We start from the raw sequence: 53,490 nt of genomic DNA, 5'->3' as shown, positions 1-53,490 counted from the left end.
AGCCCCAAATAGCTTCTCTTCTTAAAAGTGCCCAAAAACAAAACCAAACCAGTTATGGAGTGGGAGCCTTGACAGTTTCGTTCATATCAGGAGGCTCGGCGAACGCCCCCCGGAAAGCAAGCGTCTGGAACGGAAATCAACAGGCAAGTTTAACAGAGCCAAAAAATTAAATAAAAAGGTTGATAAAAGGAAAATAATAACATATACTCATTATTGAACAGTGGTCAATAAAAGGGAGGACCTAGTATATGGCTCCAAGAAAAGCAGAAAACGAACTAACAAGAGAAATGATTTTGGATGCTGCACGAAATCTTTTTGTACATCAAGGATATCAACATGTTTCTATGAGACAAATAGCGAAAGAACTGAATTGTAGTCATGGAGCCATTTATTATCATTTTAAAAATAAGGCTGAAATTTTTTACAAAATGGTGGAGCATGATTTTCGCCAGTTAGATGATATTTTAATAGAAATCCTAGGAAGAGAATTGCCTCCTAGAGAAAAGTTATCAAGTATCTTTTTAGGTTTTATCGAATTTGGTTTAGAACATCAAAATCAATATGAAATTATGTTCCTAATCAAGGATGAAGAGGTACGATGCTATTTAAATGAAGCTCCAAATACGAGCTACGAACGTTTTGCTCATTCCATTTTTACTTTGTGTGAAGGAAAAGCAACGATCAGCCAAATCTGGACAGTTTTTTTAGCATTACATGGCTTTGTTACGCATTATTGCAGAAGCGGACAGTCGTTTGTAGATGTGAAAGAAATAGCTAAAATCCATGCCAATTTTATTGTAAAAGGCTTACTTGATTAAAAATTTTGTGTTTTATTGACCAGTGGTTAAATAATAAGGGGGAATTAGGATGGAAAAAGTATTAGTATTAGGTGCTACAGGCGGGATGGGATATGCAATCACAAATGAATTGTTGGAAAAGGGAATAGAGGTGTCTGTTTTCATTAGAAATAAGAACAGAGCTATTGAGTTATTTGGAAACAAAGTAAATGTATTTACAGGGGATGTTTTCGATTTAGAAGCATTAAGAACGGCTGCTAACGGGATGGACGTGATCTTCCACGCTATTAATATCCCTTATGAACAATGGGAAGAAAAACTGCTAGTTTTAAATCAAAACATATGGTCAGCTACAAAGGAAAGTAGTGCAAAGCTTGTAGTAGTGGATAATATTTATGCATATGGAAGAAAATCAGAAGTTCAACACACAGAATCTGCCGTCAAGCAACCACATACGAAAAAAGGAAAGCTTCGATTAGAAGTGGAAAAGGAACTTAAGGAAGCAGGTATTCCATACATTCATGCTCATTTTCCTGATTTCTATGGACCTCTTGCACCTAATACGATTCTTCATATGACTCTTAAATCCGTCGCGGAAAATCGTAAAAGTATGTATGTCGGGAATCCGATCATCCAAAGGGAATACATTTACACACCGGATGGAGCAAAAGCATTGGTTGAATTGTCTCTCCATGAAAAAGCGTACGGTCAATCGTGGAACATTGCTGGAACAGGAACCATAAGTGGAATTGAAATTCTTCAGATAGCCCAAGAACAACTTGGATATAGTAAGACATACTCGATCATAGGGAAAAAAATGATTGGTTTGCTAGGCATCTTCAATAAACGTATGAAAGAAGTAGTAGAAATGCTGTATTTGACTGAGGAACCCGTATTACTGGATAGCAGCAAGTATGAGAACGAAATTGGATTATTACCAAGAACACCTTATCAAGAAGGAATATTGAACACCATCCGAACTCTTCAACAACAAAGATAATAACCCTTCTTTTATAACCTTCACCAAGGCTAACATCATTCAACATAAATCTATTTCATCAAGGCATCCCATTCATCCAATAGACATTCACCCATTTTTCCTTACCTGCATATGGTAAGTCGTAGAGGCATTTACATCCTAAACACAGGGAGTGTGTAATGTATATGGGAAAGGTATTGCATTATTTTGCTAGTGGAAATACGGCTCATGGATTTCAAAGCTTATTTGATTCCAATCTTGCAGGACTTGAACACATATATATATTAATAGGTGGACCAGGTACAGGAAAATCAACCATGATGAAAAAAATCGGGAATCTTTTTGAAGAACAAGGTCAAGATGTGGAATACTTACACTGTTCTGCTGACCCCCACTCACTGGATGGAGTACTTATCAGGGGCTTAAGTTTAGGAATTGTCGATGGTACCGTACCTCATGTTCTGGAACCAATAGCACCTGGAGCCATTGAACAATATGTGAATTTAGGTAAAGCGTGGGACAGCTCTATTTTGAAAGAGAACAAAGAGGAAATAATTGAAATGAACTCTCAAATAGCCCAACTCTATCAAGAAGGCTATGCTGCATTTCGTGAAGCGCTGGCCATCCATGATGATTGGGAAAAGATCTTTATCGCCCATCTCGATTTCAATAAAATGAATGATATGACGGAAGAGTTGAAAGAAGAGCTTTTTGGTTCTCATCACATGGATAAAGAGAGTACAGTCAAACATAGATTTTTGGGAGCGGCAACACCATATGGTGCCGTTGACCATGTTCCCAATTTAACAGAAGAGATTACAAGACGGTATTTCATAAAAGGGCGTCCAGGATCTGGAAAATCAACGATGCTTAAAAAGTTTGCTGCCGAAGCAGAATACAGGGGCCTTAATGTTGAGGTGTACCATTGTGGATTTGATCACAACAGTTTAGATATGATTATAGTCCGAGAGCTAGGCTTTGCTATTTTTGATAGTACAGCTCCACATGAATACTTTCCAAACCGAGATGGAGATTCTATCGTTGATGTTTATGAAAGAGCGATTGAACCGGGAACTGATGAGAGATATTCCGATGAATTGAAGACTATTTCATCCGCTTACAAAAATAAAATGCAGGAAGCGACTGCATATCTCCATCAAGCAAAATCCCTTCATGACAAAATTGAGAAAATCTATTTTACTGCCATGGATTTTACAGTGGTGGATGAAATCTATAATGAGTTGCTTCAAGAAATCGAACAGTTAAGCTAAATATAAGGCTTTCCGAATAATATTCGGAAAGCCTTTTTCTTTTTAAGATCGATTACCACTTAAAATTTCTAAATTACTATTATTCGTGCATACCATTTGTTCATCATGTAAAATCAGTATATTGCGAGTGGAACGAAAGGGGTAGTAGAGATGAAAAAAGCATATATCCTACATGAGAACAAGGATTGGACAAGACATTTAATTAAAAGATTGGAAGAGTTGGAGGTCCCGTATGAAGAATGGCATCTGGACCAAGGAACGGTTCGTTTAGATCAAGAACCCCCAATAGGAGTTTTTTATAATCGTATGAGTGCTTCTTCACATACTAGGGGTCACCGTTTTGCGCCTGAATTGACTGCATCTGTACTAGCTTGGTTGGAAAGGCATGGACGTAAAGTGCTGAATGGAACTCGAGCGATCTCTCTTGAAGTGAGCAAAGTTGCTCAATACATGGCTTTAGAAGCGAATGGAATCAAGACACCTAGGACTGTCGCAGCAGTAGGTAAGGAATCAATCATTGAAGCTGCAAGAGCTTTTGAGGGAAAACCGTTCATCACCAAGCATAATCGTGCCGGAAAAGGTCTGGGTGTACAGCTATTTTATTCCATGGAAGCTTTACATGAATTTTTGGAGGGTCCAAGCTTTGAGGAGTCCATCGATGGTATCACATTAATCCAGGAATACATCCAGGCTCCTGAACCCTTCATCACTCGATGCGAATTCGTAGAAGGTAAGTTTGTATATGCGGTTAGGGTGGATACGTCAGAAGGATTCCAGCTTTGCCCTGCAGACGCTTGTCAAATAGGCGATTTATTCTGTCCTGTTGGAGAAGTGGCGGAAGTTCGGCCTAAATTTGAAATCATTGAAGGGTTCAATGATCCGATTATTTCAAAATTCGAAGCCTTCTTAAAAGAAAATAAAATTGATGTGGCAGGCATTGAGTTTATTCGTGATGCCGAAGGAACTATATATACGTATGACGTAAACACTAATACAAATTATAACAGTGATGCAGAGGAGAAAATCGGTCAATATGGGATGTTAGAAATTGCCCGTCTATTAAAAAGCGAGTTAGAGAAACTGTAGGAGTCACGGATATAAGTCATTTCTTACGGATAAAACCTTTGTTTTCACGGATATATTCTAAATCTTACGGATAAGACTACCATTCTCACGGATACCTAGTATTTCGTAAATATTTATGTATTCCGCCAAGCCGAAAAGGGGAATAAAAACATCAATTGGGAGGATTTCATCATGGAAAGAGTCACGTTACAAGACGATTTACAATTCTCACGCATCGTTCATGGTCAATGGAGATTGTCTGATTGGGGTTTCACCCCTCAGGAGACCTTGTCTTTTATGGAGCAATGCGTTGAGATGGGGGTTACCACATTTGATACAGCTGATATATACGGTGGGTACACTTGCGAAGGACTGTTAGGAGAAGCTTTAAGCTTAAAGCCAGAGTTCCGCAACAAGATTGAAATCGTAACTAAATGTGGGATAAAGCTAACATCGAATCCTTCTTACAAACTGAATCATTATGATTCCAGCAAAGAGCACATTATAGCGAGTGTAAATCAAAGCTTGGAAAACATGAACACGGATTATATCGATGTCCTTCTGATACATCGCCCTGATTTTCTCATGGATCCAGCTGAAATGGCTGAAGCATTCACTCAGTTGAAGCAAGAAGGAAAGGTTCGTCATTTCGGTGTCTCAAACTTCCTTCCAACTCAGTTTAGCATGCTTCAGAAATTCATGAATCAACCACTGGTTACAAATCAAATTGAATTGTCGGTGATGAACCGTACACAGTTTGAAAATGGCAGCCTCGATCAAGCGATAGAATACGGAATTCCACCAATGGCTTGGTCCCCATTAGCAGGTGGTACCATTTTTTCTAGTGCTGACCCTACAGCAGTACGAGTTCGTCAAGCATTAGAAAAAGTAGGAAGTGATATAGGGGCGAAAGACATAGATCAAGTCATGTATGCATGGCTGTTGAAGCATCCTGCGAAAATCATGCCGATTGTGGGATCTGGAAAAATTGAACGCGTCCAAAGCGCAGTGGATTCATTAAAATTGGAAATGAATCGTGAACAATGGTATGAAATTTGGATCGCTTCTAGAGGTAGAAATGTAGATTAAGTTATATTTTTAGTAGCCAGACTAAGCGATTCTAAGTCTGGCTTTCTTATATTTCCCATAAAGTACATAAATGAAGGGGCATTAAATATTTAGACGTATTGGCTAATTTTAGGGAAAAGATTAATGAGTATTTTGCTTCTGTCTACGTCAATCGACTTGTTTTCTAAAAGGTTTTTTCATGAAGGTCATAGAATAATAAAGCGTTAACCAATACAAAAGGAGAAAAGAGATTGAAATTATTAGGCATAATAGTAGCATTCATTGTAACAGACTTTTTCTTTCATATCATTGATGCCTTTGCTTTAGAAATTAAACCTGAAAACCAGGTTGAACGTATCGGTGCAGTATTGTTTGGAGTTGTTATACTGCTAATTCTCATGGCCATTTTTCATCGTTTCTTTTCAAAATCATTTTTTCATGGATTCACAGTAGCAACAGGGTTGTTTTTAAGCTTTGATATTGTCGTTTTTCATTGGATTTTCCAGCTCCATCGAATCACCAATGGACCGGAAGCTAATTGGCTAGAGCCAATCCTTGTAATAGTAGGCTCCATTTTTGTCTGGTATGGAATGAATAAAGAAAAAGCAGAGTAGGTAAAACTGCTTTTAGGAAATGTGAGTAATATGAAAACAGATAAAGGAGTAAAAATGATGAGTGAAGCAAAAGCCTTGCAAGCGAAATTGAGAGGGCATGCCAATTCTGAAAATGCGGTATCAATGAGTAAGTATATGAAGGATCATTTCCCTTTCTTCGGAATTAAAAGTCCTCAAAGAAGGGAATTGGCCAATGCATTTTTGAAAGAAGAAGGAATGTTGAAACAACCCTTTAATCGCGACTTTGTAAGGGAATTGTGGGAGCTGCCAGAAAGAGAGCTTCAAATCGTGGCGATTGATTATAGTGTTAAATTTGTGAAGAAAATGGAACGTGACGATATTTTGCTCCTACGTGATATGATTACCCAAAAATCATGGTGGGACACAGTGGATGCGATTGCTTCAAATCTCGTCGGTCCGCTCTGTTTAAAATATGAGGAACTACAGAAGGAATATATAGAATCTTGGTCAACGGATGATCATTTATGGTTACGCCGCACTTCGATTATCTATCAGCTAGGCTACAAGTCGAAAACCGATGAACAGGCATTGTATTCCTATATCGAGCGTAATTCGGATAGTAAGGAATTTTTTATCCAAAAAGCAATCGGATGGGCGTTAAGGCAGTATTCTAAAACGAACCCTGAATCTGTTAGACACTTTATTGAGACGCATGAATTGGCGAAGCTGAGTGTTAGGGAAGGAAGTAAATATATTTAAATCATAAGTGAACTTGGGAAGGTGTGTATGACAACATGATTAAATGTATAGCCACCGATATGGATGGGACATTGTTGAATAGTAAGCAAAAGATTAGCGCTCAAAATAAAGAGGCAATCCTGAAGGCACAAGAGCAAGGAATTGAAGTAGTAGTAGTGACTGGCCGTTCCTACATAGAAGCCATTCATATCATAAAAGAAGCAGAGCTAGAATGTCCAATCATTTCAATCAACGGGGCAGTCGTGATGGACAAGCAAGGCAAAAAAGTCGTTTCAAATCCCCTGGACAAGGATTGTGTGAAGCTGGCGATTCACGTACTTGAAAATCAAGATATCTATTATGAGATTTATACGAGTGATGGGGTCTACTCAAATGACAAGGATCGCTCAATAGCAACGCTTGTTGATATCTTCTGCACAGCAAATCCGCAGCTGGATCCATTGGAGGTAACGGAAAGGGCCAGAAATCGATTTGAAATCGGACATGTGAAGGAAGTGGATCATTACTCTCATTTATTTGAGGATTCCAATCTCGAATTTTACAAACTACTCGTTTTCTCTGCTGACTTGGAGCGCCTAGGCGAAGCGGGAGGAAGACTAAAGAGGATAGAAGGACTGGCTGTCAGTTCCTCTGGACGAGAAAACCTTGAAATCAACAGCATGGATGCTCAAAAAGGAATCGCACTTGAAAGATTTGTACAAGAGAAAGGAATCACATTGAGTGAAACGATGGCGCTTGGTGACAATTTTAATGATGTCTCCATGTTTGAAAAAGTAGGATTAGCAGTAGCCATGGGAAACGCACCATCTGAAATTCAAAAGCTCTGCCATAAAGTCACGGATACAAATGATGAAAATGGAGTTGCTAAAGCAATTTTGAAAGTCATCGAAGATTAGGCTCCTCCACGAAAGGAGAATGAAGCCATGAAAAAATCCATTCGATTAATTGGAGCAATGGTACTGGCAGGTGTTTTTTCATTATCTGGTTGTTCAGAAAAAGCCCGTGAAAACAGCGAGAGCCAGAGTTCAGAGGCGACACTTCCAATATCTAATGAAGCTGAAGTAATTGCGAAAAGCTTACAAATACCCTGGAGCATCCAAAAGGATGGAGAGACTTTTTACATCAGTGAAAGAACAGGGACAATAGCGGTTATTCAAAGTGGTACAGTACATAAAGAACAGGTGAGTTTTCAAAAGAAGCTATCCGCAAACCCTGAAGCAGGATTTTTAGGGCTAGTATTGTCTTCGGATTTCTCTAATACAGGTAGAGCATTTGGTTACTATACCTATGACGAGGACGGAAGGGCATGGAATCGAGTTGTTGAATTGACTCGGTCGGGCCAACAGTGGCATGAGGGGGAAATATTACTGGATCGGATACCGAGTGGCCAATTTCATCATGGCGGTAGATTGAAAATTGGCACGGATGGGTTGCTATATGTGACGACCGGGGATGCTCACGAGGATGAGAACGCACAGAATTTACATTCATTAGGTGGAAAGATTTTAAGAATGAACTTGGATGGGAGCGTTCCAAGGGATAATCCATTCGAAGGTTCTTATGTGTTTAGTTATGGCCATCGCAACCCACAGGGGCTTGCATGGAGTGAAACAGGTGATTTGTATGAGAGTGAGCACGGTCCCTCGGGCCACGATGAGTTGAATAAGATTGAGCCAGGGCAAAATTACGGATGGCCTCAGATTATTGGAGACGAAACGAAGCCAGGGAAGGTCAATCCCCTTATCCATGCAGGGAATAACACGTGGGCACCTTCTGGAATAGCCTACTACAAAGGTCATGTAATTGTTGCCACTTTACGAGGAGAAGCTGTGAAAATCTATAACCTAAAAAGCGGCGAAATGAAGGATTTATACAAGGGAGTAGGGCGTGTGAGAGATGTATACGTTGAGGGTGACACGCTTTACTTCGTAACAAACAATACCGATGGACGAGGCGTTCCTGCTAAAGATGACGACAAATTATATAAAATGGACCTAACCAAGATAGAATGATAAAACAAACACCCCCTGGCTTTTATCCAAATTACAAGCCAGGGGGTGTGTTGTTATTGATCCGTTTTTGGACGTAACCCATTCATCAAGAAGTAGATGGTAGCATCATCATCCCGTTCTTCGTCAGACTGAAATTCAGGGAAAAAGATAAAGTGAGAAATGAGATAGCCTCCAATGACAGAAAGAACAAATCGAATAATGTTAGGGGAAGGTAGATCCACTATTTCCCCTTTTTCTTTGTAATGGTCAATCAGTGCTTCTACCCTTGAGTAAATTTTCTTCGCCACATGCTCCATGAAAGGTTCTTTCAATTCTGGATGGAATGGAATTTCTTGAAAGAAAATTTTAAAGACTGCTATATTTTTCTTTAAAAATTCTCGGCGGTTTTTTAACATAGCCCTTAAAAAATCCTCAGGAGATTCATATTTTTCATCAAGAACCTTGAATATATCTTGAATAATGAACGGGGCCAAAAGCTTAGCCATAGATGGTGCCACAATGGAGATTAACAAATCTTTTTTCGTTTTGTAATGTCTAAAAATCGTTCCTTCTGCAACTCCAGCTTTTTTGGCTATTTCATTCGTCGAAGTGGCGGCATACCCTTTTTCTGCAAACATTTCAATGGCAGCTTCTAGGATTTTTCGTTGCTTATCCGTTAAGTTTTCTCCTTGGTCATTCAACAATAACTGTTCCAAAGACTCCTGATTAGTCATGCATAACTCCCTTTTTCGAAAAGCGAAAGCGACCCGCTGGGCGCTGGCCTACAAAAACGCCACGTCCTCATGTTTTGTCGGCACTAGCACGTCCTGTGCGTCGAAGCTAGACACTGTTCTACTTTCAAAAATCTATATTTATTCAAGTACTACTTATATTTTACGATATTTTCGTAAAGCTAACACGTTTAGTATCATGAATGCTAAGCAAAATCCAAGTAAGATATAAAGATTCTGTGAGATTTCTTCAAATCCATACCCTCTAACCATGACGTCACGTAATGCATCCGCTCCATAATAAAGGGGAGTAAGTGGCCCAATCCAACTGACCCAACTTGAAATCGTATCTAAATTAAACAAACCCGAGAAAAACACTTGTGGAACAATGACAATTGGGATGAATTGTATCATTTGCAGTTCTGTTTGTGCGAAAGCAGATAGCAGGATTCCTAATGTCAATGCTGTAAACGCAAGCAATAAGATTATTAACATGACAAAGAAAAAGGAACCTTCCATCAGCATATCCAAAACATAAATCGTGTAAGAAGCAATAATCGCAGATTGAATGATGGTGAATATTCCGAAGCCAGCAACATAACCTACAACAACTTCCCATAGCTTCAAAGGGCTAGTCATTAACCGTTCCAAAGTTCCACCCGTTCTCTCTCGTAAAAAAGAAACCCCGGCAATCAAGAATACAAAAAAGAAAACGAAAAAGCCGAGCAAAACTGGTCCCAAATAATCAAATTGGGCAATATCAGAAGAGCCATGTAAAAACTTCGTTTCTATTGTAGTAGCTGGTTGAGGCTGTAGCCCCTTGAAGGCAGTAGACAACCACTTTTGGACTGATCCATTGACTATTGGATCGCTTCCTTCTAAATGTAGCGTGAATTTTTGATTGTCAAAAACTAAATAAGCATCCAGCTTCTGTTCACCTAATAATTTTTCTGCCTGATTTTTCGAGATGGTTTCGGTATCGGCATCGGATAAATCTATTTTATCCAAAACTTGATCTGGCACGTTTACGAATCCGATTTTAGGTTCATAGTCATCACCGTTAAATACAAGCGAAAGTAATGACAAAACAAGGATTGGGGCAAATATCATTAGACCAATCGTTCTTTTATCATGTTTGAATTGCCTTAGAATACGAATGATTAACGCACTAATTCGCATGGACGGCACCTCCGAATCTTAGGAAAGCTTCTTCAATACTAGATGCATTCGCTTGTTGCTTTAATTCATTTGGAGAGCCAAGTGCAATAAGGTTTCCATCACGCAACAAGCCTAGACGGTCACATTTTTCCGCTTCATCCATGACGTGCGTCGTGACAATGATGGTCGTTCCTTCTTCTTTTAAGTTATGGAATTGCTGCCAGATGGATTGACGTAATACAGGGTCAATTCCTACTGTAGGTTCATCCAAGATTAATAGAGCAGGTTTGTGAATAAGGGAAGCGGCAAGGGACAATCTTCGCTTCATGCCACCTGAAAAGGCTGAAACGCTCTTTTTTTGATGTTCTTGAAGGTTAACAATTTCTAACACTTCTTCAATTCGACGCTTTTTTTCTTTCCCTTTCAATCCAAATAGAGATGAAAAGAAATCCATATTTTCATAGGCGGTTAACTCTGGATATAAGGCATCCGATTGTGCCATATAACCAATTTGATGGATCAATCGTTGGGAAGGAAGCTTTTCAGGACCAATGAAAATCTCTCCTGAGGTAGCTTTTTCTAGATTCACAAGCATTTTCACTAATGTTGTTTTTCCTGCTCCAGATGGACCTAACAATCCAAATATTTCACCCCGTTCCACACCCAGTGTGATGTTAGAAAGGATGGCATGCTTCCCATATGACTTGGAGACATTGCTCATATTAATAAAAGACGAACTCATATTTATCACTCCTTTACAAAGAAGTGAGTAATCACTCACTTTCTAATTTTAGTATGCGGCATCTGATTATTTTTGTAAAGTGAGTAATCACTCACAAATTTCGACAAAGCTTGAAAAGGAGTATAACCGTAGAGAAAAAAGGTTTTTCCGCTGAATGTTTCGGAAAAACCTTTTCAATTACTCAAAGAATGTCATGTGAGTTTTTTCATCACGGTAGTAGTCAAGTCGATCTTGAAGGGTACCGGTGTGAAATTCAAATTTGTGTCCATCAGGGTCGGTAAAGTAAATGGATTGTTTATCCCTTTTGTCCCGAATCCGGCCATCTAAAATATTTACTCCCAACTTTATTAAATAGTTGTGAGCCTTATCCAAATCCTCAGGGTAAATCGTAAATGCGAGGTGGGTATATGAATCATGTATCTCTTTTCTAGGAATCTCTTTTTCTTCATTTAATGCCAACCAAATTCCATTCAAATCAAAATATGCAGTGGTTCTACCTTTGACTAGAAGTCTGGCACCTAGAGCATTCTTATAAAAACCTATAGATTGATCTAAGTTTGAGACGGAAAAAAGCAAGTGGTTAATTCCTTTTATTTGAAAATCCATGGCATCCTCCATTAATAATAAAAATATTCAAAAAAATAGGTATAAAAAAAGGAGGGCTGGTAAAACTTATACCATGATGAGCTTTCCATAGTATCCCCCCTTTGATCCACCCGTCTTGAATGGGTGGATTTTTTTGTTTTTGATTTCGAAGGTGGAAAATTTTAATATGATAATAATTTTGCAGTTTTGATAAAATGTGAGGGCATTTTGATAATATCTGCCCGTTTTTGATAATAAAAGTGGCTATTTGGTAATATGTGAAACAGACTCTCTTCTAAAGTATGAATTAGAGCAGGATTTTTCACTCTAGATGTTTAATTTAATAAGCATTCTAGAAAGGAGCTGCTAAATGATAATAAAAAAGCGTGAAATCCCCATATCTATACCGAAAATGCAGGCTTTACTTCGCCGAATACCTCCGGACCATCCGAAAATTCCTCTCATTCAAGAAAACCTATTAAAATACTTGAGTGATTATTCTGTTCTAGAACGCTTTCAAATTTCAAAGAAAGAACTTGTTACGGGGGTACATTGTTCTATCTGTAATAAAATCCCGTTATTGAGGATACATGGATATTGGTATTGTACAATGTGTAATCAAAAATATTTAGATGCACATAAGGAATCTATAAAGGATTACAGTTATTTATGGAGTTCGACAATTACCAGTAAACAACTAAAACATTTCCTTCATATCTCATGCTCTTCGCTTGCTACCCGCATTCTCAAAACCATGAACCTCCCTTTGACAGGGAGCAAAAAAGGTACTGTATACGACCTATCCAGCTTGAGACAGTAAAAAGACCCGTAAAAAACGGGCCTCATACGTTTTATTTCATAATCCAGAATCTTTCATTATGAAGCCAAGCTAATAAATCAGGATCTCTATTTAACAGCTTTTCGGTCCATGCTGCGGTCATTAATTGTGTTTGAGAACGGTGAGAGCGAACTGTGTTTACTTTGATGTCTTCAACATCTCCCACGTTATGAATCACATGGGGTTCTCCCAATTCTTCTAGAGTATTATGCGCAAATGCTACTCCATAAAGCTTCGGTCTATCCTCTTCAACCATGTTTTTGATTGCTCGGACGACAGCTCTTCCAGTCGCTTCGTGATCAGGGTGTACACTATACCCTGGATAGAATGTAATGACAAGGGAAGGATGGACTTCGCGTATTAATGCGAGCATACTTTCCGCTAATTCCTCTTCATCTTCAAATTCAAGCGTTTTATCTCTGTAGCCAAGCATTCTTAAATCAGTGATACCCATAACCTTTGCGGCATCTAGAAGTTCAGTTCGGCGAATTTCTGGAAGCGACTCTCTCGTTGCAAAGGGAGGATTTCCAAGGTTACGGCCCATTTGACCAAGTGTTAAACAGGCATAAGTTACAGGTGTTCCTGCTTTTATATAGGAAGCAATAGTTCCCGACACCCCAAATGCTTCATCATCTGGATGGGGAAATATGACGAGTACATGCTTTTCTTTTTCCATTGTATCCACTCCTTCCTTACTCAAATGGTGTTTCGCTAATTTGTAAGGCAACTGCTAGCTTTCCTTCAGCATCAAGCCCTGCAAGCAACAGTCTCCCTTTTTCATCGATTTCAAAGTGATTAAGCCCTTCAGCATAAACCCAACCAATAGAAAGCTTCAAACCGACTCGATAAGGGTCTTCACCTAAAATCTTTCCGTGTTCATATTGCACAAGGGCATTTCGGATATAGGCACCTGCAGAGTAGGTACCACCGCCGAAGTGGGAGGCATAAGCACCATTTGTAGTTTCTAAATGGACGTATACATCCTTCTTCTGGAGTTCATTAATTTTATATTGCACTTCTGATACGACAATCGGTTTCAAGCTCGCTCCTCCTTTGGAAAAAGGCACAATTTTCTCTATGTACTATCTTACTAAAAACGGAATTAGAATGCGAAAAGATGGTCTTAAAAACTTTTAATTATTTTTGGGATAAGAAGGGGGATTTTGTTAGCAAGTAGAATAGTTACCTTAGAATATGCAAATGAATTACAGGAGGGCAAGCAATGAGTCAAGTTTGTGTAATCGGGATCTATGTTCCTGATATTCAGAAGGCCATTCATTTTTACACTACTGTTTTAGGGTTTGAAATAAATAAACAATATGGGCCAAAAATTGTAACACTCGTTCACGGAGACTTGCCAATAGTTTTAGAGGAATCGGAAAAATCCTCATATAAATCTGAAAGCATTTTTCGGGAGTGGTGTTAGGGTTAAAAACAGAAGACATTGAGCATAAGGTCAAAATGTTAAAAGAACATGAGGTTAACTTCATTGTAGACCAGCCAACAGACTGCCCTCCAGGAAAGTTCATCAGCTTTCGAGATCCATTCGGAAATGTCTTAGAGTATCTGCAGTTTAATTAATCATTAGACAAGTATAATCGAACTATAGAACCTATATTAAACCGAAAAACTCGTCCAAAATGGACGAGTTTTTGATTTGTTATCTAATCTTATTCATTACGACCTGCGCCATACAGTTTGTAAGCACCATGCATGGTCGGTCCAACATACTCATTTAGCTTCCATGAGTGGCGGATGGCTTCCGTGATGAACTGTTTTGCAACTTCTACAGCTTCACGAACGTTTTTGCCCTTTGCCAATTCAGCTGTAATGGCTGCAGCAAATGTACACCCTGCACCATGAGTGTAAGGAGTATCAATTAATTCATTTTTAATTAACTCAAATTCCTGTCCGTCATAAAAGACATCGATGGCTTTGTCTGTTCCTTGAAGCTTACTACCACCTTTTATGATGACATATTTAACGCCTAAAGCTTGGATTTTTTCTGCTGCTTCTTTCATTTGGTCGATTGACTTGATTGGCCCCATGCCTGCAAGTTGGGAGGCTTCAAAAAGGTTAGGGGTAGTAATCGTACCTAATGGAAGTAACGTTTCACGGTAAGCTACAGTATGTTCTGGAAAAAGGACTTCATCCTCTCCTTTACAAACCATAACAGGATCGATAACTACATTTTGAAGGTTATTTTCTTTGATTTTGCGAGCAGCAAGCTCAATGATTTCTACAGATCCGAGCATTCCCGTTTTTAATGCGTCTACTCCAACGGAAATAATCGTTTCAAGCTGTGCTTCGACAGTATCGACAGCTTGTGGGAATACTTGATGGTGCCAATGGTTTTTAGGATCCATGGATACGATAGTCGTAAGAGCTGTCATTCCGTACACACCAAGTTCCTGGAAGGTCTTTAAGTCAGCTTGGATACCTGCTCCTCCACTGGAATCGGAACCTGCGATTGTAAGTGCCTTTTTCATAGTCATATGTAACCCTCCTAAAAAGTTAATGGATAAATACACTAGTAAAATATATCACACTGGTATAGGGATACACCAAATCTGCCTACTGGACAAAACTCTGTGGTTTCTTCATGCTGTAATTATCTAACATTTAAAGAAAAGGCTGTTTACGTAAATATTGTTGATTTTTTAGAGTAATTTACAATCTGAGTTGATTGTAGCGGAGGGCACTTGACTCCTGCGGGATAAAGAGGGAAGTGGGAGACATCACAGGCTGTAAGCCGAGGAGGTTCCCATCCCTCCCCGCGGAAAGCAAGTGACTGGAGAGGAAATCAACGGACAAACTTTATAGGTGTAAAACAACATTCATGCGAAAAGAGCCAAAGAAAAGACAATTATCTGGCGGAAATTCTTGTAGAATGGGAATAGATAAGGCCCCAATTGCCATAAATGAAATTTTTGAAAAAATGATGATTGAATAAAATAACATCTCCCACAGAAAGAAGGGATAGATATGCTATTTGAAATAACTGAGCAACCAATTGATATTCAAAAAGTAGTGGATAAAGTAGTTCAAAGGGAAGCAGGGGCCATTACAACCTTCATTGGAACTGTCCGTGAATTGACGCATGGGAAGAAGACTCTATTTTTGATTTATGAAGCGTATGCTTCCATGGCAGCCAAAAAGCTGGAGCAAATTGGACAGGAAATCAAAGAACGCTGGCCAGGGGCGATGGTGGCCATTTCTCATAGGGTAGGAAGGTTAGAAATTACGGATATTGCTGTCGTCATTGCCGTATCGACCCCTCATCGAGCAGAGTCTTATGAAGCGAATCGGTACGCGATTGAACGGATTAAAGAAATCGTCCCTATTTGGAAAAAGGAACAGTGGGAGGACGGAGCAGAGTGGATTGGCAATCAGCTTGAGACGAAGTCCTATCCAGAGGGAAAGCCGGGAGAGGAGGATTTGAATGATTAGGATATTGTTTTTTGCCCACTTGAAAGAGGCTGTTGGGCTTGCTGAAATGGAATGGCTTGGTGAAGGAAATAGTTTAGAAGAATTGAAAAAACATCTACATAGAGAACTAGGGTTAGAGGGTTTAGCTTCAGTCATGACTGCTGTAAATGAAGAGTTCGCAGATGATGAAACCATGTTGAAGGCTGGAGATGTAGTTGCTTTCATACCACCAGTAAGTGGGGGCTAATAGTCATGGACGATCGATATTCCAGACAAATTCTTTTTTCAAAAATCGGCAGAGAAGGCCAAGGCCGATTAAAAAATAAGCATGTGCTTTTAGTAGGTGCTGGTGCTCTAGGATCTGCCAATGCTGAAATGTTAGTTCGAGCAGGGGTAGGGGAGATATCCATAGTCGACCGTGATTATGTGGAAGAAAGTAACCTACAACGGCAGCAGCTATATACAGAACAAGATGTTCTGAACAGATTGCCGAAAGCGGAAGCGGCAAGAAAACACCTTCTCGAGATTAATAGAGAAGCAAAAATCACACCATATATCATGGATGGGGATGCCGTTTCACTAGAATCACTAGTGAAAAGTGTAGATTTAATTATCGATGCCACCGATAATTTTGAAACTAGAATGATACTAAATGACTTGTCTCAAAAGTGGGAAGTTCCGTGGATTTATGGAGCCTGTGTGGGTAGCGTTGGAATGACGTTTACCATCATACCGGGTGTGACTCCTTGCTTGCATTGTATGTTGAATACAATTCCTGTTCAAGGAATGACATGTGATACTGGTGGAATCATAGGCCCGGCTGTTCAAATGGTTGTGGCCCACCAGACATCTGAAGCTCTCAAACTACTAGTTGGTGATATCGAATCTGTTCGCAACACGTTTGTGAGCTTTGATTTATGGAATAACCATTTTCATCATGTAAAAGTATCTAAGGTCAAAAAAGCAAGCTGTCTTTCTTGTGGAGAGCATCCAGAATATCCATTCCTGAAAGGCGAAAATACAACTAAAACCACCATACTCTGTGGAAGAGAAACCATCCAAATTCGTCCTCCCCAAAGCCTTCATCTAGATTTGCAGAAGCTAAAGGAAAGTGCGCTTCAGATGGGTGCAAGGGCAAAGGCTAATCCTTTTCTGGTATCCATCGAATTTGAAAATCATCAAAGAATGGTCGTTTTTCCAGATGGTCGTGCATTAATCCATGGCACAAAGAACATGGTTCACGCAAAAGCTCTCTACCAAAAGATGATGGGATAACAGATAAAAAAGGTGCCAATTCGGCACCTTTTTCTAAAATTTATATTCCAGTCGTATGTCCATTCATCGCATCGCCATTTGTAGCAACGACTACCACTTTACCGTAATCTAATTCCTTTTCATACTTCTCAGCCTCTGCTTGAGATAGACCAAGAGATGTCATTTTTGTGCGTAGCTCATCTCCACGGGAGCGGAATAGGTTTCCAACTGAGTCGAACAAACCTTGTTCTTTCATACCTACATTCTCTGTATTTGTTAAATCTGTTAAATGTTCAGAACGACTTTTGTCATGAGTGAAGACATAAATATTTTCCTTTGTGTGACCCGAAGCTGTTAATTGCTCAACCTTTTCTTTTGCTTGTACTCCATTTTCTACTACATAAACTGAGCTCATTCTGGTTTCCTCCTTGAATGTTTAATCGTTTTCATTGTGGTGATTTAACTTCAATAGGTAAATGTGTGTACTAGCTTCTCAGCTATGTTCTATATATACCTCGTATGGCCACGATGAAACTTCATTTTAGTTGGTATTTTATAGAAATACTCTAGCTTCTATTAATCCTCTTATAAAAAACTGGCCCAAGTACATTAATATGTCTCAAATCGGAAGGTTTTTTGGATGATATACGCGATATACTTTAGGAATGGGAGCTTATCCTGGTATTCTTTATAGTCTAGCGTGTAAATTCCATCCTTGTTTTCCCATATTCTGTGGAAGTAATCATCGACCTCCCTGGATAAATCAGAAGTAGGGGGCGCAATTATTTTGACGTCTGCTTCAAGATTAAAGTCATCTAAGTTTCGGCTTGTATAGTTCGCCGATCCGCCAATAATTACACTAACGTTTGGTTTTTTAATATAAAGCAGCTTGGAATGGAACTGCTCTTTATCTGTTTTATACCAGCGTATCTTCATATTTTCTTCTCCCACCTCTTCTAGTTCAGCAGCTACAGGGAGGTTGGGTAACCCAATTTTTTCACTGCCGAACGCGTTTTGGTTTGGATCTAAGACCATATTCACCTGAACACCACGTCTTGCAGCTCCAGTTATGGCATTAATCACCTTTCTATCAGCGAGATAAAACATCCCAACCCAAATTTCGTCGCCGTTTTTTGTTGCCTTGAGCTCCTGCACGACATGTTTTGTGATTTTTCCCTCTGTAAGGAATTGGGCTTTGATTGTACCCTTTTCGCGATATGGTTGTTTTAATTCGGGAAATGGGTTAGGTCCATTTGAAAATTCACCTACCGCTTCCTCCGCATCTACTATGTCTTGAATAATGTTGCCTTTCAATTGAAAGGCAATGTTTGAATGATTTCCACTAGCGTCGTGAGGATTTGCTGAAGAAACAATAGCTGTCTTTTCTGTAGCCAGGACCTTACGATGATTGGCCTTTATGTTTAACAATTTAAGGTACGAACGTACCGTAACATCAGGAGCATTCTCGGCTAACGGATTTTCCACCCATCCAGCTCCTGATTCTCCAAACCACTTTATGAAGGTTCTCCAAACTCCTGAATACAATGGATTGGGATCTCTTAACCGATCAAGGTTGGTAATTACTACTTTTACTCCGTGATCCTCCATCTTTTCCAATTCCTTCGCAGGATGGGAACCATATGTGGTATTGATTTCATCCGTAATAAAGATAACTTCTAATTCTGGATGTTTTTCTTTTTGTTGGATGATTTTTTCCGTCATCTTTCCACTGATTCTTGGGAAATCTGCTTCTTTATCGTAATACCCGTTGAAAAGAAACATATCGACGATTAAAAACTCTTCTGCATCTTCAATCGCATTGTAAATGGCATCAAAGATTTTCCGTTCATGTTTGACCGCGCCATCGTGGGTTTGATACGTTAAATCATATAAAAACGTAACATCATCTAGCCTATGAATATCTCCTTCCGAGGAAACACCTTTAGGCAGGGGTTTTTTGTTGTGATAAAGCATGACAATTAAAACAATCGCAAATAGGAATAAGGGAAGTATATATCTTTTTTTCTTATACCAAGTCTTTTTCTCTTTCGTCATGGTTTGTCCATCCTTTAATATGAATTAATCTATTAAACTTCTTTATCCAATACTAGGGAAGGATTAAACCAATAAGGTTAAGTCGTTCGCATTGAAAGTCATTTAACAATTACGAAAAATTTCATTAACGGAGTGGAAGTACACATTGAAACAAATCCTTCATAATGATTGGAATCTATTATTAAACGATGAATTTTCAAAAGATTATTATGTGAAATTAAGCGAGTTTTTGAAACAAGAATATGCCTCTGCCACAATATATCCAGCTTCAGGTGACATTTTCAACGCCTTGCAGGCTACTCCTTATGATGAAGTGAAAGCCGTTATACTAGGGCAGGATCCCTATCATGGAAAAGGGCAAGCGCATGGCATGAGCTTTTCAGTGCAACCACAAGTTGCCATTCCACCTTCACTGAAAAATATTTACAAAGAGCTACATGATGATCTTGGGTGTCCTATTCCGAACCATGGATATTTAAAAAAATGGGCAGAACAAGGGGTTCTCCTATTAAATACAGTTTTGACCGTTAGAGAGGGACAAGCGCATTCTCACAAAGGGATGGGATGGGAGATTTTTACCGACCGAATAATTTCAGTCCTGAATGAACGAGAGAAGCCTGTGATTTTCATCTTATGGGGCAGTCCTGCCTATTCAAAGTCTAAGCTCATTGACCAAAAAAGGCATTATATTGTTTCTTCGCCGCATCCAAGCCCTTTATCCGCTTATCGAGGATTTATTGGCAGTAAACCTTTTTCAAAAACAAATCAAATTTTAAGGGGAATGGGTGAAGAAGAGATAGATTGGTACATTCCGAATCTATAATAAATTCGACAATGTTTCACATGAAACATTACATTTCGACATCTATTATTCAAACTTCTTCTCCGTTCTTGCCATTAACTTCATGTAGAATATAGAGGGTGGAGGGGAATCTGTTGGACCAAAAAAGGATTAATTGCTTAAAGTGCAAACACTACTATGTAACGTGGGATCCGAAATTCCCTAAAGGATGCAAGGCCTTCCAATTTAAGACGGCTACACTTCCTTCCTTAACGGTTTACCAATCATCAAGGCAGCCTTGTATGAGGTATGAAGCGAAGTAAAAAAGGAAGGGTACTCAGGGTTATGGACTTATGGATTTAACATGAACTTTTACTAAATGTCCTCGCGCTTACCCGTTGAGGCGGTTAATACTAGCCCAGATCCAAGGGGGAAATTACAAGACTGTGATGTATTGCTTGTGTTTGAGGGCAATACCATTAGTATTGATTAACCCGATTGTGATACAATACGGTCTATTATGGGTTCATTGATAACACAAGGGCTTTTTAGAGAGGTGTAGAGAGTATGGATGTTTCATATAAACAAGTCTTACATAAAATAGAAGAACTTTTAGAAAGAGCGAAGTCTGCCCAAACGATTGATGAAAGCAAAGGGTATGTGGTTGCCATTCAATCGATGTGTGAGCTGTTGACAAATCAAACTTCTGAAGTACCTTCATCAAAGTCTTCGGTCAATTTTAATGTACCTGCTGTCATGAGTCCTTCCATCTCATCTCGTCCAAGCGGAATACAAGAAAAGACAGTAAGGATGGAAGATGCGAATGGAGATTCTTTATTCGACTTCTAGTATGCTTTAATTAGAAATTTTAAAAAAAGGTGGAGAACAAGTGTGAAAGTATTTCTAATAATCGGAGCAATCAATGCGTTTTTAGCGGTAGCTCTAGGGGCTTTTGGAGCACACGGATTAGAAGGTAAGCTAACAGAAAAATATATGAAAATTTGGGAAAAGGCCGTGACGTACCAAATGTTCCACGCGACTGGTTTGTTAGTCATAGGGCTACTTTCAGGGAAATTGCCAAATGTATCCTTGGTGAATTGGGCTGGTTGGCTAATGTTTATCGGGATTATCCTCTTCTCTGGAAGCCTGTATGTATTAAGTGTAACTCCAATTAAAGTTCTTGGTGCGATCACACCCCTTGGTGGCTTGTCCTTTTTGGCTGCATGGGTACTAATGATGATTGCGGTCTATAAATATTTGTAAAAAGCAAAATCCTTGCCGATTTCTATCGGCAAGGATTTTTATTTGTTATCTAGGTGAGTAATGTGCCAATTGTGGACGCGCCCCGTTATAAGGGTACTCATACTCGATTTCTTCATCAAACGTAATATAATCCAGGTAAACCATTGGAAGCAAGTAACGCATCCCTGTTTGAGGATCACTAATGATGATATGGTCACGGCCGGCAGCTTCAATGATTCCCTTGAAAATTTTTGCATTCCACTCCTTATTGTTTTCAAAAGTCATATAGATAGTAGCTAGCTTGCCTTTATTCAAGCGGAGGATGTTTTCGATATATGATTCCTCAACAGGCAGCATTCCCTGAGGACCAGTTGTAGGCGCACTTTGTGGCTGTGAAACTGGTGGCATGCCTCCTTGAGGTGGCGTGTATTGGTTCTGTGTAGGCTGCTGTTGGTAATACATAGGTTGTTGCTGACGAGGATCTGGAACTGCTCCATAAATAGGTTGCCCGGAATTATATCCATAGTTAATGTATGGATTCGTATTGTTTTGGCTCATTTTCAAACCTCCATATTCACAATTTTTTACCTGATTTTCCTGTTCTCCGCCTCAAACTAAAGGCATGGATAAGGAGTGATTTGAAGCTTGAACAAAATTTTCACTATTTAATATGTATGATGGGTTTTGCGTTTTATTCCAAGCTAGAACATGAAAAAAGCCTCCAAAATTCTGGAGGCTTTTCAGGTAACATTTAATTATTGAACATGTAAAAATGAGAATATTTTGTCTTCATTTAGTAGGTTACCTACAAAGAAAGTACCGAATTCTCCATAGCGTGCGCTAACTTCATCAAAACGCATTTCATAAACAAGCTTTTTGAATTGAAGCACATCGTCTGAGAATAGAGTTACGCCCCATTCGTAGTCATCAAACCCAACAGAACCTGTAATGATTTGCTTTACTTTGCCTGCATACTGGCGGCCGATCATCCCATGAGAACGCATCATTTTACGACGCTCATCCATCGGAAGCATGTACCAGTTATCGTTTCCTTGACGGCGCTTGTCCATTGGATAGAAGCAAACATGTTTTGCCTTTGGAAGGGTTGGGTATAGACGTGCACGAATTTCAGGGTTTTCGTAAGGATTTTCACCAGCTGGTAAATAGTTGCTCAGTTCAACAACAGACACATAAGAATGAGCTGGAACTGTATATTCAGCTAGCTTGGATTTGTTGAATTCTGTCTCAATTTCATTTAATTCTTCCATTGTAGGACGTACGAACATCATCATGAAATCTGCTTTTTGTCCAACAATAGTATAAAGGGCATGACTGCCTTCTTTATTAGATTGAGTTTTATTCCATTTCTCGACTAGACCAAGAAATTCTGAAATGATTCCATGGCGCTCATCGCTAGAAAGCATTTTCCAAGTTGTCCAATCGATTGTACGGAAGTCATGAAGGCAATACCAGCCATCAAGAGTTTGTGCTGCTTCACTCATTGCTATCACTCCTATAATTCTTCTATGTACAATTTTTACTATAACACAGTTAATCCAAAATGCAGGAAGAGAAACACCCTAATTCTGTTAGTTTTAAGGAAAAATGCACTAATATTTACAGAATGGACAAATTTACAGGAATTATTCTCAACATTCGATTGACCATTGATTGAAACGAAGGTTTATTCCACCGTTAATAGGAGAAAATTGAATAGGATGGACAAGGATTTTTCAGAAAAAAAGAACATTTAAGATGAAAGCGATAACACTTTCCTCTTACATAGAATTTTTTTCAAACAAAGAGTAGACTAAATACGAATGAGTGTAGGGAGGCTATTATAGTGAGTGATTTATTTACTGTTTTAAAAGAAAAAGTATCAGGGCATCCTTTGAAAATTGTTTTCCCTGAAGGAACTGATGAGAGAATTTTAAAGGCTGCTGGAAGGCTTGCTCAAGAAAAATTAGTGACTCCTATTTTAATTGGGGATATAGAAAAAATTCAGCAACTTGCAAAAGATTATAATATCTCTTTGGAAAATGCTGAAATCTACGACCCTCATAATTTTATAATGATGGATGAATTGGTTGCTTCCTTTATTGAACGCAGAAAAGGAAAAGTATCTGAAGAGGATGCTCGTAAAATTTTATTGGACGAGAATTATTTCGGAACAATGTTAGTACATTCGAACAAGGCAGACGGACTAGTGAGCGGTGCTGCCCATTCGACGGCAGATACAGTTCGTCCAGCTTTGCAAATCATTAAGACGAAAGATGGCGTAAAAAAAACATCTGGTGTATTCATCATGGTCCGTGGTGATGAAAAATATGTATTTGCAGATTGTGCCATCAATATTTCCCCTGATAGCCAAGACCTTGCTGAAATTGCCATCGAAAGTGCAAGAACGGCTAAGATGTTTGGCATAGAACCGAGAGTGGCAATGTTGAGCTTTTCGACTAAAGGATCTGCAAAATCGCCTGAAACTAATAAAGTAATGGAAGCCGTGGCTACTGCCAAGCTTCGTGATCCAATGTTGGTCTTGGATGGAGAATTTCAGTTTGATGCTGCTTTTGTCCCATCAGTGGCTGCAAAAAAAGCTCCAGATTCTCCATTGCAAGGGGATGCAAACGTATTTATCTTCCCTAGCCTAGAGGCAGGGAACATTGGCTATAAAATTGCCCAACGATTAGGGAATTTTGAAGCGGTTGGACCAATCCTACAAGGGTTGAATCGACCTGTAAACGATCTATCTCGTGGATGTAATGAGGAAGATGTATACAAATTGTCATTAATAACTGCAGCACAGGCATTACAGCAATAAGCTAAAAAAGAAAGCACTTGAATTGGAGTGCTTTCTTTTTTATGGAAAAGGGTGTTGGCGGATTTAATTCGATAATGAAAAGTAGTTTTTGTTATACTATTGAATGATGAAAGTGAAATTCATTTTTTAAAAATGGTTTTCCGTAATTAAGGAGATAAATTATGCAAGAAAGCATGTCTTTATTGATACAGCCTACATGGCGTATTATAGATCAAACTTCGATGGGGCCATATTTTTCAGCCCTTCAATCATTTGCGATGGACGATACCCTCTGTCATTCGGTTGGAACAGGGCAGTCTCCTGCGGTAGCTAGGGCATGGGTTCATCATGATACCGTCGTTCTAGGTATTCAGGATACGAAGCTCCCTTATTTACAAGAGGGGATACAGTACCTACAAGAAGAAGGCTTCAGGACGATTGTTAGGAATTCTGGAGGATTGGCGGTTGTCCTTGATGAAGGCGTACTAAATCTTTCTCTTATTTTTCCCGAAAAGGACAATAAAATAGATATTAATATGGGCTATGATACAATGTGGCATCTAGTCCGAAAAATGCTCGAGCCTTACGAGGTGAATGTGGAAGCGAGGGAGATCGTCGGATCTTATTGCCCTGGAAGCTACGATTTAAGTATCGGTGGTAAGAAATTCGCCGGCATTTCACAGCGACGCATCCGCAATGGAGTGGCGGTCCAAATTTATCTTTGTGTGACAGGCAGTGGTTCCGAAAGAGCACGATATATACAGACTTTCTATCAAAAAGCTAAACAATCTGCCGAGACTAAATTCCAGTTTCCTATTATACTTCCTGAAGTAATGGCATCTTTGCAAGAATTAGTAGATAAGGAGCTTACTGTTCAAACGTGTATGTTTAAGCTGTTGACTCTCCTGCAGAAGCATAGTCAAGAACTGCGATCCACACAGCTACTTGAATATGAAGCTGATCTATATGAAGGTTATCTTCAACGAATTGAAGAGAGAAATGAAAAAATGCAAAGGGGGTGACTCATGACATGAGCCACCCTCTTCGATTATTTATAACGAGATTGCTGCCAACCTTTTCTCCAAAAGATATATATCTATATATAGTCTTGAATGTGTCTTTTTACTCTGCTAACTTTTCTAAATTACCGTTACGGTCCATTTTGAATTTTGTAGCAGGACGCTCGTCTTCTTCAAGGAGGACAAGCTTTCTGGCACGGTTCATGATTTTCATCAATGTTTCATAATCTTCTTGAATGGTTTCTGAATTTTGTTCTAGGCTTGAAAGCTTTTTCTCCATCTCTTGATTTCGTTGTTTCAAATCTTTTATTTCTAGCTTTAATCTCTCGTTCTCTGATTTTAGTACTTCTGTCGTTAATTGATTGGACTGAAGACTTTGTAAGTACGTAATAACAGCATCAAGATTCATTGAATTGCTAGAATACGTTTGAATTGGTTTTTTAAGAGTGTAAGAAGTTGGAACAGAGAGTTCTTGTCTGCTTTCCACCTCAACAGTATCTTCTTCGATGAAATTAAGGCTTATTAGTTCAGTTGGTTCTGTCATTAATCCAACTTCCATAGCTGTAGTTGGTGTGGAAGGATTATATAATAATTTTTTCTTTCCACCTTGCTCTTTACCTAGCATTCTTTGACGTTGCTTTCTTTGCTTTTTAGCCAATTGAAGTGCCTTCTCGTAGTTATGGCGTACAACTGCATTCCATCTGAAACCACAAGCAGCAGATGTACGATTGAGCTTATCGCCAACCTCTTCAAAAGCATTTAACTGCGTGCTTCCTTCTCGTACATGCCTTAATACGGTTTCTGCCAATAATAAATCATCTTCTTCGTTCCATGCATCTTGACGGATCTTCATGAAATTCATCCTTTCTTCGCCTGCCTCACTGAATCTATAATTATGGGAGAAATCATTTTGATGTTATATAAAATGCTTTTCTCCTTCTCTAGTCATCATTCTGAACAAAAACCTAGAGTTTTATACAAAGATTCATAGCAAGAAAAAGAAACTGTTAAAGTTTGCTCCTTGAAATTCATTTACAGAAAATGTACAATACGCTTTAGCGCTAAAAAGTTCGTAAAGTAAAACAGTAGAAAGGATGAGTGGTCACAGAATGGCAAATGAGTTTCGTATTTGCGATGATTGCCAAGCGACTAACATCAAAACGCTTGTACCACGTCTGAAAAAACTGGATCCTGATGCTGCCATTGATATTGGCTGCCAATCCTACTGTGGTCCAGGAAGAAAAAAGTCATTCGCATTTGTAAATAATCGTCCTGTTTCAGCTCCTAATGAGGACGAGCTAATGGATAAAGTCCGAACTAAAATTAAGTAATTCATTATATATAGAAAATGAGAAAATCATCTTGCACAGTATGTGAGGATGATTTTTCTTTTTGAGCGGAAAGCAAGTGCCTCTCGCTGCAAACAACGGATAAACTTTATAGGCTAAAAAGATATACACTACTTTGATTTCAAAAGATTAAATGTGTTCTATATAAATTTTTCAATTTTCAAATTTTAACCATTCACTAGCTTAATTTTTATGAAATTAAAAGCTATAATGAAAAGATGAAGATTACGTTTAAGTAGGTGGCCTATGGGATATTCAAATGAAAAGCTAGACGAAGAAAAAGTATTTAAAGATCCTGTGCACCGGTATGTCCATGTAAGGGATAAAGTAATTTGGGATTTGATTGGTACGAAAGAATTCCAGCGATTAAGACGGATTCGTCAGCTTGGCACAACATATTTGACTTTTCACGGTGCCGAACACAGTAGGTTGAATCATTCTCTTGGTGTCTATGAAATAGTTAGAAGAATCATTGATGATGTATTTTCGGGAAGGGAAGAATGGAATGAAGATCAACGACTTCTCGTCCTTTGTGCTGCATTACTTCATGATTTAGGGCATGGTCCTTTTTCTCATTCGTTCGAGAAGGTATTCGATCTAGATCATGAGGATTTTACAAAACAAATTATTTTAGGAGATACAGAGGTTCATCAAGTACTGAAAAAAGTAGAACCTAATTTTCCTAAAAAAGTTGCTGAAGTGATTGCTAAAACATATGAAGATAAATTGGTTGTAAGTTTAATATCGAGTCAAATCGATGCTGATCGGATGGATTATTTACAGCGAGACGCATATTTTACTGGAGTAAGCTATGGTCAATTCGATATGGAGCGGATCTTACGTGTTATGAGGCCTAGGGAAGACCTCGTAGTGATTAAGAGCAGTGGGATGCATGCGATAGAGGATTACATCATGAGCCGTTATCAAATGTATTGGCAAGTTTACTTCCACCCTGTCTCAAGAAGCGCGGAAGTCATATTGAAAAAAATCCTCCATCGTGCAAAACATCTCTATAACACTGGTTACACCTTCAACCAAGAACCCATCCATTTTTATTCTCTGTTTAAAGGGAAGGTTAGTCTAACGGACTATTTAAAATTGGATGAAGGAATCATGCAGTTTTATTTCCAACAATGGGAAGAAGAAAGCGATTCTATTCTAAGCGATTTATGCAATCGCTTTGTGAACCGTAACCTATTTAAATATGCAGAATATCAACCTTCTAGTGAAGGGATGACGAAGCTGATTGAGTTGACAAAACTATTTAAAAAAGCCGGGATTGATCCGGAGTATTACTTAGTGGTAGACTCCTCATCTGATCTTCCATATGATTTTTATCGACCAGGGGAAGAGGAAGAAAGGTTGCCGATCCATTTGTTGAAGGCAAACGGAGAAATCAGGGAGTTATCACGAGAATCGGAAATCGTTGATGCCATTTCAGGTAAGAGAAGGACGGATCATAAGCTGTATTATCCTTTGGATTTACTATTGGACGAATCGACGAAGAAGAACGTGAAGAGGCAAATTCGAGAATTACTCGGGATTAATTAATACCTGAAGAATAAAAACAATCTGTCATTATATTTTTGTAGGAGTGAAGTTCTTTGTTTAAGGACCATGCGAAAATTATTCATGCCATAGCGTCTGTTGGGGAAATTTCAGGACGCAAGAAGCTGCAAAAAATGATCTATATTTCTAAAAAAATAGCTTTCCCTTTCCAAGAAAAGTTCCAATTTCACTTTTTTGGTCCCTATTCCGAAGAATTAACATTAAGGATAGAAGAGCTATGCAACCTGGGCTATCTTAATGAATCCAAGGAAAAGAAGAATGGTTATCATCAATACTGCTATTCGATTACTGAATCAGGCCAGGAATTTTTAAATCTGCATTCTTTAGATTTAACCAATATACGTGAATGTTTACTAGATATGAATGAACAGAATGCTAGATTCCTTGAATTAGTATCCACCGTTTTATATTTTGATGAATTAAAACGCGATGAAGTAGAAGAGAAAATCTTTACGTTGAAAAGTAAACAGAAGTATACACACGAGGAAATAGAAGAAGCATATCGATACATTGAAAGTTTGAAAGAGAAGGCTAGACTACAATGATGTAGTCTAGCCTTCGTGGTAATGGAAATAAGTTTCACTAAAAGGACCTAGAGTGTCTAGACCGTATGGTTTTACTTACGTTTATTCTTTGTCGCTTAGTCGTTGACCGCCAACGGCATAATGGTTTTTAGACATTTCTTCAATGAATACAACGATATTCTCTTTTGGCGCTCCAGAAGTTTCAGAAACAGCCTCCGTTACTTTTTGTACGAGTGCTTTCTTTTGTTCTTCTGTACGACCTTCTAGCATTTTTACAGTTACATAGGGCATGTAATTTCCCTCCTCCTATCAATAATGCTTAAAGTGTTTCATAATTGAAGGGAGAAATCAAGAATGTGGGACATAGGAAAATGACATAATGTCCGGTTTGTTGATAAAATGGGAATAGAAATTAAGGTATAATGAGGATAGTTAATATTTGGAGGAATGACTTTGGATACACTAGAAAGAATGTTAAATGGGTTTTTGGTATATTCATTAGAAGAATTACCTTATGTAATCATAGCTCTATTGGTCGCTTTTACGATACATGAATTCGCGCACGCGTATGTAGCTTATAAATTTGGAGACCCGACTGCAAAAAATCAAGGCCGTCTTACTCTGAATCCTAAAGAACATCTCGATCCTTTAGGTACCATTTTAATTTTGATTTTTGGATTTGGGTGGGCACGTCCTGTCCCAGTGAACCGTTCTTACTTTAAAAACCCACGATTAGCAGGGGTGTTAGTATCTGTCGCTGGTCCATTGAGCAACTTATTTATTGCGATGCTATCCTTTATCATCTGGTACGGATTGCAGTCGTTCGGTATTGGTGGGGAATCTGAATTTCTTCAAAATCTCTTAAATATGATGATTAGTTTAAACTTATTGTTATTCGTCTTTAATTTGTTGCCGTTTCCACCTTTGGATGGATATCGTATCCTAGAGGATTTGGCTCCTGACCATTTAAGGGCAAAGATGACCCAATTTGAGCAATATGGGTCTCTTATTTTCTTAGTACTAGTGATTACTCCGTTAGATCGCTACACCATACAGCCTATTTTTAACGTTGTAATTCCTAAATTGAGCCATACTTTAAATCAGTTTTTCTCGGGTCTATTTTTATAAAAAGCACTTTAATAGACTGTGTTAAAGTCCATTATTGATTTTTAGCAGTTTGTTGATTGGAGTGGAAGGCGCTTGACTCCTGGGGGATTAGCGTTATAGGGGAGACCCCGCAGGAGCGCTAGCGACGAGGAGGCTCGGCGAACGCCCCCCGGAAAGCAAGCTCCTGGAACGGAAATCAACGTCTCCATTGTAAAACAGCAACATAGTTTACGAATACAGCCTTATAAAAAGTATAGGAAGGAAGGGTTAATCGATATGGAAGAAAAACCAAAGAAAAAGATAGAATTTAATATCATTAAAAATGATCCAACATCAGGTCATGGTGGATATGGGACGGGAGCATTGAGCTTAGATAATATTTCTCCAGTAATCATCGATGTGGTCGAGGGTGACGCCATGGTGGATGTTGGAGCCATGCACGCAAGAAGCGCAGTCGAAAAGGGAATCAAATTTTTACCGAACAAAGAGGATGTCCCGAATGGAAAGCCATACTGGCTGGTTTGGGTGGCGATTGAACGCAATCCACAAGGACCTTATTATGCGGGAGTAACTGCTTGTGAAATGACGGTAGACCGTGAAATTAGAAGAGGCTATAAATCACTTCCTGATCATGTGAACAAAATGGATAAAGCCATGAAGAGAAAAATCATGGTAGATCATATCGATGCCAGTTCCAAAAACATCTTGATGGAGTTCTTGAAGAAGCACGATTTAGGCATGTGGGAACGATCTTCCGATGAGTTAAAACAACAGTTACACGTACAAGGATAATACAGGATCGAAAAGGTCTGAAAATTTGTCGAAACTGTGACATTTTTTGAAAAAAAAACATAGTACTTGTCGAATAACGATAAAATAAGTAAACTTATTTACAGCGTGCACACGCTACGAAACTAAGACACGAAAAACCTCGAGACAGCGGAAACTGTCTCGAGGTTTTTCATTTCTATACAACTTTTCTCTGTTTTAATTCCAAAATAGCTTATACCAAGGTTTTTTCTTTTTTTCTTTTGGTGCTGGTTCATTTTTAATCGGTTCAACATGGTTATGATCCATACAAAACTCCGTTGGCTCAGAGCCCTTCACATAATAGGTTAGCCGTGAAATTGGGCAGTCTGATGTAGCTAGTTTCCCGTTCATAGGATTCACATAAGTGCCAACGACATTCTTGGTTGGTTTAAACGTTTTAAGTGCTGTTCCTTTAAGGCTTTTTTCCATAAAATCAGCCCATATTTGCTTCGCATAAAGTTTTTCTGCAGGTTTCTCAATATATTGTGAATGATCATAGCCTGTCCAAACACCAGCTACTAATTGAGGCGTATAGCCAATCATCCAACTATCTGACTTAGTAGTTCCTGATTTACCGGCATATTGTCTTGTCAGTTTAGGAATGATGGTCGTTCCTGTTACAGTAGCGTAGCCATCCAGCCTTTTATCGAAGACACCAGTTAGCAAGGAGGTCATAACGAATGCCTGGTCAGGGTCCAATACTTGATGTTTTTCTTCTTCAGCTTCGAATAACACCTCTCCATGATAGTTTTCCACTCGTTTAATAAAAACAGGTTCTACCTTTTTTCCGTTATTGGCGATCATACTATAGGCATTGACCATTTCAATGACACGAACACCAGATGTCCCTAAAGCGAGTGATGGGAGGTTCTTCATTTTTGATTTTATGCCAAAGGTTTTGGCTGCATTGATCAAAGCTTCCTCTCCCATAAATAAATGGGTTTTAACCGCATAGATGTTATCAGAGAGAGCAATTGCCTGTGCCATCGTAATTTCTCCATCCGCGTATTGGTGGTTGAAATTACGTGGAGCGTAAGAGGCTCTTCCGTCATCAAAGGTAAAAGTCGTTGCCTCACTCCTTAACGTTGTAGAAGGGGTGAAACCGTGCTCTAGAGCCGTGTAATATAATAATGGTTTAATAGTCGAACCAGGTTGACGAACAGCTTGTGTAGCACGATTAAATGGACTTTGATTATAGTCTTTTCCTCCGACCAAAGCCTTGACTTCACCGGTTTTAGGATCCATCGCTACAAGGGCCCCTTGAATTTCAGACGAATTTGAAATGATGGATTCAAAAGACTTCTCTGCTTGAGCCTGATATTCCAAATTAAGTGTGGTATATACCTTTAAACCACCCAATTCAATCGTTTTTTCATCCAATCCTAAATTATTTTTTAAAGCTAACTTCACAGCATCTTGAAAATAAGGAGCAACTTTTTCCTTAACAGTCACATGCTGTCCAGTCAATTTGATTTTTTCTTCAATCGCTTGTTCCATCTGCTTTTCGGAGATAATCCCTACTTCTTTTAGGGAACGAAGAACAATTTTTTGACGTGACTTGGCATGCTCCATAGACACGAAAGGTGAGTACCTAGAAGGACCTTTTGGAATTCCTGCTAACATGCTTGCTTCAGCAAGTGTTAAATCCTTGGCATCCTTGCCAAAATAATAAAGGCTGGCTGCTTGAACTCCGTAGGCACCATGTCCAAAATATATCGTATTTAAATATCCTTCGAGAATTTGTTCCTTCGAATAATTCATCTCAATTCGGATCGTGTACAGTGCTTCATTTATTTTCCTTTTCCATGTCTTATCATGCTCTAAGAAAAGGTTACGTGCGTATTGTTGTGTAATCGTGCTTGCACCTTGGACCTTGGCCATTGCCTTTATATCAGCAAGAACAGCCCCAGCGATCCTTCTTAAATCGAAGCCGCCATGGTCGTAAAATTTACGGTCCTCGACTGAAATGGCAGAGTCAATTAAATATGGAGAAATCTCATCAATCGTAACCCAATATCTTTTTTGACCACTATGTGACTCTCCAATTATGGATCCATCACTGCTGTAGTAAAGTGAAGACTGAGGAACAGCGAGTGGAGGAGCACCAAGGATTTTAGCGTATATAAGGATCGAACCGTATATGATGGAAGCAATAATGATTCCCATCAAAAGAATGATGATCCCTGCGCGTACGTATTTTGCGGATTTCTTAAATCTTTGACGAGCCATTACTTCCATTGTTTTCACCCCCAATTACAGACATCATCCTGAATGTGTATTAACCATTATGAAAAAACATCGGACATTTTAAACATGGGAGGGGAAACTTTCTTATGATTTTTGGAGGGAAAACGAGGTTTAGAGGCTATTGGTGAATGATTATAGAAGTTCAATTTTAAGAAACGCAAAATTTTTCTTGCATTTTTTTCGCATTGTTCTATACTTTTTTTTGTGCATAAAAAAGAATAGATTTAAAACACAAACCCGGTACACCTTTCCAAAGGGAATGGCTGGACCGAGTTTTTTTAAATGGCATGGTTTTTTTCGTTTTTTTGTTTTGATACAACCTAGTTAGGGGACGTTAATAGCATGTGGAAAAAATGCATACTCCCAACAGCGATAACACGGCAAGAATATGTGAATTAATCTATAAAATATTGAAATAAGAGAGGAAGCGATTACGATGGGACTTTGGTTTACTGAGAAACAAACTGAGAACTTCGGTATTACAATGAAGGTGAATCGCACTTTACATACAGAACAAACAGACTTCCAAAAGCTAGATATGGTTGAAACGGAAGAATGGGGAACAATGCTTCTGTTAGATGATATGGTTATGACTTCTGATAAGGACGAGTTTGTGTATCATGAAATGGTTGCACACGTTCCTTTATTCACACATCCAAATCCAGAGCATGTACTAGTAGTAGGTGGCGGAGACGGTGGCGTAATCCGTGAAGTATTAAAGCATCCAAGTGTAAAGAAAGCTACTTTAGTTGATATTGATGGCAAGGTAATCGAGTATTCTAAGAAATACCTTCCAGCGATTGCAGGTATGCTTGAAGATGAGCGTGTAGATGTACAAGTTGACGATGGCTTCTTGCATATCGCGACTGCAGAAAACAAATATGATGTAATCATGGTTGATTCTACAGAGCCAGTAGGCCCTGCAGTAAACTTATTCACTAAAGGTTTCTATGCTGGAATCTCAAAGGCATTAAAAGAAGATGGGATTTTTGTAGCTCAATCCGACAACCCTTGGTTCAAGGCTGATCTAATCCGCCAAGTACAAAAGGATGTTAAGGAAATCTTCCCAATCACTCGTTTATATATTGCAAACATCCCGACTTATCCAAGTGGAATGTGGTGCTTCACTCTAGGTTCCAAGAAGTACGATCCACTTGAAGTAAGTGAGGAGCGTTTCCACGAAATCGAAACAAAATATTATACAAAAGAACTTCACAAAGCTGCTTTTGTATTACCTAAATTTGTTGGTGACTTAACAAAATAATCAGATGCTTGACCGGAGCGGCTGAAATGACGCGAGAATGCTTTGTTTCAGCCGCTTTTTATAGCGACTAAAATACCTTTAATGTTTTTTACATACATATGAGGAGGAAACCCCATGCGATTTGATGAAGCGTATTCAGGTAATGTGTTTATTAAAAGCCATCAAAACTTTGAAGAGGCAGAAGCGGTACTATACGGAATGCCAATGGATTGGACAGTCAGTTACCGTCCAGGTTCTCGTTTTGGTCCTACACGTATTCGTGAAGTATCTATTGGTCTTGAAGAATATAGTGCGTATTTAGACCGTGAATTAGAAGAAGTAAAATATTTCGATGCAGGCGATATTCCGCTTCCGTTTGGAAATGCCCAAAAGAGCTTGGACATGATTGAAGAATTTATTGATAAATTATTGGCTGAAGGGAAATTCCCTTTAGGCATGGGTGGGGAACACTTAGTTTCATGGCCTGTAATGAAGGCGATGGCTAAGAAATATCCTGACTTAGCCATTATCCATATGGATGCTCATACAGACCTTCGTGAGAACTATGAAGGCGAGCCATTATCACACTCGACTCCTATACGAAAAATCGCTGAGCACATCGGACCTAACAATGTTTACTCCTTTGGAATCCGTTCTGGAATGAAAGAAGAGTTCCAATGGGCAAAGGAAAATGGCATGCACATTTCCAAGTTCGAAGTGTTAGAGCCCCTTAAAGAAATCCTACCTACATTGGCAGGCCGTCCTGTCTATGTAACGATTGATATTGATGTATTAGATCCAGCACATGCTCCTGGAACTGGAACAGTAGATTGCGGTGGAATCACATCTAAGGAATTACTGGCATCCATTCATGAAATCGCTAAATCGGATATTCGTGTAGTTGGCTGTGATTTAGTAGAAGTAGCTCCAATCTATGATGTGTCAGAACAGACAGCTAACACTGCTAGTAAGCTTATTCGTGAAATGATTTTAGGATGGGTTCAAAAACGATAAAAGTATAAGTGCCCATTAAAAGAAGCCCGAACGGCATCGTTCGGGCTTTGCGCTTTTTCCATTGTTGAAACTTCAGGGCAGAATCTTTATACTAAATTAATTAAGCAATTAGTCCGGAATTAAGGATGTGTAATATAATGTCTGAACAAAAAGATGTGAAAGTCACACTTAAAACCGTGATCTCCAGCGGGAATGAAAAAGAAGAGTACGAATTTATCACCTTTGGTACTGCGCAGACAAAAGGGGAGACTCTTTACTTGCAGTATGATGAAATACAAGAAGATAACCAAGAAAGAATTCAAACAGTCTTTAAATGGAATGATGAAGAAGCTTTTATCATGAGGAAGGGTCCTATCAAGATGCGTCAACGATTTAGGCGTGATGTTGAAACGGTTGGTGTATATGAAAGCCAATACGGATCCATGCAAATGTTAACCTATACAAACAAGATGGAGTATACATGGAATAATCTCAAAAAAGAAGGTATCATAAGTCTTATCTATGATTTGAACATGCAAGGAAACAAGATCGGTCAATATGAGATGACGATACTATATAAGGAGGAGCAGAAGTAATGAATATAGCTGCACAAGTTCAGGAAAATCTTAAACAAGCAATTAAAGAAGCTGTAATCAAAGCCAATCTAGCTACAGAAGATCAAATTCCGAACGTGATTTTAGAAACACCTAAGGAAAAGGCGCATGGGGACTATTCAACAAACATGGCCATGCAATTGACTAAGATTGCGAAGAAGGCACCAAAAATGATTGCAGAAGCCATCATTGAACATTTTGACACTTCAAAGGCTTCTATTGAAAAAATGGAAATTGCTGGGCCTGGATTCATTAATTTTTATATGAATAATAGTTATTTAGCGGAATTAATCCCTACGATTATTGAAGCAGGGGACCAGTACGGAGAAAGCACTTTTGGTAACGGCCAAAAAATCCAGGTGGAGTTTGTGTCAGCGAACCCAACAGGAGATTTACATTTAGGTCATGCTCGTGGGGCGGCAGTCGGTGATTCTCTTTGCAATATCTTAGCAAAAGCTGGCTACGATGTATCCCGTGAATATTACATCAATGATGCAGGGAATCAAATCAACAATTTAGCCCTTTCCGTTGAAGCGCGTTATTTCCAAGCTCTAGGTATCGAAAAAGAAATGCCGGCGGATGGCTATCACGGTGAGGACATTATCGGTTTCGGAAAAACCCTTGCTGATGAGTACGGTGACAAATTTGTCATGGAAAGCCAGGAAGTTCGTTTTGATTTCTTCAGAGAATATGGCTTGAAGGTTGAAATGGAGAAGTTGAAAAAGGACTTGGAAAACTTCCGTGTAGGATTTGACGTATGGTATTCAGAGACATCTCTATACCACAATGGGAAAATTGATGCGGGCCTTGAGACTTTGAAGGAAAGAGGCCATATCTACGAAAAAGACGGTGCGACTTGGTTCCGATCCACTGAGCTTGGAGACGATAAAGACCGTGTTCTAATCAAGCAAGACGGTTCTTACACGTATTTGACTCCAGACATTGCATACCATAAAGACAAGTTAGAGCGTGGTTTTGAAAAGTTGATCAATATTTGGGGAGCGGACCATCATGGTTACATTCCACGTATGAAAGCTGCCATCGAGGCGCTTGGCTACAATCGTGATCAATTAGAAGTGGAAATCATCCAGCTTGTCCATTTATATAAAGATGGCGAAAAAATGAAAATGAGTAAACGTACAGGTAAAGCTGTCACGATGCGTGACCTGATTGAAGAAGTTGGTCTCGATGCGACTCGTTATTTCTTTGCAATGAGAAGCGCGGATACTCATATGGACTTCGATTTAGACTTAGCGGTTTCTCAATCCAATGAAAACCCTGTATTCTATGCGCAATACGCACATGCACGTATCTGTAGTATCCTACGTCAAGGCGAAGAGCAAGGAATCCAATTTGACGGTAATCTTGACTTAAGCCAAGTTTCTGCCGAAAAAGAAATGGATGTCCTTAAGAAGTTAGGGGAGTTCCCACAAGCGATTGCAGAGGCAGCTGAAAAACGTCTACCTCACCGTATTTCCAACTATATCTTCGACCTAGCGTCCACATTCCATAGCTTCTATGGAGCAGAGAAAGTGTTGGATGTAGATAACATGGAACGTACGAAAGCAAGACTTGCATTAATTAAAGCTGTACAAATTACATTAAAAAATGCTTTAGCTCTAATTGGAGTTTCAGCACCGGAAAAAATGTAGTTAGGAAAACCTGGAGGGGGACCTCCAGGTTTTTTATTTGAATGAAGTAGATTTTTTGATTCGGTAATATCTGATGCCGGTTTGGTAATATATTGAGGAATTCGGTAATATCTGTGGTCGATTCGGTAAAATATGATATAAAATCGGTAATTTCCTGAAAGGAGGTACATGTAGTTCCTAAAAGGTACTAGTTTTTATGGGATATCCGTGACTTTTAGACATATATCCGTGAAAAAATCATTTTATCCGTGGAAATACACAATATATCCGCAACAAGCAAAAAAAGATGCCCATCTACAAGGCATCATCATTTCCACTATTTAATCTCCAAAACCCCACCACTAATTCGTTTAATCCCACGTTGCTTGGAAAAATCCTCAATCAATTGAAGCATTGCTTGATCTTTACGTTTGGCTTCAATCATGAAATCAACATCCTGTCCCATGTCCTTGAGTAATCCCATCAATGGTGCCAGGAAAACGGGATCGACAAAATCTGAATGGGAACGTAATTCTTTTTCACCTTTAGGGGAAGAAATATGGATCTTTGGAGGAATTCCGGTTCTCTCCCAAGTTTTAAAGGCTTTTGGAAGCAAGTCGGTCAAAGGTTGATTGCAAAGATTAGCCATATGATGATGGTAGTCAAATACAAAAGGAATTTCTTCCCGGAGGCAGACATTCAACGTTTCCTCTGTAGTGTAGGTCTTATCATCGTTTTCCAGCGTCATTTGTTGTTTAATCTCTACAGGCAGTATTTTAATATTGTTGTGAAAACGCTCAAGGGATGAGGTTTTATCCCCGTAAGCTCCACCAACATGGATGTTGATGTAGGACGACTCATGTACGCCCATCGCTTTCAACATATTGTAATGATATTCCATATCGGTCACGGCATTGATAGTAATACTTTCTTTTGGACTTGTGAAAAGAGTGAACTGATTAGGATGAAAGCTGACCCTTAGATTGTGGACTTGAACAATCTCTCCAAGTTCCTCCCATTCACGTTTAAAGGGTGTGGTAAAGTCCCAATTCACATCAGGGTGAGTTGCAAGAGGGACAATGGAACTAGACATTCGATAAAGCTCAATCCCTTGGGCCACATTGTAATAAAGAATACGTAGGGTAGTACGTAAGTTTGCTTGCGTCACTTCTTTTAATTTTTCCTCACGTTCTTCTTTTCCTAGTTGGGAATATCGTTTAAAGGTCATCGTTCTAGCTGGAGTGGCCTCCCACAGGTTCAAAGCGTGGGAGACATAACCAAAACGGATTTTCATGTCGTTCTCCTTTAGCATTATAAAAAATGTGAGATGAGTGATCCGAGCTTTTCTTTGAAGGCTCGTAAAAGGTTTGTCTTGTTCAACATCTCTAGCGTAAGTGGTGTACTGTTTTCAACATCCTTTTTTAATTCATCATCCATATTGCGGATGCAGACTTTGTCAAAGATATAGCAATTCATTTCATGGTTCAGGAATAAACTACGCTTGTCAAAATTGGCAGTACCTAAATCAAGCATCTCATGGTCGATCAATATGAACTTAGCATGATAAAAGCCTTTACGGTATTGATGGACTTCCGCACCTTCTTTAAGTAACTTCCTAAAATGGGGGAAGGCAGCTTCTTTAACCAGCGCATGGTCGGGATTATATGGAACGATGATCGTAAGCTTAATACCTTTTCGTAAAATCTCAATTAATTTTTGTAGCAGTACTTTACTAGGTATAAAGTAGGGGGTTCCGATGACAACTTCCTTTTTGGCCGTATTTAGAATATGCAAATACTTGCGTTCAAGCAAAACACCTTCAGTCGGAGCAAGCTGATGCAGACATTTTCCCTGTTTTAAAGGAGGGAAGTATGTCTCATTGGGACGTAAATCTTCCTGTGTAGCGTTAAACCAATCTGTTAGAAATTCCTCCTGTAAATCTTTGACTCCTTCACCAACCATTTTTATGTGATAGTCTCTCCAAGGACTAAGTTCGGGATCTTGATCGATATATTCTTTCCCAATATTGTAGCCCCCAAGGTAAGCCATTTTGCCATCAATGACGGTAATTTTTCTATGATTTCTCTCCTGAGAAGAGTAAAACAAATATGGGAACTTAGGAACTTGGCAAAAAGAAAAGGATGCCCCACTGGCCCTCATTTCCTTAATTATGCTTCGTTTGACTTTATAGCTTCCCATCCAATCCAGCAATAATCGTACTTCCAATCCCTGCTCTGCTTTTTCCTTCAGTAATTGAAGAAATTCGGTGCTCATTTTATCATCCTTAACAATGTAAAACAGAATATGAATATGCTTTTGAGCAGAACGAATTTCTTTAAACATGTCTTTAAATAGGGGATTTCCGTTGGAAAATAATTGAATATCACTATGTCGTTTAGGATATTTTTTCTCACTAAAATTTTCGAGATGCTTTTTACGACCTAGTTTATAATCGGTGAAAAGCCATATGGTCAAACAAAATAGGATAAATAGTATTATTACAACGATTTTAACCATTATTCTCCCCCTTCACTCAGCACGTTCACTTTTCCCGATTTATATAGTTTGTCTTATTCCTTTTGATATCAAACCTATTCCCATAAAAGAGACACATAAAGCTGATATTTTAAAATTTCTCCAAAAAATAAGAGGAGGTATGAAATGAAAAACAAAAAATTGGTTGACTGAATGCTCATTCATAATATAATGTAAGTAGGACTAAAATTCTGAAAAATATAATTGTTTGGATTGTTTGGCATTATTTGAAATTATAGGTCGCCATTTTAGAGGGTAGACACTATTCTTCACAGGAAAGGGGCATCATTTATGGATGGTTTGCTATGGGTAAACTTGCTTGCGTTCTTACTTGTAACCGCTTACGCAGTCTGGATGTTTGTATATTTGATTCGCACGCGTATCGAGTACATCAAGCTTGGTAAGAAAGTGGAATTTGACAATAGAGTCAAAGAAAGACTTGATCTTGTATGGGTCAATGTTTTCGGACAGAAAAAACTGTTGAAGGACAAAAAAAGTGGAATTATTCACGTCATGTTCTTCTATGGCTTTATTCTAGTCCAGCTTGGAGCTCTTGACTTTATTATTAAAGGGATTAAGCCAGGTGCACATTTGCCACTTGGACCTTTATATCCAGCATTTACGTTTTTCCAGGAAATCGTTACACTTTTGATTCTAGTCGCAGTTGTTTGGGCGTTCCACCGTCGTTATGTGGAAAAGCTAGTACGATTAAAGCGTGGATTCAAATCTGGCTTAGTACTGATTTTCATTGGTGGTTTGATGGTTTCCGTTTTATTTGGAAACGGGATGTCCATGATCTGGCACGGGCATGAAGCTTCTATGGCAGAGCCAGTAGCTTCGATGATCGCAGGAATCTTTGGATGGATAGGAAAAACTCCAGCCATTGTTGCTTTCTATTTATTCTGGTGGATGCATACGATTTTCTTATTATCATTCTTAGTGTATGTACCACAATCCAAGCACGCCCACTTAATTGCAGGGCCTGCCAACGTATTTTTCCATCGTCTTTCAAACCCTGGGAAATTAACAAAAATTGACTTTGAGGATGAAACTCAAGAGTCATTTGGGGTAGGGAAAATTGAAGATTTCACTCAACATCAATTAATTGATCTATATGCCTGTGTTGAATGTGGCCGTTGTACAAATATGTGTCCTGCTACAGGAACGGGGAAAATGCTTTCTCCTATGGACTTGATATTAAAACTTCGTGATCATTTAACGGATACAGGAGCAGTAGTTACGAAAAAACAACCTTGGGTACCTGGTTTTATTTTCAATAATACTAAAGGTAATCAGCTTGCCTTAGCTGCAGCGGAACAAGGAGCATTAGAACAAGCGGCTGCTTCAGCATACAGCCCAAGTTTAATCGGGGAAGTCATTACAGAAGAAGAAATCTGGGCATGTACAACTTGCCGTAACTGTGAGGACCAATGTCCGGTAATGAATGAGCATGTTGATAAGATTATTGACCTTCGTCGTTACCTGGTCATGACGGAAGGTAAGGTAGATGCGGATGCACAACGTGCAATGCAAAATATTGAACGCCAAGGAAACCCTTGGGGCTTGAACCGAAAAGAACGCGAAAACTGGCGTGAAGTCCGTGAGGATGTGGCAGTTCCAACTGTAAAAGAAATGAGCAAAGCTGGAGAAGAGTTTGAATACTTATTCTGGGTTGGATCAATGGGATCTTACGATAACCGAAGCCAGAAGATTGCTTTATCCTTTGCTAAGCTCATGAATGAAGCTGGTGTTAAATTCGCCATCCTTGGAAACAAGGAAAAGAACTCTGGTGACACAGCTCGTCGTCTTGGAAACGAGTTCATGTTCCAGGAGCTAGCTACAAACAATATCGCTGAGTTTGAAAAGAACGAGGTCAAAAAGATTGTTACGATTGACCCGCATGCCTATAACATTTTCAAAAATGAATATCCAGACTTCGGATTGCTGGCAGAGGTTTATCACCATACAGAAGTGTTGGCAATGCTTGTGAAGGAAGGAAGACTTGTTCCTACACACGAAGTGCATGAGACGATTACATTCCATGATTCCTGTTATCTAGGTCGATACAATGAAGTATATGATGCTCCACGCGATATCTTAAAGAGCATTCCAGGCGTGAAACTTGTAGAGATGGAAAGAAATCGTGAGAAGGGTATGTGCTGTGGAGCTGGTGGAGGTTTGATGTGGATGGAAGAGGAAACAGGCCACCGCATTAACGTAGCTCGAACAGAACAAGCTCTTGCCGTTGACCCTTCAGTCATCAGTTCCGGCTGTCCTTATTGCTTAACGATGATTACCGATGGTACGAAGGCGAAAGAAGTTGAAGACCAAGTAAAGACATACGATGTAGCAGAGCTGCTTGAAATGTCTGTCGTAGGTCAAAAAACAGCATAATCAAAATATTTGAGTTCGTCCAAGGGTGACTCGCAAGGTCGTTAAATGGCGGCTTTGTGGGTACCCTTTTTTAAATAAGTGTGTATTTTTACCAATGAGTTGATTGAAGCGTAAGACACTTGACTCCTCGAAAATGCATTCGCATTTCCTTCGTGCGGTGTTGATTCAAGGAAGCTTATTCAATGTCCTGCGGGAAAAAGAGGGAAGTGGGAGACCCCACAGGCGGTTACGCCGAGGAGGCTCCCATCCCTCCCCGCGGAAAGCAAGTGACTGGAGCGGAAATCAACGGACAATCTTTTAAAAGAACAATCTATGCAAAAGAGTCTTGAAATTCACAAAAATAATCCTATATCAGCATCACATTGCATACTCTCGAATAGGATAGTAGTGGAAATTTATAAAATTAAAGAGAAAATATTTAAAATTTTTAGTAATTTAATGTACAATGAGAGTATGGAAAAAAACGCTTTCATATTTTTTTAGAGGAGACTGCGATGCAGTTTTTTTTCTAAACGAACATCGAGCGAGCGTTCAGTCAGAGATTTTCATAGTCAACAAGAGTCACTCCATAGTTAAACCTTACAAACTAATTATTAGGGGGATATAAAAATGACTAAAACAGTAATTGTAAGCGGTGTCAGAACAGCTTTCGGTAAATTTGGTGGTGGATTAAGCGGATTTTCTGCAGCTGAATTAGGTGGAATCGCAATCAAGGAAGCTTTGAATCGTGCTGGAGTCGATCCTGCTCAAGTCGACGAAGTAATCATGGGGACAGTTCTTCAAGGTGGTCAAGGTCAAATTCCTTCCCGTCAAGCGTCACGCCATGCTGGTATCCCATGGGAAGTTAAAACTGAAACCATCAATAAGGTTTGTGCATCTGGTTTACGTGCAGTTACTCTTGCTGATCAAATTATCCGTTCTGGTGATGAAGAGGTCATCGTTGCAGGTGGAATGGAATCGATGAGCAATGCTCCATACCTTCTTCCAAAAGCACGTTGGGGATTAAGAATGGGCGATTCAACCGTTAAAGATTTAATGATCCATGATGGATTAAGCTGTAGCTTTACAGGGGTTCACATGGGGACATACGGTAACAGCACGGCATCTGAATTGGAAATCTCCCGTGAAGAGCAAGATCAATGGGCATACACAAGTCATCAACGAGCGATTGAAGCCATCGAAGCTGGTCGCTTAGCGGATGAAATCGTTTCTGTAGAAGTAAAGCAACGTAAAGGCGATTCCATTTTTGTATCACAAGATGAGTCTCCAAGAAAAGATACATCCGTGGAAAAGCTAGCTTCCTTAAAATCGGCTTTCAGTGCAGATGGTACGATTACTGCTGGAAATGCACCTGGAGTCAATGATGGAGCAGGCGCATTAGTATTAATGAGTGAAGAAAGAGCCCTTAAAGAAGGTAAAGAACCATTAGCATATATTATTGGCCATTCGGAAATCGCAGTTGAAGCAAAGGATTTCCCTAAAACACCTGGTCTAGTCGTGAATGAAATCCTTAAGAAAACAGGAAAAACGTTAGAAGAAATCGACTTGTTTGAACTAAATGAGGCTTTTGCTGCAGTTGCACTAGCAAGTGGACGTATTGCAAATATTGATCCAGAAAAAGTAAACGTGAACGGTGGAGCGGTTGCTCTTGGACATCCAATCGGTGCTAGTGGAGCTAGAATCATCATCACATTAATGCACGAATTAAAAAGACGCGGCGGTGGAATCGGTATCGCAGGAATCTGTAGCGGTGGCGGCCAAGGCGACGCAATCATGATTGAAGTACCAAAAGCATAAAAAGAGCAGAAATATAAATTTCAGAGGGGCCGACTTTCCGTGCTCCTCTCTTTACAAAAACAAGTGCATTTACATAAAGGGAGACGGAGGAGTTCATATGAAAATCCAAAAGGTAATGGTCATTGGTGCAGGTCAAATGGGTTCAGGAATTGCGCAGGTTTGTGCAATGGCAGGTTTTGAAGTGTTCCTACATGATTTAAAAGAGGATTTTGTTGATAGAGGACTTTCGGTTATTAAAAAGAATCTTTCACGCCAAGTGGAAAAAGGGAAAATGACTGAAGAAGCACAAAATCAAACTCTTTCCATGTTAACAGCATCAACGGATTTACAAAATGCATCCGGAGTGGATTTAGTCATTGAAGCTGCAGTTGAAAATATGGAAATCAAATCGAAGTTGTTTGCTCAGTTGGATGAAATCGCACCAGCTCATGCGATCCTAGCATCCAATACTTCATCACTTCCAATTACAGAGATTGCGGCAGCGACAAATAGACCGGAGCAAGTGATCGGGATGCATTTTATGAATCCGGTACCTGTTATGAAGCTTGTTGAAATCATCAGAGGATTAGCAACGACGGATGAAGTGTATCAAGCAATTGAAGATATGTCTAAAGCTCTTGGGAAAATCCCAGTAGAAGTAAATGATTTTCCAGGATTCGTTTCTAACAGAATCTTGATGCCAATGATTAACGAAGCAATTTACACGCTTTATGAAGGTGTTGCAACGAAGGAAGCTATTGATGAAGTGATGAAGCTTGGCATGAATCATCCAATGGGTCCTCTAACTCTAGCAGATTTCATTGGTCTTGATACTTGTCTTTATATCATGGAGACCTTACATGAAGGATTCGGCGATGACAAATATAGACCATGTCCACTTTTAAGAAAGTATGTTAAAGCTGGTTGGCTTGGAAGAAAGACTGGCAGAGGCTTCTACAGTTACGAATAGTATCACGATTTTCGATGTCTGGCGTACATCTTACGCATTTCTAATCACCTAGGGGGAATCAGAATGGAACTTCGATTTACGGAAGAGCAAGAGATGATGAGGAAAATGGTGCGAGACTTCGCACAACAAGAAATCGCACCTTTTGTTGAAAAGATGGAAGAGGGCGAGTTTCCTAGAGAATTAATCAAAAAAATGGGCGAACTTGGTTTGATGGGAATTCCTGTGCCAGAAGCTTACGGTGGAGCGGAAATGGATTTCGTATCGTATATCATTGCGATTCATGAAATCTCGAAAGTGAGCGCCACTTTAGGGGTAATTTTATCTGTTCATACTTCTGTTGGAACGAACCCAATTCTTTATTTTGGAACGGAGGAGCAAAAACAAAAGTATGTACCGAAACTTGCTTCTGGTGAATATTTAGGCGCGTTTTGTTTAACAGAAGTAAGTGCAGGGTCAGATGCTTCCAGTTTGAAATCAAAGGCTGTTAAATCTGGTGATCATTATGTGATTAATGGATCGAAAGTATTTATCACGAATGGTGGAGAAGCGGACGTTTATATTGTGTTTGCCACTACAAATCCAGAAGCCGGTGCAAAGGGCGTTTCTGCGTTTATTGTAGAAAAAGATACTCCAGGCCTGGTCATTGGCAAGGACGAACACAAAATGGGGCTACATGGTTCAAGAACGGTCCAACTGTCATTTGAAGATATGAAAGTGCCTGTTGAAAACCTGCTTGGACAAGAAGGAGAAGGGTTTAAAATTGCTATGGCAAATCTTGATTCGGGTCGAATCGGAATTGCTGCACAGTCCCTTGGGATTGCAGAAGGTGCCATGGAACATGCCATTGCTTATGCGAAAGAAAGAAAACAATTTGGAAAGCCAATTGCCCTTCAACAGGGTGTGGGCTTTAAATTAGCCGATATGGCAACAAATATTGAAGCTGCAAAACTATTAGTCTATCAAGCTGCTTCTTTAAGATCTGAAGGAAAAGCATGTGGCAAGGAAGCTTCCATTGCCAAGCTATTCGCATCTCGTACCGCAGTGGAAACGTCCATTGAAGCAGTTCAAGTATTTGGTGGCTATGGTTACTCAAAAGAGTATCCAGTAGAACGTTATTTCCGTGACGCGAAAATCACGGAAATCTATGAAGGAACAAGTGAAATTCAACGTATCGTCATTAATAAATATTTATAATCACTCAAAAAGGGCAGGGGTTCTAGCATGAATTTTAAATTAACTGAAGAACATGAAATGATTAGAAAAATGGTCCGCGATTTCGCAAGGAACGAAGTGGCTCCGACTGCTGCAGAACGTGATGAAGAGGAACGTTTTGACCGTGAAATTTTCGATAAAATGGCAGAGCTTGGATTAACAGGGATTCCATGGCCTGAAGAGTATGGCGGAATCGGAAGCGACTACTTAGCTTACTGTATTGCAATCGAAGAGCTATCAAGAGTATGTGCTTCAACAGGGGTAACTCTTTCTGCACATACTTCATTAGCGGGTTGGCCTGTTTACAAATTCGGTACGGAAGAGCAAAAACAAAAATATCTTCGTCCAATGGCAGAAGGTACTAAAATCGGTGCTTATGGATTGACAGAGCCAGGTTCAGGATCGGATGCAGGTGGCATGAGAACAACTGCCAAGCTTGACGGAGACCACTATGTATTGAATGGTTCAAAGATCTTCATCACAAATGGTGGAGAAGCAGAAATTTATGTGGTGTTCGCACTAACGGATCCAACTTCTAAGCATAAAGGAACAAGTGCATTCATCGTTGAGAGCGACTTCCCTGGATTCAGCGTAGGGAAGAAAGAAAAGAAACTAGGTATCCGTTCATCTCCAACGACTGAAATCATTTTTGAAGATTGCCGTGTACCTAAGGAAAACCTTCTAGGAGAAGTGGGTGACGGGTTCAAAATCGCGATGATGACACTAGATGGCGGTCGTAACGGAATTGCCGCTCAAGCTGTCGGTATCGCACAAGGTGCTTTGGATGCATCTGTTGCCTATGCAAAGGAAAGACAACAATTCGGAAAACCAATCGCTGCACAACAAGGGATTGGCTTCAAGCTTGCAGACATGGCAACAAGTGTCGAAGCTGCAAGACTATTAACCTATCAAGCTGCTTGGTTAGAATCTGAAGGTCTTCCATACGGAAAAGAATCAGCCATGTCAAAGCTATTTGCTGGGGACGCAGCTATGAAAGTAACGACGGAAGCGGTTCAAGTATTCGGTGGATACGGTTATACAAAGGATTACCCAGTGGAGCGCTTCATGAGGGACGCAAAAATTACCCAAATCTATGAAGGAACACAAGAAATCCAACGTTTAGTAATCTCACGTATGATCACTAAAGACTAATTAATAGATCAGGAAAACAAAAACAATAAGGGGCGTAGCGAGCATCAGCAAGAATAAAATGTTCAGGGGAAGCCTTTCCTTAACATAGATTTTGCTGCGCTCCCTTTATGATCAGGCGGTGACGAATTGGAAAAGAGAGAAGTGCACGCTTCTGTTAAAGATGAACGTCTCGTCAAGAAACGTCGCAATCAGATGATTAAAGGGGCAATATCTCTTTTTAAGGAAAAAGGATTCCATCGCACAACGACTAGAGAAATTGCAAAGGCATCAGGATTTAGCATCGGAACGTTGTATGAGTACATTCGTACAAAGGAGGACGTCCTGTATCTTGTTTGCGATAGCATTTACGATGAAGTAAAAGAGCGTCTGCAGCAAGACCTTAACCAAAAAGAGGGCACTCTTGAAAGTCTGAAGCTAGGGATAGCCAATTATTTTAAAGTCATGGACGAGATGCAAGATGAAGTTTTGGTCATGTATCAAGAAGCCAAATCGTTAACTAAGGATGCCATTCCTTATGTCTTGAATAAAGAGCTCGAAATGGTAGGTATGTTTGAGCATTTGTTGAAAAAGTGCCAACAAAATGGGGAACTGATACAGTCAGATCAAGAAATTCGATTAATTGCACATAACATTTTCGTCCAAGGCCAAATGTGGGGTTTCCGGAGATGGGCATTGCGTAATTTGTTTACACTAGAAGAATTTATTGATTTGCAGACATCGGTATTGATTGAAGGATTGAAAAAACAATCATGAGGACCAAAGGGGGAGCAAGATGAACACGGTTGAGAATTATAAACCAAAACATCATATTCGTTTTATAACAGCCTCTAGCTTATTCGATGGACATGATGCTTCTATTAACATCATGAGACGTATTCTACAATCTAGCGGAGCTGAGGTCATTCATTTAGGCCATAACCGTTCTGTGGAAGAAGTCGTGAACGCGGCTATTCAAGAGGATGTACAAGGAATCGCCATCTCTTCTTATCAAGGTGGACATGTAGAATATTTTAAATATATGTATGACCTTCTTCAAGAGAAGGGTGCTGGTCATATTCGCATCTACGGCGGCGGCGGTGGAGTCATTATCCCTAAAGAAATTAAAGAACTTCACGATTATGGAATCGCACGAATTTTTTCTCCTGATGATGGCCGTGAATATGGTTTGCAGGGCATGATCAATCGCATGATTCAAGAATGTGACTTTTCACCGGTCCAAGCAAACTTATCAGATTCTTTGGAGGCTTTGAAGGAAGGGAACCCAGGAGCAGTTGCTCAATTCATTACCTTTGCTGAAAACCGTGTCGATTCTTCAATGGAAGCGGCAGCCGGCGCAGAAGCTCTTCTTGATAAAGTCAAAGACCTACAACAGAAAACTCCTGTAGTCGGAATAACAGGAACGGGCGGAGCTGGAAAGAGCTCATTGACGGATGAATTGATTCGCCGTTTCTTGAATGAAATTCCTGAGAAAAAAGTAGCTATTTTATCAGTGGATCCAACAAAACAAAAAACGGGCGGTGCTTTGCTAGGTGACCGTATCCGTATGAACGCGATTTTCAATAACCGTGTATATATGAGAAGCTTGGCAACACGTTTGTCAAAAAGTGAGCTATCTTTAGCCATTGCTGATGCGATTACAGTCGTAAAAGCCGCTGGTTTTGATCTAATCATTGTTGAAACATCTGGAATCGGCCAAGGTGATGCTGGAATCACAGAGTTCTGTGATGCTTCCATGTACGTAATGACAAGTGAATTTGGTGCTCCTTCTCAGCTAGAAAAAATTGATATGATCGATTTTGCCGATTTGATTGTCATCAATAAGTATGAGAGAAAAGGCTCCGAGGATGCACATCGTCAGGTTCAAAAACAGTATCAACGCAGCCGTAATTTGTTCCATCAAGAATTTACGGAAATGCCGGTTTACGGTACGATTGCTAGCCAATTCAATGATCCTGGCACGAATGCATTGTTCGCAGCCCTCATTGAAAAAATTAATGAGAAAACGGGAACGGACTGGAAGACTAGCTTCTCTAAAGAAGCGGATGTGAAAAAACAAAACGTCATCATTCCGAACGACCGTCGCTATTATTTACGTGAAATCACTGATACTGTTAGAACTTACCACACTAAAGCGGATGAGCAAGTGAGAATAGCTCGTAAGTTATTCCAACTTGAAGGCGCGATTGAGGCCGTAAAGGAGCAAGAAACTAACACTGAAGTATTGTCTTCATTGGAAGCACTGCGTGATCATACTGCAAGTAAGCTGACTGAAGAGTCCAAGAACATTCTGGCTAATTGGAATAGCTTCCGTGATCAATATGCACAGGACCGTTTTGTGACAAAAATTCGTGACAAAGAGATTGTGACGGAATTAAAAACAAAGAGTCTATCTGGATTGAATATTCCGAAAGTATCTCTTCCGAAGTATGCAGATTACGGTGAAATTCTGAAGTGGGTTTATCGCGAGAATGCACCAGGATACTTCCCATTCACGGCAGGAGTGTTCCCGTTCAAACGTGAAGGTGAAGATCCGAAGCGTCAGTTTGCAGGGGAAGGCTCACCATCCCGTACGAATCGTCGTTTCCACTACCTTTCAAAAGACGATTCAGCTAAACGCTTAAGTACTGCGTTTGATTCTGTAACTCTATATGGAGAAGACCCAGATTATCGTCCAGACATTTATGGAAAAGTGGGAGAGAGCGGTGTAAACATCTGTACCTTGGATGACATGAAGAAGCTATATGATGGCTTTGACTTATGCCACCCATCTACATCCGTATCGATGACAATCAACGGTCCTGCTCCAATCATCTTGGCAATGTACATGAATACTGCCATTGACCAACAGGTTAAAGTTAAAGAAGAAGAGCTAGGAAGAGTGCTTACTGTTGAAGAGTTCCATGTAGTCCGTTCCCAAACCCTTCAAGCCGTCCGTGGTACGGTACAGGCGGATATCCTTAAGGAAGACCAAGGACAGAATACGTGCATTTTCTCAACTGAATTTGCATTACGTATGATGGGGGATATTCAAAAATACTTTATTGACCATAAAGTACGTAACTATTACTCAGTTTCTATCTCTGGTTATCATATCGCAGAAGCAGGTGCGAACCCAATTTCGCAGCTTGCATTTACACTGGCAAATGGTTTCACATATGTAGAGTACTATTTGAGCAGAGGCATGAATATTGATGATTTTGCACCGAATCTATCCTTCTTCTTCTCGAATGGATTAGATCCAGAGTATACGGTTATCGGCCGTGTAGCTCGCCGTATCTGGGCAACGGTTATGCGAAACAAATACGGTGCGAATGATAGAAGCCAAAAGCTTAAGTACCATGTACAAACGTCTGGTCGTTCTCTTCATGCACAAGAGATTGATTTCAATGACATCCGTACTACTCTACAAGCATTGATGGCCCTTCACGATAACTGTAACTCTCTTCATACAAATGCTTATGATGAAGCGATTACGACTCCTACGGAAGAATCCGTGCGTCGTGCGATGGCGATTCAAATGATTATCACAAAAGAGCATGGTTTAACGAAAAATGAAAACCCACTGCAAGGTTCCTTTATTGTTGAGGAAATGACAGATATGGTCGAAGAGGCGGTTTTACAAGAGTTTGATCGAATTAACGACCGTGGTGGGGTATTGGGTGCTATGGAAACTCAATACCAACGTGGAAAAATCCAAGATGAATCCATGTATTACGAAATGAAAAAACATACAGGTGAACTGCCAATTATCGGAGTGAACACATACCTGAATCCCAACCCACCATCTGAAGAATCCGTCGATAATATGGAAATTGCACGTGCAACAACGGAAGAAAAAGAAGGTCAGATCCAATACCTTCGCGAATTCCAAGAAAGAAATAAACATGTTATAGAAGAAGCCCTGACTCGACTAAAAGAAACGGCCATTTCTGGAGGAAACATCTTCGAGGAATTAATGGAAACCGTTAAAGTAGCGAGCCTAGGACAAATCACAAGAGCCCTTTATGAAGTTGGGGGACAATACCGTAGGAATATGTAAACGAAAAATAAGTAGTTTTTCTTCTTATTCCGGCCTGATACCAGAAATGGTGTCAGGTTTTTTTCTATCTTTAAAAGGGAATCATTCTTTTATAAATTAAAAATGAAAATTTTACAAAATTGTAGTGATTTTTCCTTATAATAAAAGAAGAAACGGGAAAGAATGAATGTCTAGGTGTTCCCAACTATTAGAATAACAGAGAAACACGGGTGAGACTTCATGTATGAGAGATGGAAACTCAACAGACTAAACAGTTTATTTCTATATGGAGAAGGGACTATGAGCTTGAAGAATCTAGCGATTGGTTTTGGCATGATTGCGTTGGCAGTGATTACTTACATTCTTTATCAAAAATCGTTGGGGGCTGTGGTCTTTTTACCGCTTTCATTCTATTTTTTTTATCTGGCATACAAAGAATACAAAAAAAATAGTCCAAACCAAGATTGATAAGGATGTTTCATCTGTTTGATAAAGTTAGTGGTAGCATAAACCACACCATATTGTTTATAATGTTTTATATATCTATTAGAATAGGGAATTTGTGACTATTCTAAATGGATCGTATAGTGTCGCACTTGATGTGCTTTTGATAGAGAAAGGGAGTGCAGGAATTGAGTTTAAGCCAATACTCTAAAGAAGATTTACTGGAAATGTCCATGCTAGAAGCGGCTTACGAGCTTTTAGTCGAAAAAAAACAAGCAGTTAGCTTTAAAGAGCTTGTGGACGAAATTAAGGCAATTCAAGAATTATCTGATGAGGAACTGAAGCAACGTCTCTCCCAGTTCTATACAGATTTAAACATCGATGGTCGCTTCAGCTGTATCGGAGACAACAGATGGGGGCTAAAAAGCTGGTATCCTGTTGATCAAATTGAGGATGAAATTGTCCATACTACTACGAAGCCTAAGAAGAAAAAGGCGAAAAAAGCTGTGGATGAAGACGAGATCGATGATTTTGACGAGATCGAAGAAGATGAACTTGATGGCTTCGACGATTTAGATGATTATGAAGAAGAATTAGATGAAGATGAAGAAGAAGACGAAGTTGAACTAATCGAAGATCTTGATGAGGATGAGGATTTAGATGATGATTCCCTCATAGAGGAAGATGAGCTTCTAATAGAAGAAGACGACAGTGATCTTGAAGAGGATGAAGAAGAGGAAGAATTTGAAGAGGACGAAGAACTATAATCGTGCTTGACAATTCAATTCGAAATTTGTAGAATCATTTTTGGGCTCCTTTTAAAAGGACACGTATTTAACTTATATCGCTCCCCTTACTTTTGTAAGAGGGGCGTTTTTGTTTTTATTGGGCATTTTCTATTCCATATGTGGAAAAGCTAATGCCATAAAAACCTTGTGCAAAGGGTGACAGGCTTGGGTCAAACCCCTCAATACCGCTGTATACAAAGATAAACATATTTCTATGGTACAGCTTATTGAGTGTGGGGTCAGACCCCTAGGAGTCACCCTCTTAATTTTTGCTCCATGAGTAACTGATAAAAAGGGGGAAGCGGACATGACAAAGTATATTTTTGTAACGGGTGGGGTAGTTTCTTCACTTGGAAAAGGAATTACAGCTGCATCATTAGGAAGGCTTTTAAAAAATAGAGGATTAAGCGTTTCAATTCAAAAATTTGATCCTTATATTAACGTGGACCCTGGAACGATGAGTCCATATCAACACGGAGAAGTGTTTGTAACGGATGATGGTGCTGAAACAGATTTGGACTTAGGGCACTATGAACGCTTCATCGATATCAATTTAGGTAAATATAGCACTGTTACAACAGGGAAGATCTATTCTACGGTTTTGAAGAAAGAACGTCGTGGAGATTATTTGGGTGGAACAGTACAGGTTATCCCTCACATCACGAATGAAATTAAAGAACGTGTTTTCCGTGCTGGAAAAGAAACCAATGCTGACGTTGTTATCACTGAGATTGGTGGAACAGTTGGGGATATCGAGTCTCTTCCATTCCTTGAGGCGATCCGTCAAATCAAGAGCGATATTGGACGCGACAACGTAATGTACATCCACTGTACTTTAATCCCTTACATTAAAGCGGCAGGGGAAATGAAAACGAAGCCTACCCAACATAGTGTGAAGGAATTACGTAGCCTTGGTATTCAACCAAATGTAATCGTAGTTCGTACAGAAATGCCAATTTCTCAAGATATGAAGGA

Annotated in this window: 55 protein-coding genes (1 of these 55 running past the window's edge); 39 read left to right on the top strand and 16 right to left on the bottom strand. The window is 39.5% G+C overall.

Annotated features, from left to right (window positions below; translation table 11 throughout):
• Nucleotides 1-248 precede the first annotated feature (248 nt).
• The 9 genes from G3O09_RS02495 to G3O09_RS02455 all read left to right on the top strand — a co-directional run bounded on the left by G3O09_RS02495 (nucleotide 249) and on the right by G3O09_RS02455 (nucleotide 8,526).
• The gene (locus G3O09_RS02495; protein WP_163099670.1) at nucleotides 249-818 is read left to right on the top strand and encodes a TetR/AcrR family transcriptional regulator; all 570 of its coding nucleotides are present in this window, start codon (nucleotides 249-251) and stop codon (nucleotides 816-818) included.
• Nucleotides 819-867: 49 nt separating this feature from the next.
• Nucleotides 868-1,797 carry an NmrA family NAD(P)-binding protein gene (locus tag G3O09_RS02490; protein WP_163099668.1) on the top strand — a complete coding sequence of 310 codons (930 nt, stop codon included), beginning with the start codon at nucleotides 868-870 and terminating at the stop codon, nucleotides 1,795-1,797.
• A 158-nt stretch (nucleotides 1,798-1,955) separates the two neighbouring features.
• Nucleotides 1,956-3,047: a PRK06851 family protein gene (locus G3O09_RS02485; protein ID WP_240338304.1), complete on the top strand. Its 1,092-nt coding sequence runs from the start codon at nucleotides 1,956-1,958 to the stop codon at nucleotides 3,045-3,047.
• 150 nt (nucleotides 3,048-3,197) lie between these two features.
• Complete coding sequence (locus tag G3O09_RS02480) at nucleotides 3,198-4,133, top strand: ATP-grasp domain-containing protein (protein ID WP_163099666.1); 936 nt, start codon at nucleotides 3,198-3,200, stop codon at nucleotides 4,131-4,133.
• Nucleotides 4,134-4,304: 171 nt separating this feature from the next.
• Nucleotides 4,305-5,201 carry an aldo/keto reductase gene (locus G3O09_RS02475; protein WP_163099664.1) on the top strand — a complete coding sequence of 299 codons (897 nt, stop codon included), beginning with the start codon at nucleotides 4,305-4,307 and terminating at the stop codon, nucleotides 5,199-5,201.
• A gap of 230 nt (nucleotides 5,202-5,431) precedes the next feature.
• Nucleotides 5,432-5,794, top strand: a complete 363-nt coding sequence (locus G3O09_RS02470) for a Rossmann-fold NAD(P)-binding domain-containing protein (protein WP_163099661.1) — start codon at nucleotides 5,432-5,434, stop codon at nucleotides 5,792-5,794.
• A gap of 30 nt (nucleotides 5,795-5,824) precedes the next feature.
• On the top strand, nucleotides 5,825-6,514 hold the full coding sequence (locus G3O09_RS02465) for a DNA alkylation repair protein (protein WP_240338303.1): 690 nt from the start codon (nucleotides 5,825-5,827) through the stop codon (nucleotides 6,512-6,514).
• Between the two features lie 35 nt (nucleotides 6,515-6,549).
• The gene (locus G3O09_RS02460) at nucleotides 6,550-7,410 is read left to right on the top strand and encodes a Cof-type HAD-IIB family hydrolase (protein ID WP_163099659.1); all 861 of its coding nucleotides are present in this window, start codon (nucleotides 6,550-6,552) and stop codon (nucleotides 7,408-7,410) included.
• Nucleotides 7,411-7,437: 27 nt separating this feature from the next.
• The gene (locus G3O09_RS02455; protein ID WP_163099656.1) at nucleotides 7,438-8,526 is read left to right on the top strand and encodes a PQQ-dependent sugar dehydrogenase; all 1,089 of its coding nucleotides are present in this window, start codon (nucleotides 7,438-7,440) and stop codon (nucleotides 8,524-8,526) included.
• A 53-nt stretch (nucleotides 8,527-8,579) separates the two neighbouring features.
• On the opposite strand, the gene G3O09_RS02450 is transcribed toward G3O09_RS02455, so the two are convergent.
• From G3O09_RS02450 to G3O09_RS02425, 6 genes are all read right to left on the bottom strand, one after another.
• The gene (locus G3O09_RS02450) at nucleotides 8,580-9,239 is read right to left on the bottom strand and encodes a TetR/AcrR family transcriptional regulator (RefSeq protein WP_163099653.1); all 660 of its coding nucleotides are present in this window, start codon (nucleotides 9,237-9,239) and stop codon (nucleotides 8,580-8,582) included.
• A gap of 153 nt (nucleotides 9,240-9,392) precedes the next feature.
• Nucleotides 9,393-10,415 (bottom strand): ABC transporter permease, encoded by a 1,023-nt coding sequence (locus tag G3O09_RS02445; RefSeq protein WP_163099650.1) that lies wholly within the window; start codon nucleotides 10,413-10,415, stop codon nucleotides 9,393-9,395.
• Nucleotides 10,405-11,136: an ABC transporter ATP-binding protein gene (locus G3O09_RS02440; RefSeq protein WP_163099648.1), complete on the bottom strand. Its 732-nt coding sequence runs from the start codon at nucleotides 11,134-11,136 to the stop codon at nucleotides 10,405-10,407. Before G3O09_RS02440 ends, G3O09_RS02445 begins: the two co-directional genes overlap by 11 nt.
• Nucleotides 11,137-11,313: 177 nt before the next feature.
• The gene (fosB, locus tag G3O09_RS02435; RefSeq protein ID WP_240338302.1) at nucleotides 11,314-11,742 is read right to left on the bottom strand and encodes a metallothiol transferase FosB; all 429 of its coding nucleotides are present in this window, start codon (nucleotides 11,740-11,742) and stop codon (nucleotides 11,314-11,316) included.
• An 830-nt stretch (nucleotides 11,743-12,572) separates the two neighbouring features.
• Nucleotides 12,573-13,235 (bottom strand): bacillithiol biosynthesis deacetylase BshB2, encoded by a 663-nt coding sequence (bshB2, locus tag G3O09_RS02430; protein WP_163099643.1) that lies wholly within the window; start codon nucleotides 13,233-13,235, stop codon nucleotides 12,573-12,575.
• Between the two features lie 16 nt (nucleotides 13,236-13,251).
• On the bottom strand, nucleotides 13,252-13,599 hold the full coding sequence (locus G3O09_RS02425) for a YojF family protein (RefSeq protein ID WP_163099641.1): 348 nt from the start codon (nucleotides 13,597-13,599) through the stop codon (nucleotides 13,252-13,254).
• A 182-nt stretch (nucleotides 13,600-13,781) separates the two neighbouring features.
• Here G3O09_RS02425 and G3O09_RS22695 point away from each other — a divergent pair, with 182 nt between their 5' ends.
• Both G3O09_RS22695 and G3O09_RS22690 read left to right on the top strand, forming a co-directional pair.
• A complete protein-coding gene (locus tag G3O09_RS22695; protein ID WP_275898290.1) occupies nucleotides 13,782-13,985 on the top strand; it encodes a VOC family protein in 204 nt (67 codons plus the stop codon).
• A 35-nt stretch (nucleotides 13,986-14,020) separates the two neighbouring features.
• Nucleotides 14,021-14,140, top strand: a complete 120-nt coding sequence (locus tag G3O09_RS22690) for a VOC family protein (protein ID WP_275898291.1) — start codon at nucleotides 14,021-14,023, stop codon at nucleotides 14,138-14,140.
• An 89-nt stretch (nucleotides 14,141-14,229) separates the two neighbouring features.
• Here G3O09_RS22690 and pdxK read toward each other — a convergent pair whose 3' ends face one another.
• Complete coding sequence (gene pdxK / locus G3O09_RS02415) at nucleotides 14,230-15,054, bottom strand: pyridoxine/pyridoxal/pyridoxamine kinase (RefSeq protein WP_163099639.1); 825 nt, start codon at nucleotides 15,052-15,054, stop codon at nucleotides 14,230-14,232.
• A 490-nt stretch (nucleotides 15,055-15,544) separates the two neighbouring features.
• Between pdxK and G3O09_RS02410 the strand changes: the two genes are divergently transcribed.
• From G3O09_RS02410 to G3O09_RS02400, 3 genes are read left to right on the top strand one after another with little or no spacing between them, the layout of a single operon-like run.
• Nucleotides 15,545-16,009, top strand: a complete 465-nt coding sequence (locus tag G3O09_RS02410; RefSeq protein ID WP_163099638.1) for a molybdenum cofactor biosynthesis protein MoaE — start codon at nucleotides 15,545-15,547, stop codon at nucleotides 16,007-16,009.
• Nucleotides 16,002-16,235 (top strand): molybdopterin converting factor subunit 1, encoded by a 234-nt coding sequence (moaD, locus tag G3O09_RS02405; RefSeq protein ID WP_163099635.1) that lies wholly within the window; start codon nucleotides 16,002-16,004, stop codon nucleotides 16,233-16,235. Before G3O09_RS02410 ends, moaD begins: the two co-directional genes overlap by 8 nt.
• Before the next feature lie 5 nt (nucleotides 16,236-16,240).
• Nucleotides 16,241-17,263 (top strand): ThiF family adenylyltransferase, encoded by a 1,023-nt coding sequence (locus G3O09_RS02400; RefSeq protein WP_163099633.1) that lies wholly within the window; start codon nucleotides 16,241-16,243, stop codon nucleotides 17,261-17,263.
• 40 nt (nucleotides 17,264-17,303) lie between these two features.
• Here the strand turns inward: G3O09_RS02400 and G3O09_RS02395 are convergent, their stop codons facing one another.
• Nucleotides 17,304-17,657 (bottom strand): YflT domain-containing protein, encoded by a 354-nt coding sequence (locus G3O09_RS02395; protein ID WP_163099631.1) that lies wholly within the window; start codon nucleotides 17,655-17,657, stop codon nucleotides 17,304-17,306.
• Between the two features lie 194 nt (nucleotides 17,658-17,851).
• The gene (locus tag G3O09_RS02390) at nucleotides 17,852-19,297 is read right to left on the bottom strand and encodes a phospholipase D family protein (protein WP_163099628.1); all 1,446 of its coding nucleotides are present in this window, start codon (nucleotides 19,295-19,297) and stop codon (nucleotides 17,852-17,854) included.
• A gap of 145 nt (nucleotides 19,298-19,442) precedes the next feature.
• On the opposite strand from G3O09_RS02390, the gene G3O09_RS02385 reads away from it, so the two are divergent.
• The 3 genes from G3O09_RS02385 to G3O09_RS02375 all read left to right on the top strand — a co-directional run bounded on the left by G3O09_RS02385 (nucleotide 19,443) and on the right by G3O09_RS02375 (nucleotide 21,341).
• Nucleotides 19,443-20,120, top strand: coding sequence for a uracil-DNA glycosylase (locus G3O09_RS02385; protein ID WP_163099627.1), 678 nt, complete (start codon nucleotides 19,443-19,445; stop codon nucleotides 20,118-20,120).
• A gap of 525 nt (nucleotides 20,121-20,645) precedes the next feature.
• A complete protein-coding gene (locus G3O09_RS02380; RefSeq protein WP_163099625.1) occupies nucleotides 20,646-20,927 on the top strand; it encodes a YwdI family protein in 282 nt (93 codons plus the stop codon).
• 42 nt (nucleotides 20,928-20,969) lie between these two features.
• Complete coding sequence (locus G3O09_RS02375) at nucleotides 20,970-21,341, top strand: DUF423 domain-containing protein (protein ID WP_163099623.1); 372 nt, start codon at nucleotides 20,970-20,972, stop codon at nucleotides 21,339-21,341.
• Nucleotides 21,342-21,386: 45 nt separating this feature from the next.
• Here G3O09_RS02375 and gerQ read toward each other — a convergent pair whose 3' ends face one another.
• Together gerQ and hemQ are read right to left on the bottom strand one after the other, a co-directional pair.
• Entirely contained in the window at nucleotides 21,387-21,878 is a 492-nt protein-coding gene (gene gerQ / locus G3O09_RS02370) for a spore coat protein GerQ (RefSeq protein WP_163099622.1), read from the bottom strand.
• A gap of 197 nt (nucleotides 21,879-22,075) precedes the next feature.
• Nucleotides 22,076-22,822 carry a hydrogen peroxide-dependent heme synthase gene (hemQ, locus tag G3O09_RS02365; RefSeq protein ID WP_163099620.1) on the bottom strand — a complete coding sequence of 249 codons (747 nt, stop codon included), beginning with the start codon at nucleotides 22,820-22,822 and terminating at the stop codon, nucleotides 22,076-22,078.
• Between the two features lie 341 nt (nucleotides 22,823-23,163).
• Between hemQ and pta the strand changes: the two genes are divergently transcribed.
• Nucleotides 23,164-24,141 carry a phosphate acetyltransferase gene (gene pta / locus G3O09_RS02360; RefSeq protein ID WP_163099618.1) on the top strand — a complete coding sequence of 326 codons (978 nt, stop codon included), beginning with the start codon at nucleotides 23,164-23,166 and terminating at the stop codon, nucleotides 24,139-24,141.
• A gap of 161 nt (nucleotides 24,142-24,302) precedes the next feature.
• Nucleotides 24,303-25,142, top strand: coding sequence for an octanoyl-[GcvH]:protein N-octanoyltransferase (lipL, locus tag G3O09_RS02355; protein ID WP_163099616.1), 840 nt, complete (start codon nucleotides 24,303-24,305; stop codon nucleotides 25,140-25,142).
• Between the two features lie 100 nt (nucleotides 25,143-25,242).
• Here lipL and G3O09_RS02350 read toward each other — a convergent pair whose 3' ends face one another.
• Nucleotides 25,243-25,992: an RsfA family transcriptional regulator gene (locus G3O09_RS02350; RefSeq protein WP_163099614.1), complete on the bottom strand. Its 750-nt coding sequence runs from the start codon at nucleotides 25,990-25,992 to the stop codon at nucleotides 25,243-25,245.
• 256 nt (nucleotides 25,993-26,248) lie between these two features.
• Between G3O09_RS02350 and G3O09_RS02345 the strand changes: the two genes are divergently transcribed.
• From G3O09_RS02345 to G3O09_RS02335, 3 genes are all read left to right on the top strand, one after another.
• Nucleotides 26,249-26,470 carry a YuzB family protein gene (locus G3O09_RS02345; protein ID WP_163099612.1) on the top strand — a complete coding sequence of 74 codons (222 nt, stop codon included), beginning with the start codon at nucleotides 26,249-26,251 and terminating at the stop codon, nucleotides 26,468-26,470.
• 264 nt (nucleotides 26,471-26,734) lie between these two features.
• Nucleotides 26,735-28,039: an HD domain-containing protein gene (locus tag G3O09_RS02340; RefSeq protein ID WP_163099610.1), complete on the top strand. Its 1,305-nt coding sequence runs from the start codon at nucleotides 26,735-26,737 to the stop codon at nucleotides 28,037-28,039.
• Nucleotides 28,040-28,092: 53 nt separating this feature from the next.
• Nucleotides 28,093-28,602, top strand: coding sequence for a YwgA family protein (locus G3O09_RS02335; protein WP_163099608.1), 510 nt, complete (start codon nucleotides 28,093-28,095; stop codon nucleotides 28,600-28,602).
• 81 nt (nucleotides 28,603-28,683) lie between these two features.
• Here the strand turns inward: G3O09_RS02335 and G3O09_RS02330 are convergent, their stop codons facing one another.
• Nucleotides 28,684-28,872 carry a 2-hydroxymuconate tautomerase gene (locus tag G3O09_RS02330; RefSeq protein WP_163099606.1) on the bottom strand — a complete coding sequence of 63 codons (189 nt, stop codon included), beginning with the start codon at nucleotides 28,870-28,872 and terminating at the stop codon, nucleotides 28,684-28,686.
• Between the two features lie 180 nt (nucleotides 28,873-29,052).
• Here G3O09_RS02330 and G3O09_RS02325 point away from each other — a divergent pair, with 180 nt between their 5' ends.
• Together G3O09_RS02325 and G3O09_RS02320 are read left to right on the top strand one after the other, a co-directional pair.
• Entirely contained in the window at nucleotides 29,053-29,709 is a 657-nt protein-coding gene (locus tag G3O09_RS02325) for a site-2 protease family protein (protein WP_163099712.1), read from the top strand.
• A gap of 255 nt (nucleotides 29,710-29,964) precedes the next feature.
• Complete coding sequence (locus G3O09_RS02320) at nucleotides 29,965-30,480, top strand: YwhD family protein (protein WP_163099605.1); 516 nt, start codon at nucleotides 29,965-29,967, stop codon at nucleotides 30,478-30,480.
• 195 nt (nucleotides 30,481-30,675) lie between these two features.
• Here G3O09_RS02320 and G3O09_RS02315 read toward each other — a convergent pair whose 3' ends face one another.
• Nucleotides 30,676-32,736 (bottom strand): transglycosylase domain-containing protein, encoded by a 2,061-nt coding sequence (locus tag G3O09_RS02315; protein WP_163099603.1) that lies wholly within the window; start codon nucleotides 32,734-32,736, stop codon nucleotides 30,676-30,678.
• A 445-nt stretch (nucleotides 32,737-33,181) separates the two neighbouring features.
• Between G3O09_RS02315 and speE the strand changes: the two genes are divergently transcribed.
• The 4 genes from speE (at nucleotide 33,182) to argS (ending at nucleotide 37,247) form a co-directional block, all read left to right on the top strand.
• On the top strand, nucleotides 33,182-34,009 hold the full coding sequence (gene speE / locus G3O09_RS02310; protein WP_163099601.1) for a spermidine synthase: 828 nt from the start codon (nucleotides 33,182-33,184) through the stop codon (nucleotides 34,007-34,009).
• 114 nt (nucleotides 34,010-34,123) lie between these two features.
• A complete protein-coding gene (gene speB / locus G3O09_RS02305) occupies nucleotides 34,124-35,002 on the top strand; it encodes an agmatinase (RefSeq protein WP_163099599.1) in 879 nt (292 codons plus the stop codon).
• Between the two features lie 137 nt (nucleotides 35,003-35,139).
• Nucleotides 35,140-35,577 (top strand): YwiB family protein, encoded by a 438-nt coding sequence (locus G3O09_RS02300; RefSeq protein WP_163099597.1) that lies wholly within the window; start codon nucleotides 35,140-35,142, stop codon nucleotides 35,575-35,577.
• Nucleotides 35,577-37,247, top strand: a complete 1,671-nt coding sequence (gene argS, locus G3O09_RS02295; protein ID WP_163099596.1) for an arginine--tRNA ligase — start codon at nucleotides 35,577-35,579, stop codon at nucleotides 37,245-37,247. The genes G3O09_RS02300 and argS overlap by 1 nt, the downstream gene beginning before the upstream one ends.
• Nucleotides 37,248-37,563: 316 nt before the next feature.
• Here argS and uvsE read toward each other — a convergent pair whose 3' ends face one another.
• Both uvsE and cls read right to left on the bottom strand, forming a co-directional pair.
• Entirely contained in the window at nucleotides 37,564-38,520 is a 957-nt protein-coding gene (gene uvsE, locus G3O09_RS02290) for a UV DNA damage repair endonuclease UvsE (RefSeq protein ID WP_163099594.1), read from the bottom strand.
• Nucleotides 38,521-38,537: 17 nt separating this feature from the next.
• The gene (gene cls / locus G3O09_RS02285) at nucleotides 38,538-39,743 is read right to left on the bottom strand and encodes a cardiolipin synthase (RefSeq protein ID WP_163099592.1); all 1,206 of its coding nucleotides are present in this window, start codon (nucleotides 39,741-39,743) and stop codon (nucleotides 38,538-38,540) included.
• A gap of 309 nt (nucleotides 39,744-40,052) precedes the next feature.
• Here cls and G3O09_RS02280 point away from each other — a divergent pair, with 309 nt between their 5' ends.
• The 11 genes from G3O09_RS02280 to G3O09_RS02230 all read left to right on the top strand — a co-directional run.
• On the top strand, nucleotides 40,053-42,155 hold the full coding sequence (locus G3O09_RS02280) for a (Fe-S)-binding protein (protein ID WP_163099590.1): 2,103 nt from the start codon (nucleotides 40,053-40,055) through the stop codon (nucleotides 42,153-42,155).
• A 182-nt stretch (nucleotides 42,156-42,337) separates the two neighbouring features.
• Entirely contained in the window at nucleotides 42,338-42,484 is a 147-nt protein-coding gene (locus G3O09_RS02275; RefSeq protein ID WP_163098801.1) for a hypothetical protein, read from the top strand.
• 280 nt (nucleotides 42,485-42,764) lie between these two features.
• Entirely contained in the window at nucleotides 42,765-43,952 is a 1,188-nt protein-coding gene (locus G3O09_RS02270; RefSeq protein WP_163099589.1) for an acetyl-CoA C-acetyltransferase, read from the top strand.
• Nucleotides 43,953-44,049: 97 nt separating this feature from the next.
• Nucleotides 44,050-44,901, top strand: a complete 852-nt coding sequence (locus tag G3O09_RS02265) for a 3-hydroxybutyryl-CoA dehydrogenase (RefSeq protein WP_163099587.1) — start codon at nucleotides 44,050-44,052, stop codon at nucleotides 44,899-44,901.
• Nucleotides 44,902-44,964: 63 nt separating this feature from the next.
• Nucleotides 44,965-46,095 (top strand): acyl-CoA dehydrogenase, encoded by a 1,131-nt coding sequence (locus G3O09_RS02260; protein ID WP_163099585.1) that lies wholly within the window; start codon nucleotides 44,965-44,967, stop codon nucleotides 46,093-46,095.
• Between the two features lie 27 nt (nucleotides 46,096-46,122).
• Nucleotides 46,123-47,265: an acyl-CoA dehydrogenase gene (locus G3O09_RS02255; RefSeq protein ID WP_163099583.1), complete on the top strand. Its 1,143-nt coding sequence runs from the start codon at nucleotides 46,123-46,125 to the stop codon at nucleotides 47,263-47,265.
• A 126-nt stretch (nucleotides 47,266-47,391) separates the two neighbouring features.
• The gene (locus G3O09_RS02250) at nucleotides 47,392-48,018 is read left to right on the top strand and encodes a TetR/AcrR family transcriptional regulator (RefSeq protein ID WP_163099581.1); all 627 of its coding nucleotides are present in this window, start codon (nucleotides 47,392-47,394) and stop codon (nucleotides 48,016-48,018) included.
• Nucleotides 48,019-48,037: 19 nt separating this feature from the next.
• Nucleotides 48,038-51,304: a fused isobutyryl-CoA mutase/GTPase IcmF gene (icmF, locus tag G3O09_RS02245; protein WP_163099579.1), complete on the top strand. Its 3,267-nt coding sequence runs from the start codon at nucleotides 48,038-48,040 to the stop codon at nucleotides 51,302-51,304.
• 279 nt (nucleotides 51,305-51,583) lie between these two features.
• Entirely contained in the window at nucleotides 51,584-51,751 is a 168-nt protein-coding gene (locus tag G3O09_RS02240; protein ID WP_163098799.1) for a hypothetical protein, read from the top strand.
• 164 nt (nucleotides 51,752-51,915) lie between these two features.
• Nucleotides 51,916-52,494 carry a DNA-directed RNA polymerase subunit delta gene (rpoE, locus tag G3O09_RS02235; RefSeq protein ID WP_163099578.1) on the top strand — a complete coding sequence of 193 codons (579 nt, stop codon included), beginning with the start codon at nucleotides 51,916-51,918 and terminating at the stop codon, nucleotides 52,492-52,494.
• 328 nt (nucleotides 52,495-52,822) lie between these two features.
• Nucleotides 52,823-53,490, top strand: the beginning of a protein-coding gene (locus tag G3O09_RS02230; RefSeq protein WP_163099576.1) for a CTP synthase. 934 nt of this gene lie beyond the right edge of the window; the window shows 668 of its 1,602 coding nt (coding positions 1-668); the start codon lies at nucleotides 52,823-52,825; its stop codon lies beyond the right edge, outside the window.

Source organism: Peribacillus alkalitolerans (assembly GCF_010882125.1).
In the GTDB taxonomy this organism is placed as follows: Bacteria; Bacillota; Bacilli; order Bacillales; family DSM-1321; genus Bacillus_BN; species Bacillus_BN alkalitolerans.
This window is presented reverse-complemented; position numbering and strand designations above follow the sequence as displayed.

Excerpts from the sequence above, each read along its gene's own strand:
- G3O09_RS02495 (WP_163099670.1), top strand. The coding sequence starts at position 249 with ATGGCTCCAAGAAAAGCAGAAAACGAACTAACAAGAGAAATGATTTTG.
- G3O09_RS02460 (WP_163099659.1), top strand. The coding sequence starts at position 6,550 with ATGATTAAATGTATAGCCACCGATATGGATGGGACATTGTTGAATAGT.
- G3O09_RS02485 (WP_240338304.1), top strand. The coding sequence starts at position 1,956 with ATGTATATGGGAAAGGTATTGCATTATTTTGCTAGTGGAAATACGGCT.
- G3O09_RS02240 (WP_163098799.1), top strand. The coding sequence starts at position 51,584 with ATGAGCTTGAAGAATCTAGCGATTGGTTTTGGCATGATTGCGTTGGCA.
- G3O09_RS02320 (WP_163099605.1), top strand. The coding sequence starts at position 29,965 with ATGGAAGAAAAACCAAAGAAAAAGATAGAATTTAATATCATTAAAAAT.
- G3O09_RS02450 (WP_163099653.1), bottom strand. The coding sequence starts at position 9,239 with ATGACTAATCAGGAGTCTTTGGAACAGTTATTGTTGAATGACCAAGGA.
- lipL (WP_163099616.1), top strand. The coding sequence starts at position 24,303 with ATGCAAGAAAGCATGTCTTTATTGATACAGCCTACATGGCGTATTATA.
- G3O09_RS02350 (WP_163099614.1), bottom strand. The coding sequence starts at position 25,992 with ATGAAGATCCGTCAAGATGCATGGAACGAAGAAGATGATTTATTATTG.
- G3O09_RS02315 (WP_163099603.1), bottom strand. The coding sequence starts at position 32,736 with ATGGAAGTAATGGCTCGTCAAAGATTTAAGAAATCCGCAAAATACGTA.
- fosB (WP_240338302.1), bottom strand. The coding sequence starts at position 11,742 with ATGGATTTTCAAATAAAAGGAATTAACCACTTGCTTTTTTCCGTCTCA.
- G3O09_RS02380 (WP_163099625.1), top strand. The coding sequence starts at position 20,646 with ATGGATGTTTCATATAAACAAGTCTTACATAAAATAGAAGAACTTTTA.
- argS (WP_163099596.1), top strand. The coding sequence starts at position 35,577 with ATGAATATAGCTGCACAAGTTCAGGAAAATCTTAAACAAGCAATTAAA.
- G3O09_RS02390 (WP_163099628.1), bottom strand. The coding sequence starts at position 19,297 with ATGACGAAAGAGAAAAAGACTTGGTATAAGAAAAAAAGATATATACTT.
- G3O09_RS02270 (WP_163099589.1), top strand. The coding sequence starts at position 42,765 with ATGACTAAAACAGTAATTGTAAGCGGTGTCAGAACAGCTTTCGGTAAA.
- G3O09_RS02400 (WP_163099633.1), top strand. The coding sequence starts at position 16,241 with ATGGACGATCGATATTCCAGACAAATTCTTTTTTCAAAAATCGGCAGA.
- G3O09_RS02280 (WP_163099590.1), top strand. The coding sequence starts at position 40,053 with ATGGATGGTTTGCTATGGGTAAACTTGCTTGCGTTCTTACTTGTAACC.
- G3O09_RS22690 (WP_275898291.1), top strand. The coding sequence starts at position 14,021 with ATGTTAAAAGAACATGAGGTTAACTTCATTGTAGACCAGCCAACAGAC.
- G3O09_RS02410 (WP_163099638.1), top strand. The coding sequence starts at position 15,545 with ATGCTATTTGAAATAACTGAGCAACCAATTGATATTCAAAAAGTAGTG.
- G3O09_RS02445 (WP_163099650.1), bottom strand. The coding sequence starts at position 10,415 with ATGCGAATTAGTGCGTTAATCATTCGTATTCTAAGGCAATTCAAACAT.
- G3O09_RS02265 (WP_163099587.1), top strand. The coding sequence starts at position 44,050 with ATGAAAATCCAAAAGGTAATGGTCATTGGTGCAGGTCAAATGGGTTCA.
- G3O09_RS02260 (WP_163099585.1), top strand. The coding sequence starts at position 44,965 with ATGGAACTTCGATTTACGGAAGAGCAAGAGATGATGAGGAAAATGGTG.
- G3O09_RS02325 (WP_163099712.1), top strand. The coding sequence starts at position 29,053 with ATGTTAAATGGGTTTTTGGTATATTCATTAGAAGAATTACCTTATGTA.
- G3O09_RS02340 (WP_163099610.1), top strand. The coding sequence starts at position 26,735 with ATGGGATATTCAAATGAAAAGCTAGACGAAGAAAAAGTATTTAAAGAT.
- G3O09_RS02275 (WP_163098801.1), top strand. The coding sequence starts at position 42,338 with ATGTCCTGCGGGAAAAAGAGGGAAGTGGGAGACCCCACAGGCGGTTAC.
- moaD (WP_163099635.1), top strand. The coding sequence starts at position 16,002 with ATGATTAGGATATTGTTTTTTGCCCACTTGAAAGAGGCTGTTGGGCTT.
- G3O09_RS02465 (WP_240338303.1), top strand. The coding sequence starts at position 5,825 with ATGAAAACAGATAAAGGAGTAAAAATGATGAGTGAAGCAAAAGCCTTG.
- G3O09_RS02480 (WP_163099666.1), top strand. The coding sequence starts at position 3,198 with ATGAAAAAAGCATATATCCTACATGAGAACAAGGATTGGACAAGACAT.
- G3O09_RS22695 (WP_275898290.1), top strand. The coding sequence starts at position 13,782 with ATGAGTCAAGTTTGTGTAATCGGGATCTATGTTCCTGATATTCAGAAG.
- G3O09_RS02440 (WP_163099648.1), bottom strand. The coding sequence starts at position 11,136 with ATGAGTTCGTCTTTTATTAATATGAGCAATGTCTCCAAGTCATATGGG.
- G3O09_RS02490 (WP_163099668.1), top strand. The coding sequence starts at position 868 with ATGGAAAAAGTATTAGTATTAGGTGCTACAGGCGGGATGGGATATGCA.
- G3O09_RS02455 (WP_163099656.1), top strand. The coding sequence starts at position 7,438 with ATGAAAAAATCCATTCGATTAATTGGAGCAATGGTACTGGCAGGTGTT.
- G3O09_RS02345 (WP_163099612.1), top strand. The coding sequence starts at position 26,249 with ATGGCAAATGAGTTTCGTATTTGCGATGATTGCCAAGCGACTAACATC.
- bshB2 (WP_163099643.1), bottom strand. The coding sequence starts at position 13,235 with ATGGAAAAAGAAAAGCATGTACTCGTCATATTTCCCCATCCAGATGAT.
- gerQ (WP_163099622.1), bottom strand. The coding sequence starts at position 21,878 with ATGAGCCAAAACAATACGAATCCATACATTAACTATGGATATAATTCC.
- icmF (WP_163099579.1), top strand. The coding sequence starts at position 48,038 with ATGAACACGGTTGAGAATTATAAACCAAAACATCATATTCGTTTTATA.
- G3O09_RS02300 (WP_163099597.1), top strand. The coding sequence starts at position 35,140 with ATGTCTGAACAAAAAGATGTGAAAGTCACACTTAAAACCGTGATCTCC.
- speB (WP_163099599.1), top strand. The coding sequence starts at position 34,124 with ATGCGATTTGATGAAGCGTATTCAGGTAATGTGTTTATTAAAAGCCAT.
- G3O09_RS02395 (WP_163099631.1), bottom strand. The coding sequence starts at position 17,657 with ATGAGCTCAGTTTATGTAGTAGAAAATGGAGTACAAGCAAAAGAAAAG.
- G3O09_RS02475 (WP_163099664.1), top strand. The coding sequence starts at position 4,305 with ATGGAAAGAGTCACGTTACAAGACGATTTACAATTCTCACGCATCGTT.
- cls (WP_163099592.1), bottom strand. The coding sequence starts at position 39,743 with ATGGTTAAAATCGTTGTAATAATACTATTTATCCTATTTTGTTTGACC.
- uvsE (WP_163099594.1), bottom strand. The coding sequence starts at position 38,520 with ATGAAAATCCGTTTTGGTTATGTCTCCCACGCTTTGAACCTGTGGGAG.
- pdxK (WP_163099639.1), bottom strand. The coding sequence starts at position 15,054 with ATGACTATGAAAAAGGCACTTACAATCGCAGGTTCCGATTCCAGTGGA.
- G3O09_RS02330 (WP_163099606.1), bottom strand. The coding sequence starts at position 28,872 with ATGCCCTATGTAACTGTAAAAATGCTAGAAGGTCGTACAGAAGAACAA.
- speE (WP_163099601.1), top strand. The coding sequence starts at position 33,182 with ATGGGACTTTGGTTTACTGAGAAACAAACTGAGAACTTCGGTATTACA.
- G3O09_RS02255 (WP_163099583.1), top strand. The coding sequence starts at position 46,123 with ATGAATTTTAAATTAACTGAAGAACATGAAATGATTAGAAAAATGGTC.
- hemQ (WP_163099620.1), bottom strand. The coding sequence starts at position 22,822 with ATGAGTGAAGCAGCACAAACTCTTGATGGCTGGTATTGCCTTCATGAC.